Here is a 57,671-nt window from a genome sequence, read left to right as displayed (position 1 = left end):
GTTGAATTGTTTTTTAGTAGTCATGTGACACACACCAATTTCTTATTGATTGAATTCAATCTTAATGTCTGCTTTCTAGAAACGGTGTAACATTATTTTGTTTTTATTGTTGCGAAATAGATTGGAGACCGAGAACTGGTGACTAGGAAAGAGATTTTGGCTATCAAATGCTTTTTTGAATTTTGAATTCCTGATCAGTTCTAGGTACAAATCACCATAAAATAATTAGCGCAGTAATTAAAAATTTTGAGGAATAGTTCATGGCTGTTTTAAGTGAAAATTTAAAAGGGCAAGTAGCAGTTGTTACGGGGGCTTCAAGAGGAATTGGCCGAGCGATCGCACTAGAATTAGCCACCTATGGAGCAACTGTAATAGTTAACTATGCTAGTTCTAGTGATGCTGCCGACAAAGTAGTATCAGAAATTACAGGTGCTGGAGGTGAAGCGATCGCGCTGCAAGCTGATGTTTCCCAAGCTGATCAGGTAGATGCCCTCATCAATGCTGTCATGGACAAGTTTAAGCGCATTGATATCTTAGTCAATAATGCTGGAATTACCCGCGATACCCTACTTTTGCGGATGAAGCCAGAAGATTGGCAAGCTGTAATTGACCTAAATTTGACTGGTGTATTTTTATGTACCCGTGCCGTTAGTAAAATCATGCTCAAGCAGCGTTCTGGGAGAATTATTAGTATTACCTCCGTGGCTGGACAAATGGGTAATCCAGGTCAGGCTAACTACAGTGCGGCTAAAGCAGGTGTGATTGGCTTTACTAAAACCGTTGCGAAAGAACTCTCTTCTCGTGGGATTACCGTTAACGCCGTTGCGCCCGGTTTCATTGCTACCGACATGACAAACGACCTCAAAGCCGATGAAATTCTTAAATACATCCCCCTAGGTCGCTACGGTCAACCAGAAGAAATTGCCGGGATGGTACGCTTCCTCGCATCTGATCCCGCAGCAGCTTACATTACAGGACAGGTGTTTAACGTTGACGGTGGGATGGTGATGGCTTAGAGAGGGTGAGTGAGTGGTGAGTGCTGTTAGCGGTAGCGGGGCGTTTAGCCCGTGCTGAGTGAGTATTGTTAGCGGGTCGTAAATTCTACCCAGTCCCCAGTCCCCAGCCCTTCAATGAGTGGATTTACAATGAGTGGATTTTAGATTATTCAATCCAAAATCCAAAATCTAAAATCTAAAATCTAAAATTCCCAGTCCCTAATCAACACTCTCAAGGCTGCTGGCGTAGCCTTTGCCAAACTGTAAAGCCGAGCAGGAGGATGATGCTGCTGCTAGTGGTCATCATTACAGCCAAGCTCATACCTTGGATTCTCATTGCTAGCAAGTTGCACAATAAAGTGATTAACCACAGAGTAAATGCAGCTCGACGTTGGGAGAATCCCCAAGCGAGTAAACGGTGATGTAGGTGGTCTTTACCGGGGGTACTGAGGGGATTTTTGCCTGCTAATAACCGGCGGATAAATACTTGCGTTGTATCTAGCACTGGCAACAACAAGAATAAAATTGAGGGGCCAAGGGCATATATGGTATTACGTTGTAGGTTACCTAAAATACTTGTTGCCGCCAACACATAACCAAAAAAGTATGCCCCAGCATCACCCATGATGATCCTTGAAGGATGGAAGTTATGGCGCAAAAATCCCAAAGCTGCACCACCCAAGGCTGCTAAGACTAAGGTAGCTGCTGCGCGGTTGGGAAACTGAGCAGAAACCCCTAGTAAACTCATGGCAGTAATAAAACTGATTCCTCCAGCCAAACCATCCATACCATCCATCAAGTTGACAGCGTTGGTAATACCGACAATCCACAGCACTGTCAACAACATTGAAAAAATGGAGTCAATTGGCGTACCTAGAGGAACATCAACGCTAATACCATTGGCAAAAAGTAATAATGCCGTGATAATTTGCGCCCACAAGCGCACAGAGGGGGGTAATCCGAACTGATCGTCAATAAAGCCGACCAAGACTAGAATTGAACCTCCCAGTAAAATAGTCAATACCTGAGCTAATACATTTTGCAGTTCAATGGGTCGTAAAAGGATAGCTAATACCAATGCGGCAATTACTCCCGCATAAATAGCTAAACCTCCTGCATTTGGCAATGGTTCTCGGTTGAGTCTTCGCGCATTTGGTTGGTCAGCCCAACCCACCCGCAAAGCAAATTTACGTACTGTGGGAATTAAACGCCAAGTTACCAACCAGGCCAATATAAACGTAAACACTACTGCCAACCAGCCGGTGCCGCTAGGGTTAGCAATGCCAATAGACCTAAGGGAGTTCTCGAAGTTCAGATTCATCTCCCGATTTAACCATCACTGCCAGTATCCTACATGAGCATCAAGTGTATATTAATCAATTTTTTTGATTTTCAGATGTGATCTCAGACGGTTGGGTACTTAGCACTCTGAACCAGTGAGTGCTAAATTGTCTAATGGAAACGCTAGAGAAAGGGAACATGGCAAAGATTATTTCGTTTAATGAAGATTCACGTCGGGCTTTGGAACGGGGTGTTAATGCCCTGGCCGATGCTGTAAAAATCACTTTGGGGCCAAAAGGTCGCAACGTGCTTTTAGAAAAAAAATTTGGTACACCCCAAATTGTTAATGATGGTATCACTGTTGCCAAGGAAATTGAGTTAGAAGATCCTTTAGAAAATACTGGAGCTAGGCTAATTCAAGAGGTAGCTTCTAAAACCAAGGATGTAGCTGGGGATGGGACAACCACTGCTACAGTTTTGGTGCAAGCCTTGATAAAGGAAGGTTTGAAGAATGTTGCAGCCGGTAGCAACCCGGTCAGCTTGAAGCGGGGTATCGACAAAACTACTGAAGCACTCGTAGCAGAAATTGCCAGAGTAGCCAAGCCAGTAGAAGGTAGTGCGATCGCTCAAGTGGCTACTGTCTCGTCTGGCAATGACGAAGAAGTCGGCAAAATGATCGCCGAAGCAATGGCAATAGTCACCAAAGACGGTGTAATCACTGTTGAAGAATCTAAATCTCTCACCACTGAACTAGAAGTAGTGGAAGGGATGCAGATTGATAGAGGTTACATTTCCCCCTACTTCGTCACCAATAACGAACGGATGATAGTAGAGTACGAAAATGTTCGTATTCTGATCACCGACAAGAAAATCAGCAGCATCCAAGAATTAGTCCCTGTGTTGGAAAAAGTTGCCCGCTTGGGTCAACCCTTGCTGATCATTGCTGAAGATATAGAGGGAGATGCTTTAGCAACTTTGGTAGTTAACAAAGCGCGGGGTGTATTGGCTGTAGCTGCAATTAAAGCACCTGGATTTGGTGAACGTCGCAAAGCCATGTTGCAAGACATTGCTATTCTCACTGATGGACAGATGATTTCTGAAGAAATCGGTCTCAACTTAGATACCGCTACTTTGGAAATGCTGGGAACTGCCCGCAAAATCACCATTGACAAAGAAAACACCACCATTGTTGCTGGTAGTTCTGCCAAGCCAGAAATACAAAAACGGATTACTCAAATTCGCAAGCAGTTAGAAGAAACTGATTCTGAATACGATCAAGAAAAACTCCAAGAACGCATCGCCAAGCTAGCTGGCGGCGTGGCAGTGATTAAAGTGGGTGCAGCTACGGAAACCGAACTCAGAGACCGCAAGCTGCGAATTGAGGACGCACTCAACGCTACAAAAGCGGCTGTAGAAGAAGGTATTGTTCCCGGCGGTGGTACAACCTTGATTCACTTATCTACAAAGGTTGACGAAATTAAGAACAGCCTTGTGGGAGAAGAAAAAATTGGGGCTGATATTATCAAACGCGCCTTAGAAGCACCCTTATGTCAAATTGCTGACAATGCTGGTGCAGAAGGTGCTGTAATCGTTTCTAAGGTCAGAGACAGCGCATTCAACATGGGTTACAACGCTGCAACTGGGGAATTTGAAGACTTAATTGCAGCTGGTATTATCGACCCTGCGAAAGTAGTACGTTCAGCTTTACAAAACGCCGCTTCTATTGCTGGGATGGTTTTAACCACCGAAGCAATCATTGCGGAAAAACCAGAGAAAAAAGCTGCTATGCCTCCTGATGCCGGCATGGGCGGCATGGGCGGCATGGGCGGCATGGGTGGCATGGGCGGTATGGGCGGCATGGGCGGCATGGGTATGTTCTAGGGAACAGGGAACAGGTGACAGGGTGTTTATTACTCTGTCACCTGTCACCTATAACCTGTCACCTGTCCCAAAACATTAGGGGCAACTTCCCCACGATCGCCTGCTGAAAGCAGATGAACCTAGGGAAGCTGCCCCTAAATTTTACTTAAACTTACTTTACAAAAGTTTACTTTTACCAACTCTCCAAAATTCAGCCGTTGTTAATTTTGAATTTTGAATTTTGAATTGGTTTTACTCAGCAGTTGCGAGTTCAGTGTTGCCGCGTGTGCGTCGGCGTGTCAAGGTGTTGAACAACATCACACCAATTGCTTTGATTAAGTTACCTTCTAATTCTTGGAACATCTTCATGTTCATACCAAAGGCGGCATTTGCTTCATTAACAATGCGATCAGCTACGCTGGGCGAAACGCCATCGCCTGCTGCATCATCAAGAGGTAGTTCATCCAAAGTTTGACGATATTTAGTTTTAAATGCCTTCTCGTCGCTAATATCTGCAAATTCATAGAAGGCTGTGCCTTGTCCATCACCAAGGTTCATTGCTGTGACAGCAATGTTCTTGAGAATTTGTCCCCCAGATAAGTCACCCAAGTAACGAGTATAAGAATGGGCAATTAATAATTCTGGTTCGGTGGCTGAGATTTCCCGAATACGTTTTACATAAGCTTCCCCGGCTGAAGATAACTGGATTTGTTCCCGCCAGTTAGCACCATAGTAATAACTCAAGTCTTCTTCTAACGTATGCTTACGGTTCAGTTGGGGAAAGTTAATTTTAGAAACAATTGGATGCTGGCTGTGCTTTTCCATCTCCTCTTCCATCGCCGAGTAGATGTAGTAAAAGTTAGCCACTAACTTCCGGTAAGAGCTTTTTTCTACCACTCCTTTTAAAAAGCATTTGACAAAACCCACATTTTCTGCCATTGTGTGGGCTTTTTTTGTACCAACACGCAGTTTGGTTGCTAAATTGCTGCTCATATTAAATTTCTCAACTTTAAAGGGTCAACTGCCGGAGTTGTGAATTACAAACGGCTAAAAAATGCCATTAAAAAGTTAGATTAAAACTATTTGATGAGAATTTATATTAAAATTTTTTAAGCAAGAAAATATTCTAGTGAGTAATGAGTGCTGTTAGCCTTCGTGGGGCATTGAGCAGCGCGCTGAGTAGTGAGTGGTGAGTTGAATTTTTTACTGGTTAGTTATTTCAGCAAGCTCTAGTTATTTTTCCAGTTTAAATTTATGAATAAGCAAGTTCATCTTAGAGACTAAAGTCCTTATGCCAAGAAAATAACTCAAAATCAAAAACCCAGGTGCATGAAGTCTGGGTTTTTAAAATTATATATTTTTTAAGTTTTAGCTGATATTAGACATCGCCGCAATAGTTTGTGCCAATCAATCGGTTATTTTTGTAGACTAAAACTTTGCCATAACCTTGATCTTGAACAGCAGCATAAAGAAAATTGGCATTTCTAAATCTGTAAACTACCTCTCCATTTTGATTACGTCTAACTGTTCCACCATTGAGTAAAAGATTAGGACGATTGAGGGTAGTAGGAATATTGTATGCTGCATAACGTAAACCGCCATTATTGAGGCGAGAAACTTCAACATATACATTTTTAGCACTACAGCTAAATACTCTTGTATTAGCTAGAGCAGAGCTAGGCATTCCCAGAATAGCAGTTAATATTGAAGCTGTTCCTGTAGCTGTAGCTAAGATAGCTGAAATAGCTTTTGCGTTCATATGAGTAATTCCTAAAAGCTTGTATGCTTTAGATACAAAATCAGGGTTTCACTTTTCGGATTATTAGAAAATAAAAACTAGAGCCATCTGATTTGATTCATAACCCTGCTTTATTTAAAAAAGTGGGTTTATTGACTTTCCCCAAATAATTGAGGATGGCTATTTAGTTTTTACGCGCTGTTCCGTAACTAAACTTAAGCTTACCCATTCGCCCTGATTGTTATAGCACCTAACCATGCGTTGGCGTAAATTGGCTTGAATTAACCAACCGACTTCTAAAATTAACCCTTGGCGTACCTGCATTTTGAGGGGAGAAGTTGCAGAAGCACCATTAGGTAATAGCAAAACTTGGATCTGTTTTTGTGGATTTTCGTCAAAGAGGATGATAGAACCCTTAATAGTGGCTGTAGAGGTAATTGTGGGATGCTCGCCAAAACTCAAACTCTGAATTAATCGCCCATTATCGTCAAGTTGTAGTTTGAGATTTGTCGAGACAGTCTTAAGGGGACTCCAATCAGGATATATTGTCGTAGCTTCACCTTGCCACTCTCCCAATAAGTCATCTATTTGTAAAGGTGGATTTTCTACTGGTTCACTACCAGCTAAATGTTCACGAATGAGAATTAGTCTATCTAGTTGACTATCTTTATCGAATAACTGAACTAGACGTAAGCGACGATTTTCATGGATTAATCCTAGTTCTGCACCAAACTCACCAAAGGGTGCAAGCTGAAGTGTACCTTGGGAAAATGCTCCATTAGGGAAAAATAGCGTACTTTGGGATAAAGAACTGTAGTCTAAAACTAAATCTGCTTGTCCTTGACGACGAACAACCTGATGAATAGTTTGGTTATTGTTGAGACCTTCTAAGGAAACTACACTTTTGATATCTTCTAAAAGTTCCCCTTGGGGTGATAAGCGAGTGAATGATCCTTGCCATTCACCGAGGTTTTTTAACAAATATTCCCATTGAGAATTCATATTTGGTGCTAAGTGCGATATTTTCTGGAAATTTCCAACACAACATAGTAGAGACGTAGCAATGCTACGTCTCTACTTTTTCGGCGATGTCTAATTATGCTTAATAACGAATCCGTGGATCAACATAAGCGTTGAGAATATCAATCAAAATGCTTGCACTCACGACGATCGCACCAAAAAATACTAGTACGCCCTGTACTGTGGGATAATCGCGATCGGAAATGGCTTGATATAGCCTATTTGCCAACCCCGGCCAAGAAAATGTCACCTCAGTTAAAATTGCTCCCCCCAGCAAGGAAGCAAAGGTTAAACCCAAAACAGTAATTACGGGAATCAGAGCATTTTTCAAAGCATGGGAGACTAAAATTTTGTTTTCAGAAATACCTCTAGCCCTAGCAGCTTCTACATAGTCAGCACGGAGAGTTTGTTTTAAGTTGACGCGGACAATTCTCTCAAAAATGCCACTCAGCAAAATTCCTAACGTGAGACTGGGAAGTGCTAAATGGTGTAAAGCCGCGAAAAATTGGCTAAAATTACCAGCTAGTAAGCTATCAATGGTATATAAACCAGTAATTGGCGATGGTGCTGGAAGATTGGGCGGAAAGCGGTTGGAATTGGGAAACCAGCCCAATTGCACTGAGAAAATCAACTGTAACAGCATACCTGCCCAAAACATAGGTAGGGCATAGGTGATAATCCCAAATAACCGCCCCCCAATATCAAAACCTGTTCCGGGACGAGACGCGGACAGTGTACCAACCAGGATACCCACAATCAGAGCCACCGTCATACTAGATATTGCTAACTCTACAGTTGCCGGAAAATGTTGTCCGATAATATTCCAAACCTGCTGTCCCCTGCTTGTCAAAGACGTGCCTAAATCAAACTGGAGCAAATGACCTAAGTAATTAAGATACTGTAGCCACAAAGGTAAATCTAAACCTAATTGTCTTCTTAATTCTTCTTTAGCAGCTTCCGGCGCACGTCCACCCAGAATCGCATCTGCTGGATCTCCTGGTGTAGCTCGTAGTAATAAAAATACGATGGTAATGATAGTTAATAGCTGCAATGGTGCTAAGAGCAACCGAGAAACAATGTAATATTGTAGAGCTTTTGATCGAGACATATTTATAAATTCAAAATTCAAAATGACGCTCTCTACGAGACGCTGCGCGAACGCAGACTCGCTAACGCTGTGCTAACAAAATTCAAAATTTAAGAAATCAATTTTAGAAAATAGGTAATTCATAATTACGAATTACGAATTACGAATTACGAATTACAAATTACCTAATAACTATTTCTTGATGGTTCTATAAATCAAATTCTGGGTAGGGTCAAGTTGGACATTACTTACACCTTTTTGAGCAAATACATAATCTTTGTTTTGCCATAAAGGAATGTAAGGCACATCATTAACTACTTGGTTTTGGATTTGGGCAAAAATTTTCTCCCGTGCTTCTGGATTTTGTTCTTTACGTTGCTCATCAATCAATTTATTCAGAGCTTCGCTATAGTAAAACGAACCCTGAGTTTGGCTACCACCATCTTCACAGCCTTTAGCCTCTGAACCTTTTTGACAGGCTAAAAATGGTTGTACATAGTTATCTGGATCTAGAAAGTCTGGATACCAATCTAGTAAAGCGGCGGGATATAAACCTTTAGAAATGTCTTTAAAAAAGGTTGCCCCTTCTACTGTGTTGACTTCTAGTTGTACTATGCCATCCATTTTGGTATCGGCTAGAGATTTTAGTGTTTGTGCAGCTAAACTCCGGGTTGGGGAACTAGAAGGATACCAAACTGGAATTTTGACAGGATTTTCTTTTGAATAACCAGCCGCAGTTAACAACTGTTTGGCTTTTTCAAAGTTACCATCGCCATATTTATCTTTAAACAATGGCTGAGAAACATTGAATGTAGTAGGAATCATACTGTAAAGCGGATCGGCTTGACTATATAAAACCCGTTCATTTAATAATGGACGGTCAATTATAGCAGCGATCGCCTGCCTAACTTCTGGTTTATCTAGTGGTTCTTGATTGCGATTCAACACCAGATAACTCACTACACTACCCTGAGCCGTAATCGCTTGCCAATCTCCTTTTTTAGCACCAGCCTCTAAGCTGCGAATTTGATCTGGTTGTAATGACAAGTAAGCTACATCTACAGCACCTGTACGGAAAGCATTAAACAAATTAACTGGACTGGTCTGGATTTGAACGTTAATCCCTTGGTTGGCTGGTTTTTCTCCCCAATACTTGTCAAATACATCAAGTCGCAGTGAATCTGTCCCATACTGGGCTATTTTATAAGGGCCAGTTCCAACAAAAATATCTGGTTTAAATTTCCCTGCACCAATTTCATAAGCACTTGGCGAAACAGCACATACCCCAGAAAATGCCAGCAGAGAAGGAAAGGCTGCAAAAGGCTTTTTTAGCTTCACTGTTAATTCATAGTCCCCTGTGGCGGTTACAGAGTCTACTGTATCTGCTAGTAAGAAAGAAGGTTTACCCTTATTTTCAATAAATCGCTTGATACTAAACTCCATCGCTTTGGCGTTAAAGGGTGTGCCATCGTGAAACACCACACCTTGGCGTAGAGGGATGGTATAGGTTAGACCATCTGGACTGACTGTTGGTAAACCTGTCGCCAGTTGCGGCTTAATTTCCGTACTCCCTGGTTCGTAAGTATAGAGGCGATCGCTCATATTAAATACTAAACCCAAGGATGCTAACTCATAGGCATCGGCTGGATCTAAGGTTCTTGGCTTGGATGTTGTACCTATAGTAATCCGACCATCCCCAGTTGTTGTATTGCCAACACTAGTAGACGTAGTGGTTGCCTGTTGTCGAGGTGTACAAGCGATCGCTAATAGTAAACATAAACAAAATAAAGATAGAAATTTTGTTACCCGTCCCCATCTTCGCCCTAATATTGAAAACTCAGTCATAGCATCTTTGATTTGTAAAATTAGCCAGTAATCATACTATATGTGTGGCAATAGTCACCAACTTTTTATCTGGAACAGCACAAGAATTAAAGTGCCGCTAAGTACCAGTTGTCTAATATAGCAATCCTAAACCATTCACGATAGCTGAGAAACGGGGGTTATGAATGAGGGCTGTTTTATCTGCGGTTAATTTTTTCTTCTTTTACCTCACGAATGCGTGAATCATTATACGTAAAAAAATTAAATATTAATTAAAATTGTCATTAATTCAGATTGAAAAGTTAATTAGGTTTGTTAAGGTGCTGTAGTAACTACAATAGCAAACATTTCTGCTTTACTATTGTAGTTATATTGATACAGCCATCACTGACAAATTTTTATCAAATCTACCCCAAGAATAAATCTGATAAATATCTCAAATTTTTCTTGTGCAATTCTTTTTATCAAGGGATAAATAATGATGGCTTGACCAGCAAATTTCATGTTTATACATCATCAAACAAGATGATTGGCAGTGGATAAACAGTAAATTATCAAGTCGAAATAGTGAGATTAAAATCGTGAAATATTTCTTTCTTTCTGAGGGATGGACTGTCGGCAGAGTTTGGGCATCTGATGGAATATGGCAAATAACAGCATGGCGAAGACCACCAGATATTCAACGATTGAATATTTGTTTGGTAGAAAATCACGAATTAATGTGGCTTCATCGCATTGAAGAGGTTGTTATAACCGTAGAAGTAAAGCCAAACGCATCGGAATTTGTTAGTCAAACTATCGGTCAAGTAGTGCTAAAGCGGTTAATGACGGCTGAACAAGTAATTGACCGCCTAGGTACTGCTGAAGCCAGGTGTCAATTGCAAAATATTCAGTCAGTAGTTTAGGTGAGGGATTAGGGAGACACCAGTCCCCAATCCCTAATCCCCAGTCCCCAGCTTTTCAATGAGTGGATTTGCAATGAGTGGATTTTAGATTATTAAATCCAAAATCCAAAATCTAAAATCTAAAATCTAAAATGCCTAGTCCCAATCCCCAAATGTAAATATTTGTAAATATCTGCCAGATATGTTTTAACGCTGATTCCTGGCAAGATGAATCTTGCAGACCAGACGAACGCATCTATTTACACGCTTGCAAACAGTTCCATCAATAGTTACACTTTTTAAAACATTCTCATTTTTACTTAGCGATCGCTACCCTGCGGAATAATTAATCCGAAGTGTGTCAGCGTTGCTAAAAAAGTCACTCTCTGGCTTAAAATGCTTGAGATATGGCAGTGTTCAAGCTCTGGCAATAAAAAAATTCAGAGAAGTCCGAGGTTAGGCTTCTAACCTTAGAACCTTAAGTAAGAAAATTGTTTTGTAAACACAACTCATCGAGGAGGAGCGTAGTCGATGGGACTACCCTGGTACCGAGTACATACAGTCGTTCTGAATGATCCAGGACGGCTAATTTCTGTACACTTGATGCACACAGCTTTGGTGGCAGGCTGGGCTGGTTCAATGGCATTGTATGAACTAGCTACTTATGACCCCAGCGATCCTGTTCTCAACCCGATGTGGCGGCAAGGGATGTTCGTGCTACCCTTCATGTCACGTCTAGGCGTTACCGAATCTTGGGGCGGTTGGAGTGTCACTGGTGCTTCAGCAGTTGACCCTGGTTTCTGGTCATTTGAAGGCGTTGCCGCAGCACATATTGTCCTTTCTGGTCTATTGTTCTTAGCTGCTGTATGGCACTGGGTTTTCTGGGATTTGGAGCTTTTCAGAGATCCCCGCACTGGAGAACCTGCCCTTGACTTGCCAAAAATGTTTGGCATTCACCTGTTCTTATCTGGTTTACTCTGTTTCGGTTTTGGTGCTTTCCACTTAACAGGTCTATTTGGGCCTGGTATGTGGATTTCTGATGCCTATGGGATCACTGGTAGCGTCCAGCCCGTAGCACCAGAATGGGGGCCAGCCGGGTTCAACCCCTTTAACCCCGGTGGTGTAGTGGCTCACCACATCGCAGCCGGCGTAGTTGGTATTATTGCTGGGTTATTCCACCTCACTGTTAGACCACCCGAAAGGCTCTACAAAGCCCTGCGGATGGGTAACATTGAAACCGTACTTTCCAGCAGTATCGCAGCAGTATTCTTCGCGGCTTTTGTCGTTGCTGGTACTATGTGGTACGGTAACGCCACTACCCCAATCGAACTATTTGGCCCAACCCGTTATCAATGGGATCAAGGTTACTTTCATGAAGAAATTGACCGTCGTGTACAAAGCAGTCTAGCTGAAGGTGCAAGCCTCTCAGAAGCTTGGTCACAAATCCCTGAGAAACTGGCTTTCTACGATTATGTAGGTAATAGCCCAGCTAAAGGTGGTCTATTCCGTACAGGGCCAATGGTGAAAGGTGATGGTATTGCCCAATCTTGGCAAGGTCACGCAGTATTCACAGATGCGGAAGGACGCGAATTAAATGTCCGTCGTCTGCCCAACTTCTTTGAAACCTTCCCTGTCATCTTGACCGATGCTGATGGTATTGTCCGCGCTGACATTCCATTCCGTCGGGCAGAATCTAAATATAGCTTTGAGCAAACAGGTGTAACTGTTAGCTTCTACGGTGGCGATCTCAATGGCAAAACCTTTACAGATCCAGCCGATGTGAAGAAATATGCTCGTAAGGCTCAAGGCGGCGAAATCTTTGAATTTGACCGCGAAACCTTAAACTCTGACGGTGTATTCCGTACATCTCCCAGAGGTTGGTTTACCTTTGGACACGCTGTATTTGCTTTGTTATTCTTCTTCGGTCATCTCTGGCATGGTTCTCGGACAATCTACCGAGACGTATTTGCTGGTGTAGAAGCGGATCTAGAAGAGCAAGTCGAATGGGGTCTATTCCAGAAAGTGGGTGACAAGTCAACCCGCCGTAAAGAAGCCCTCTAAATTCAGTGCTGAGTTATGAGTAATGAGTTCCGAGTTAAGTCTTGGACTCAGCACTCAGCACTCAAAACTCTAAATTCAGTGCTGAGTTATGAGTAACGAGTTCCGAGCGAAGTCTTGAACTCAGCACTCAACACTCAGCACTCAACACTTTAAGGAGCTTTTGACATGGAAAGCGTTGCGTACATTTTAATTTTGACCCTGGCAATTGGTGTTCTTTTCTTTGCGATCGCATTCCGCGAACCCCCCCGCATTGAGAAAAAAGAAGATAAGTAGGTAGTTAATACCAAATCTGTAAATTTATATAAAACTTTTATCCGTTGTTCCTGGTAGGAACAACGGATATTTTTTTGGTTTTACTTTTTGACCAATGTAGCGAAAAGATTAAAAAAGGTAGTATTGTTGTAAATGCAGGAAAAATTATCTAGTTAATACTGGATTATCAAGTATTTTAAATACGTAACTAAAGATTTTCCTGTAGCTAAAGGGGCATCACCCTTAAAAGCAAAAATTTGTTAATAAAAATTTCACAGGTAGATATGATATAATTTTCTATCTGGGAGTTGATATGTGTTAACACTAGCTTTTCTACGCTAGGATTGAAAGATATAGTTGTACATTGCCGTTAAGGCAGTTGCATGGATTATCGCTATTATGGCATAACCTTTTACGGAGACTAGAACCAGGAACAAATCAGCATGGTCAATCAGAACTTAACCGCTACAGAAATTGGATTTACTCACGAAGATTTTGCAGCCCTCCTTGATAAGTACGATTATCATTTTAGCCCCGGAGATGTCGTACCAGGTACAGTTTTTAGTATAGAACCGCGTGGCGCTCTGATTGACATTGGTGCTAAAACAGCAGCATATATACCTATACAAGAAATGTCTATAAACCGGGTCGATGCCCCGGAAGAAGTATTACAATCCAACGAAACCAGGGAATTTTTCATCCTCACCGATGAAAATGAAGATGGACAGCTAACTCTTTCCATCCGACGGATTGAATATATGCGTGCTTGGGAGCGTGTGAGACAGCTACAAGCAGAAGATGCTACTGTGCGTTCCGGCGTGTTTGCGACCAATCGTGGGGGAGCATTGGTGAGAATTGAGGGTTTACGTGGCTTTATCCCCGGATCTCACATCAGTACCCGCAAACCTAAAGAAGACTTGGTAGGCGAAGAACTACCATTAAAATTCCTCGAAGTAGACGAAGAACGTAACCGCCTAGTCCTATCTCATCGTCGGGCGTTAGTTGAACGGAAGATGAACCGCCTAGAAGTGGGCGAAGTAGTAATTGGTACAGTGCGTGGCATCAAGCCTTACGGTGCATTTATTGATATTGGCGGTGTCAGTGGTTTGTTGCACATCTCAGAAATTTCTCACGAGCATATTGATACACCCCACAGCGTATTCAATGTTAATGATGAAGTGAAAGTGATGATCATTGACTTGGATGCAGAACGAGGCAGAATATCTCTATCTACCAAACAGTTAGAACCAGAACCCGGTGACATGATTAAAAACCGTGATTTGGTTTATGACAAAGCAGAAGAAATGGCAGCTAAGTATAGAGAACAGATGCTTGCTAAACAACAAGGTATTGCTACACCAGCAGAAGTTGTAGAAAGTGCGGGTGAAATTGAGGAAGAAATTCCACCAGCAACAGAAGATGTAGCTGAAACTGAAGCAGTAGCTGAAACTGAAGCAGTAGCTGAAACTGAAGCAGTAGCTGAAACTGAAGCAGTAGCTGAAACTGAAGTAGTAACTGAAACCGAAGCAGTAGCTGAAACCGAAGCAGTAGCTGAAACCGAAGCAGTAGAAGAAATACCAGCCGCTATTGAAGAGTAATAAAATACTTTAATTAACAAAGATCATCGCATTTATGGAAGAGGGGAAATCCCTCTTTTTTTATTGATAGTTAAGTAGGGATGCAATACTACTTCTTTCAATATACAAGGTTGGGTTGAGATGTTAACTGTGTAGTAACAATTTTTGGGGTAGAGAAATATTTTGCTAACTATTCAATGTAAAAAAATCAAGTTTGACAATGTTCAAGCCATTCTTTTTGACAAAAATGGTACATTAGAAGACTCAGAAATCTATTTGCGATCGCTCGGACAAAAAGCAGCCCGGTTAATAGATGCTCAAATCCCTGGTATTGGCGAACCATTGTTAATGGCTTTTGGGATTAACAGCAATACCCTAGATCATGCTGGCTTAATCGCAGTAGCCAGTCGGCGAGAAACAGAAATCGCCGCCGCCGCCTATATCGCGGAAACTGGGAGAGGTTGGTTTGAATCTTTGCAAATAGCTCGTCAATCCTTAGATGAAGCGGAAAAATATGTTAATCAAACTCCTGCACCTATATTTCCAGGAACTCTAGAGGTTTTGCGCTCCCTCTCAACAACAGGAATCAAACTTGGTATCCTTTCCGCAGCCACAACAGCAGAAGTCAGAGACTTTGTAGCACGATATCAATTAAGTGATTATATCCAAGCACAAATAGGTGTAGATGATGGACTGAGTAAACCAGATCCAGCACTGTTTATACAAGCTTGCCAAGTGTTAGGAGTACAACCAGACAAGACATTAATGGTGGGTGACTCTGTTGGTGATATGCAAATGGCTCGTAATGCTAAAGCCGCAGGTTGTATTGGGATTACTTGGGTTGGTAAACCAGATAACGTTAAAGGTGCAGATGTGGTGATTAACAGACTTGATGAAATTCAAATTATCGAATAATTAACAACCATAATAGGAAGTAGGTATCTCGTGAATAGTGTCTGCTCATGGAGAAAATCTGATGCTACAAGTTAAACATCAATTTCAAAGTTTTGAAGAATACTTATCCTATGATGATGGTACAGATAAACTCTATGAGCTATTTAATGGCGAATTAATCGAAATGCCTCCAGAATCAGGAATTAACGTTCAGATTGCTACATTCCTATTAATTCAATTTGCCTCACTGTTAGGCTACAAAAGGGTACGGGGGCATGGCTTGGAATTGGAAGTCAGAGGCGAACCCAGAAACCGTTACCCTGACTTAACTATTATTCGAGAAGAACATATTCAGCAGTTAGCACAGCGTAATACCATTCGTCTGACGATGCTACCTCCTCTACTAGTAATAGAAGTAGTCAGTCCAGGGGAATTACAAAGACATAGAGATTTCATCGCCAAGCGGATGCAGTATCAAGATTGCGGTATTCCTGAATATTGGATTGTTGACCCAGAGGCGCAGACTGTTTTAGTTTTAGAATTAACTGGTAATACTTACACAGAGTTTGGTAACTTTTCTGGTGATGATTTAGTTGTCTCTCCTCAATTTAGTCAGCTAAATCTGCAAGTTTCCCAAATCTTTAATGCAGGGGAAAAATCTTAAATTTAAGAAACATATTAGTGTTTATGTGTCAAGTCGAAGATAATCAAATATCAAATTTTCTCCGTAGGCAAAAACTCATGCAAAACACAGAAACGACGTTACAACTTCGCCTCTGGACAGTGGAAGAATACCACCGGATGGCTGAGGCTGGGATTTTTGGTGTAGAGGAAAGAGTAGAACTTTTAGAAGGAAAGATTATTTGGATGATTGCTAAAGGAACAGCCCATCGGTCGGCAGTGGGAAGAACAGATAGATTGCTGCAAAATAGATTAAGTAACCTAGCTTTGATATGTGTTCAAGATCCTGTCAAGTTAAATGAACGATCTGAACCAGAACCAGATATTGCTGTTGTGAAAGTAGACCCACTGGACTACGCAGATCACCATCCTACACCTTCTGAAGTGTATCTAATTATTGAGGTAGCAGATAGCAGTCGCCAGCTAGATTGTGAAATTAAAGCCAAAGCTTACTCGCAAGCAGGCATTCAAGATTATTGGGTGTTAGATGTAGTTAGCCGTCAATTGTACGTTTTCCGCAAACCGAGTCCAGAGGGCTACCAAAGTAAATTAATTTTGGCAGAAGATGGGGCGATCGCACCCTTAAAATTTCCTGATGTAGAAATTCTGGTTTTAGAGATGTTACCACCAGTAATAGGGAATTAATAGCGATCGCCTGATCTCACACTAACAAAAAGGCGATCGCTTTTCTCAGCTTGGGTTACAAGAGGTTTGATACTGGAATATTAGGAGTTTCTATCAGCCTCTGTTGCTATTCCAAGGACCCCAAATTGCGAGGGTAATACCAGGACTTTGAACGTTGACAAACATCGTATTACCATCGGGAGAGAAGCAAGCTCCACAGAATTCGCTGCCATTTAAGGCATTACGTGCAAAATTATAGAGTCCACCTGTGGTATCTACACCTCTGAGATACTGATCACCACCACCGTCTTCGCAGAGGATAAGGTCGCCAAAAGGTGCTACACATATATTGTCAGGAGCATCCAGAACATCTCTAGATGGAGACTCTACAAACAGATCAATCATCTCAGTTCTAGGATTATAGCGCCAGACTTGACCACCACTGTTTGCACCACCGTTGGTACAACAGAAGTACAATTCACCGTTACCATACCAGATGCCTTCTCCACGAGAAAACTGAGCTGCACCCAAAGTAAAACCTTGTACTCGAACATTATCTGTAGCTGGATTAGGGTCAGGAATTTCTACCCACTCTACAGCAAATTTTTGTCCTATTGGGTAAAGTCCGCTATTTGCACCTCTATTATTAGTGATGCTTTGAGGTCTACCTTTGATGACTAGAGCTTCGAGCTTACCACCCTCTGCTAACTTGCCAGGTACGTTGGGAATAAAGCGGTAAAATAGGCTACTTCCACTATCTTCTGTTTGATAAACGATACCAGTTGCAGGGTCTACAGCTATAGCTTCATGATTAAACCGTCCCATAGCAATTAAGGGTACTGGGTCTACAGGACCAGTAGCACTGGCAGGAACCTCAAAGTTGTAACCGTGGAACTGTGTAGAGCCATCAGAGCTACCAGGTACGCTGACATTCTCTTCACAAGTAATCCATGAACCCCAAGGTGTTGGACCACCTGCACAGTTACGAATTGTTCCACCGAGAGTGGCGAACTGCTTGATTAACTGACGATTAGGACCCACAACTAAGTTGGTAGTACCACCTCTGCTGACAGGATCATAGCGGTTTGGCACTCTTACTTGTGTACCAGAAGTGTTGCTCAATTCGTGGTTACAAACCAATATTGTTGTATTTCTGGGTCCTGGGAAGGCTGCCATACCATCATGAGCGCCAGGTACTGGATTACCGTCAGCCATGAGATCGCCTGTACGAGATATAATGCGGTACTGAAATCCGGCTGGTAGCTCTAACAAGCCATTGGGGTCTGCTAAAAGTGGCCCATATCCTGTAGTTGTAGGTGTTGTTTGACCTAAAGCTGCTCTAGCAAGCAGACCTTCCAAGGGTGATATAGCTAGAGTTCCGGCAGCACTTGCACCAGCTAATGTAAAGAATTTGCGTCTTGATAAATTCATAAAGATATTTTTGGTTACATGAAAATGCCAGTTAAAAATTAATTGATGTTGGTTAAGATTAGGTAATGATTGATTTAATTAACGGGTTATAAGTAGAAAATTAGGCATTAAAAAAATATTGATCGTCTGAGCAAATTATGTGTTAATCATGAAACAAAAAATGGTTAAAAAGAGGTAAAGGAAAAATTAAATAACGATAAAATATTCTTTGAATTTATTAGGAACTTTTTGTGTTTTTTGGAAAAATTAAATATAAATAATGTGAGTAGATTGAATCTAATGGTAGAATTTCCGCAAAGGTGTTTTAGGGATTAAGTATTCCCAACAAGAACAATTGTTATCACATATTCCCAGGTAAAAAAGCATCTGGTTATTATGAGCAGAGTCTATTATTTATGGATTTTGCTAGGTTTCAAGTGTCTAGTTAGGTATATTAATCCGCTTTTTTCAGTTCACCTTTTGCAGAAATATCAGCGTTTTTTGTTAATTTTGACAAAAAAAGTTGGTAATTGAAACAACATCAGAATTTACTACTACTATCAAGAAAATGAAAAGCATTTGTAACCAAATCACAGCTAAAGTCGCAGTTGTTGCAGTCACCTCAATGGCTACTTTAATTAACGTTTCCAGTGCCAATGCAGCTACTTTTGAGATTGATTGGCAAGGAGATCAAGGTTATACAGCAACAGGAAATTTCAGCTATGACGATATTTTCGAGGGAACTATTGTCACTAGAGATCAACTGAGTAGATTTGCTATTTCCTTCTTCAACCCCGACGGAAATTTGTTGCAATCATTCAAGTACAGTTTTCCTAATCCTGCTGATACTACTTTCAATTTCAACTTTGATACAGTTACAAAAACTGTTCTGCAAACTGGCAATTATGACGCAGCTAACGGCTTTGATTTGGGAATTGACTTTAACACCGCAGTTGCAGGTTTAGATTTCTATACTTATCTCAATCCAGCCGAAGGACTACCGACAGCTAGGATTTTCTTGAAAGATGACCTATCCCCAGAAGTGTGCAGTACATTTCCTAACTGTAGATTGGATAATGGTGGTCAGTTGACAGCAACCTCAGTTCCTGAACCTGGTGCGATTTTAGGTTTGTTAGTAGTGGGTTCTTTGGGCGGATTCTTAAAGAAAAAAACAGCATCTAACTAGACAGTAAACTTGAAAAGTCGCAGCTAGTCTGATTAGAACTTTAATAAAGCCTGCTTTTGCAGGCTTTACGTATTTTGATGTTGTGGCTTTCGTTGGGGAAAAATTGACCTCTCTGTTCGCTCAATACTTTGTTTAAATTGCGGTACTGAGCAAGAAATAGATGAAAACGCATCCAAAAATATAGAAATGGTGAATCTACTCGGCGGTGTCGGTCTCCGTCCCGTCGAAGTAGCGAACCCGTTGGCGCAGCGTCCCGCAGGGAACGCAGAGAAGGGTGGGGATGGGGCATCACCACGACCTTAAACGGGCAGGGAGTGACTGTAAGACTATTTCGGTAGAGGGTTACTGTGAACTGTCAAGAATCACCGACATAGAATGTCGGTGAGTATGTCAACGATAATTAGTGAATTGCAAAGCTACAGGATAGTCTTCTTGCTTTAAGCGTTGCATGACGGCTTGCAAATCGTCTTTAGCTTTGGCAGAAACTCGCACAGCATCACCTTGAATTGACGCTTGGACTTTTTTGAATTCGTCACGAATCAATTTGGATATTTGCTTGGCAATATCCTGGTTGATGCCTTTTCTGAGGGTGATTTCTTGACGGACGCGATTACCACTTGCGGAGTCTACTTTGCCAAAATCAAAGATTTTTTGGGAAAGATTTCGCTTGGCAGCCTTTTCACGCAAAATATTGTGAACAGAATCTAGGGTAAACTCGCTATCTGTGCCGATAGTAATTTTTTCTTCACCCAACTCAACAGTAGTTTGGGTATCCTTGAGGTCATAACGACTTTTGAGGTCTCGGATGACTTGATCAACAGCATTCACCAATTCTTGCCGATCAAATTCACTCACAATGTCAAAGGAATAAGTAGAAGCCATAAGAAATGTTGGACTTGAAATGTTGGATTTTGGACTAGGGAAAATGGGGAGCAGAGGAAGCAGAGGAGACAAGAAATAATTGTTTGACTTTTGACTTTTTCTGCCCAATCCCCCAATTAACCCTTAGCTTGCATGATACTCAGAACAATAAGAGTAGCGCAGCTAAGAGAGCCAATGCCAAACATGAGCGATCGCAATAGCGGTATATTCAATATATAAAATATCGAGAATAGCAGACGAGCCACAACAAAGGCGATCGCAGCCCATGCTGCTATAGAAGAATTCACACCAGTTACATAAGCCATTAGTGCCGCCGCAACAAACACCATGAACGTTTCAAATGAGTTCTGGTGCGCCCAAGTAGCTCTTTGTGCATAGGCTGGCAATTTATCAAACATAGCGCGAGGGGCAGAACGATCATACCCAACGCGCATACGGGCATACCCTACAACTAAAAATGGCAGGTAAATTAACACCGCAGCTGCGGCGATCGCATACAAAAAAATAATCATCTGTCTCTACTCCATAGTCATTAGTCTATAGTTCATAGTCAGTTATGGGTTCGACTGTGGACTGTTGACTGCTGACTAATCAAAGTAGAAAAGTGTCACCACCTTTCTTTGTTCTTCAGCATCTCCACAAGTTTGTAGCAGAGTGCGACTGTCATGAAATGCAAAGCAGATCAGCTGCTGACAACGGGAGACAATCTCTTTGTTACAGATGTAACTAGCTTCAGCCAGAGACAAGTTATCATTACTAGGATTTTCTACTAAGTGCATAACCTGCTCTAGTTGCTGGCGAGATTCATGGGGCTGGCGTTCTAAGCTTTGAGGCAAAATTACCGTCAGCAAGTTCGGATCAGCCCGCATTGCTCCCTTAATAGCAGCTGAATTTGTACCCGTAGCACCGGATGTGAGGACTCGATTGCCTGATAAAACTAAGGCATAAGTCATCATTTCAATCAGATTTTGATGCGTAATTGGCACATGACGCGACCCCAACAAGGCGATTCGTTTAGAACCTGTTTGCTGGATTGTCGCCAGTTCTTGCGCCAACGTATCGAGGTTAATAAGGTCTGTTGATTGGCTCAAAGACGGAGGTAATCAGATTAAACAACCCCGTTATTCTACCAAACAGCGTGTAAGTCCGAAGCGAACTTGAGTTACATACTACTAAGTTTTCTTAATTTATCTAGCAATTAGGGGGTGGGGAGTGGAGACAAGGGGGACACGGGGGACAAAGAACTAATACCCACTCAGCACCTGGCTCAACGCCGTGCTACTGCTAACACAATTCAGCACTCAGCACTCCCCACTCAGCACTCCCCACTCAGCACTCAGCACTCACTACTCAGCACTCAAATCAGACTGTTGCAGGCGTTAAACCTAACTTAGATAACAGACGATTAATGTCAAAATGCTCAGACATCAATTGGCGGATGCAGTGAACCTTAATTGGTTCGTGAACGCGGACTTGACCGAAAGTGCGGTCAACAATTTCTACAGTGGTGAGGGTATCTAAGTCAACTGACAAAATCGGTATTTCTAACTCTTCAGCACGACTGAGAATAAACTGCGGTGGTGGTAGCTGTCCGGTGAGGATGAGACATTGGGTAGAAGTTTCCAACGCGGCTTGTTGAATTTCTACGCGATCGCCTCCTGTCACTACTGCCATATTCCGCCGCTTGCGGAAATATTTGACAGCCGCATTCACGTTCATTGCACCAATCGCGAGACTTTCCACCATTAAATCTAAGCGATCGCTGCGACAGAGAACTTCGGCGTTGAGCTGTTTGACTAATTCACCTACGCTCACACTGCGGAGTAAATCGTTTTTGGGTAGCATCGCCATCACAGGAATGCCCTGCTGTTCTAAAAATGGGCGCATCACATGATTGACTGTCTCTAGCTGCGCTGGTGGAATGTCGTTGATGACAACTCCGATCAAGCGATCGCCTACACGCTGCTTGGCAGATAATATCGACTCTATAGAAAGTAGTGAGTTGTAGCGAGTTACTAGCATGACACTAGCATTTAACACCTCAGCCACCTGTAGCAAAGATAAATCAAACAGACAGCCTTCCGCCAAATCACCGGGGCCTTCAAGCAGCACTAAATCCCCTCTAGGAATTTGTAAATACTGCTCTACCAAAGACTGACGATAATCGGTTGTGTCTTCACCATTTAAGCGTCTTTGCACACTGGCTTCATTCAAAGCCAGCATTGTCGGCACAATGCGGTTTGCCGATAGGTTGAGACTAAGAGTAATAAACTGGACATCTTCGTCAACTACAGTGGCATCAGAGGTACTCAAACAATTGCCTAGGGGCTTACCATAAGCAATATCCAATCCTTTTTGCTGTAACTGATGAGACAAACCCAGGACTGTTGCCGACTTACCACTGTAAGTTTCGGTTGAGCCAATCAGCAAATATTTAGCAGATTTTGGCACACATGCACTCCTAATTTCAAAAGGAAGTAAAACCCAGCCAGGTGTTTATTAATTTTAATTGGTTCTGGCGGAATCATCTTAGCGATCGCAAAATATAATTTTCCTAAAAATTCCTTCTGCAAGTTAATTTTCTTGCTTTTATAGTTATATATTCTTACTACTAGGCTAGTATATTTTTATTATTTATTAAGATGTAATTTTAAATTAACGCTGAATTAGATAGTCTGAATTTACTCCATTTTAACTAACAAAAACAAGGTTGTCAGGATATTTTAATTATAACTTACCCTGACAACCCTCAAGCTTTAATCGACTAAATTATTCATCAACACGTAGTAGTTTACGGTAGAAAGATTGTGAGAAATCAGTTACTTTATAGCGTTTATAGTTTTCCATAAGTTCAATTAAAAAACTAATAAATTCAAAACTAGCCATCATTATTTCATAACTGAACTCAGCATTGCCATCAAATTGCATTCGGCAACGGGTTAAATCAGAAGGTAGGGTCGCCACATTCCAAGAGGCGACAAAGGGAACATTTTCACCAGCTTCTATTTTACGATGTCCTTCTAAATTGCCTTTTTGATATAGACCGATAGCGTAGGGTAAGAAATTACGCTTCGCTGTACCTTGAACATAAGGTAAATAAACGTTTGCTTGTTGGGCATTAACAGGCTGGAGTTGCTCAATAGACATTGTTGAATCTTCCTCAACATTAGTTGACAACTAGTACCGCAAGGCGGAATTCAAAATTCAAAATTTGTCTGGGAAAGTTGGGCGTGACGGAAACTGACACCGCCTACTTTCCGCAAAGTTCAAAATGAATACAGCGTAAGTGTTTTGTTGATTTTGAATAGTTGGTTTCTCTTACAAAGTTTGGCGGGACGGAAACCGACACCGCCACGCCACTTGCTACAACCGGGTGAACCCCGGCAACGCAGTGGCTAAACTTTGCGCTATTTACGCCAAGCTGTACTAGGAATATAGTTGGTTCTCAATGCAGTATTCCCAAAAAACTTGTGTTGTACACAGTTAGTTTTTGAGTGCTGTTAGCGGTAATAGGGCGTTGAGTCGCGTGCTGAGTCATTGCCAGAGGTAGGGGGAAGGCGGCGGGACTTCTCCCCTGCTCCCCTGCTTCTTAGCTCAAGCTATCTTCCCTACTTCTTGATCCTTGAAACTACTGTAGTGCTGAGAAAATAATAGTGGACACAAAAGTTACTGCTAAGAAATATTAAAATGTCAGTTACAATAAGGCTGCATTAGCTTTTAGGGAAGCTGGGCGCAATAATACTGCAAATTGCTGCCGTCAGGGAGTAAATGCGTTTATTGCAATTTCTGCCAACAATAAGCTGCTGCTACTTTGCTCTGACTTACCCCTAGTCAAAGTTCCGATTGCGGAACAAGTCTATTGTGTTTTGAGTTATTAGTATTATTTTATACTTTTCTCTCTATGTAATGGCTAGAAATAGACAAAGTTTGCTTAGACAGTTTAGCGTTACCTGATTCCCAGCTTCTTTTCAGGTGTAGACAAATACTGGTTTTTGAATCAAGTAACTTATGCCAGCGAATTCCTGGCCCGATAACGATTCCTACAAAGAACTTGATCCACTCAACTCCCTGTTGTCTGACCTATCAGAAACGGAGGAGTCAGTGGTAGAAACGCGGGATTTGTCTTTACCATCCCGGTTTCAAGGGCGTAGAGGTAAAGCAGCTCTAGTTTTAACCATAGTCTGGAGCAGTACGATCGCCTTACATTTAGCTTCCTGGGGTTCTATCTTTGTCTTAGGGTTGACTACCATTGTTGGTATTCATGCTTTGGTCATAGTGTTTGCCAAACCCCGCCGTTACCAAAAAGAAATACAGGGTGAATTACCCTTCATTTCTATATTGGTAGCTGCGAAAAATGAGGAGGCTGTAATTGGTAAATTAGTCAAAAATCTTTGTAATCTGGAATACCCCAACGGGCAATACGAAGTTTGGATAATTGACGATCACAGCACCGATAAAACACCCCATGTGTTAGCGGAATTAGCCGAGGAGTACAATAACCTAAAAATACTCAGGCGTTCTGCCCAAGCAGTTGGCGGTAAATCGGGGGCTTTAAATCAAGTTTTGCCCTTGACAAAAGGCGAACTTATTGCTGTTTTTGATGCAGATGCTGAAGTTGCATCAGATTTATTAATTCAAGTAGTACCTTTGTTCCAACGCGAAAAGGTGGGGGCGGTGCAAGTGCGAAAAGCCATAGCCAACGCCAAAGAAAATTTTTGGACGAAGGGACAAATGGCAGAAATGGCTCTAGATACCTGGTTTCAGCAGCAGCGTGCCGTCGGTGGAATTGGTGAACTGCGAGGTAATGGGCAATTCGTGCGTCGTGCAGCCTTAGAAAGTTTTGGCGGGTGGAATGAAGAAACCATCACCGATGACTTGGATATGACTTTGCGCCTGCATTTAGATAGCTGGGATATTGAGTGTGTATTCTACCCAGCCGTGCAGGAAGAAGGCGTGACAAATGCGATCGCACTTTGGCATCAGCGCAACCGTTGGGCAGAGGGCGGCTATCAGCGTTTTTTAGATTATTGGGATTTAATCCTCAAAAATCGCATGGGTACACGCAAAACATGGGATTTACTCATGTTCATGTTCACCATGTATATCTTGCCAACGGCAGCCATCCCTGATTTATTCATGTCAGTTGCTCGTCATCGCCTACCAATTTTAGGCCCAGTTACTGGCTTGTCGGTCACAATGTCAGTTGTAGGTATGTATGCTGGCTTGAAGCGGATACGCCAAGAGCAAAAATTCACCGTTTACACACCTTTTGTATTGCTACTCCAAACAGTGCGCGGCACTTTATATATGTTGCACTGGCTAGTAGTAATTAGCAGTACCACAGCGCGGATGTCGGTTAGACCAAAGCGTTTGAAATGGGTGAAAACGGTGCATACGGGTAGTAGCCATTAATTCTGTATCAAGAGTGCTGAGTCCTCAGCACTCTGTACGGCCTACTCTAATAGCACTCAGTTTTGGGATTTAATAGCACTCAGTTTTGGGATTTCGCCTCCAAATTTTCCAAACGGCTTTTTAATTCTTGGTTTTGTTGTTTGAGTTGGTCGAATTCCTCACGCAATTTCCGCAACGCTGTTTCTGTGCCAATATTTTTCTGCACTTTGGTCATTTCTTCCTCAGCATAGCGACGTACACGGCCATCTGGTGTTTGTTCAGCAAGCGATCGCAAAACTCCTATGGCTTTGGGTGTTTCCATTTGTCCCAAGGAGGCTACGACTGCCATTTGGGTTAAAAAGAAGGTTTCTTTGGCAAGTTCAGCTAATTTCCCGATCAGTCGTTCTAAATTGACTGGACTTTGACCAACAGAAATTTTACCTAAAGCACGAATTGCTGCTAACCGCAAGGGTTGTGCTACACCAATTTTGGTATAATCTAGCAGCAAATCTAGGGCGGCTTCGGAAGTTTTGAGTTCAGCTAAACCACCAACTGCGCCACTGCGGACAACTTCATTCCAACCGGCTCTTTCTTCTAGAACAGATTGCAATAGCTTAATTACCTTTTCTTCTTTGGGTTTGTCTTCTAAATTGACGGCTGCTATAGATCCCAAAGTTCGGCAAGCGGTGGCTTCTACGTAGTAGCTCTTGTCGCCATTTTTCACGACTTCTTTAACAACTTTGTAACTAGCACGGGTTTTAATCTGCGCTAAAGCTTCTAACACAGCTCGGCGCACGTAAGAACTTTTGTCTTCTAAACCCGTAACTAAATAATCAAAGGCTTGGTCTAATTTAATTTCTGCTAACTGTTTGGCGACTTCCACCCGCACACCCCAAAACGGTTCATCTTTCAAGGCTGCACCGAGGGCTTTAGTCGCTTCTAATCCACCTTTTTTCGCTAAAGCTGTCGCCGCATGAATCCGTGAAATTGGGTCAGGGTCAGATGTTAACTGGGCTTTTAACTCTGGTATAGGATATTCCAAAGACACAGTTTTAAGGAAATGATTCCCCACATCAAAGCTGATAAAATCTGGTTTGGCTGCCAGTGGGAAGTAAAAACTTTGCTCCCGTTGATTGACTCGCACCGTCACAGTTTGGACTTGTGTAGATTCCTCTTGGGTATAGCCAAAACCAACAGGGATTTTCAGGTCAAATAATTCTTTACTATTGTTTTTATCTGCTGGTACTTGGGTTTGAGTCACAGTCAATTTGGCTAACTTAGCTTCTCCATCCCAAGCGTAAGCGACTTTAAAATCAGGATGACCGCCACGATAAACATATTGATCAAAGAGAAAAGCTAGATTGCGTCCCGTGGCTTTTTCAATCGCTCGCAGCAAGTCTACAGTTTCAACAGTTTGGTGGGCATGATCCTGGACAAAGGTTTGTATTGCCTGCCAAAATAATTCGTCGCCTAACTCAGCGCGGATCATGTGATAAACACAAGACCCCTTTTCGTAGGTGTGGCGATCGTAAAGTTCGATCGCTTCCCGGTAAACGTGAGTTACTATCGGCCTCCGGTAGCGACCGCTATCTTCACTCAAATAACTACGCGCTTCTGATAAGCGATAGTATGCTGCTTCTTCTTGGCTGTATTCGTGTTCTGTCCACATGACCTCCGAATAGCAAGCCATTCCTTCCTTAATCCAAGCATGAGACCAATGTTTAATAACCAGTAAATCCCCAAACCATTGGTGTGCTAGTTCGTGAACTACCAGACTTTCGGTGTTGCGATTATCTAAAGCAGCTCGTTCATCCAGTAGACAACGGTCTGTTAACAGGGTAGTAGAAGTATTTTCCATCCCCCCAAAGATAAAGTCACTCACACAAACTTGGGCATATTTCGGGAAAGCGTAGGCATAACCATACTTTTGGCTCAAAAATTCGATCATCCGGGGAGTTTTGCCCATGCTGCGGTGAGCATCTTCCTTGCGTCCCTTTTCTACGTAGTAGGTGACTGGTTTACCTTGCCATTCATCTTGAATTTCAGCAAAGTCACCCACGGCTAAAGTCATCAAGTAAGTGGGATGAACTTGTCGCTGTAACCAATGGTAAGTTTTATCTTCACCATCTTCTGTGGTGTTAATTAATTCCCCGTTAGAAATTGCCACTAATGATTTAGGTACACGGACACGAATTTCCGAGGTGGACAGTTGTCCGGGGTAGTCGAAACAGGGAAACCAAAAGCGGGAGTCTTCATCTTCTCCCTGCGTCCAGACTTGTAGGGGCTTTTTGGGGTAGTGGGTGTCTGGGTGGATAAAGTAGATACCGCGTTGGGGCTTTTCTACAGAATAGGCGATCGCAATTAATAATTTTTTGCCAACTTGGGTTGGTTCTGACAACTCAATAGTTAGCTGTTCGCCGTCATAGTCAAACGTTTGCTCTCCCTCATCCACTTTGACAGATTGGATTTGCAAGTTCACCGCATCCAAAGTCAAACGCTCTATACCATTACGGATGGGTAATAAACGAATGCTACAACTACCTTGGTAACTTTGGTTAGGTATATCCAAATTCAAATCGAGAAAAATATGTTCTACCTGTCCAGGGCGGTCTGGGTTATAGTGTGGTCTAGCTCCTGGCAATTCAAAAGATTTGTATCCATTATTTTCGGTATCAAAAGAATAAGAGTGTGGCATATATGTAAATCACCTTAGTTAAATTTTCTTCCCTGTCCCCTGTCACCTGTCACCTATCACCTAATCCCAGTACAAATACTCTCAAGTATTCATATAGATTAGGATAGCTCGTCATTTTTCACCAAGCTATTTTTTGTGATTTACAATAGGCTATTTGCGGATTCACACTTTCTGCATTTGAAGTATTTTTTGAGGGATTACCTACTGATCGTGCGTAAATTGCCTATTTTTACTAGCACACACCGCAAAATCACTAACATATATAGAATAATTCCGAAAACTCTCTAATGACGTTTTTACTAGCCTCAGTAACAATTTGAGGAAAAGAGGACAACAACAATGCCTGAAACTAAATCAAGATTTTTAATTCCTGTGGTGGGTGCAGCCGTTGTAGTGGTTGGTAGCGTCGCCGCCTTTATGTATTTGCGGGGGCCGGGTGGGGATAGTACAGGGGCTTTAAGCAGTGCTAAACTCGTGCCTTCATCGGCATTAATGGCTACCTATATTACTACAGACCCCCAAGCTTGGGCGAAGTTGCAGCAATTCGGCACTCCCGAAGCTCAAAAGTTAGTCACCAAGGGTTTAGAAGACTTTAACAAAGATGTATTGAGTGACAATAGTATTTCTTATGAAAAAGATATTCAGCCTTGGGTGGGTGGGTTAATGGTGGCTGTATTACCGCCAAATGCTCCTAAATCGAACCAATCAAATCAACCCCCAGCCACTCAGTTACGGCAAGAACCGCAAATGTTAATGGTCGTGGGTATCAAGGATAAACTTGGGGCTTTAAATTTTGCCAACAAATTAAAAGGACAAAAGGGAGTCAAAAGTACAGAATCAGACTATAAAGGTGAAAAAATTACACAAACTACTAGTGAAGGCAATAGCAACGCAACATATAGTGCTGTTTTAAATAATAGCTATCTGGTATTTTCTCCAGAAAAACCAGTGGTGGAAAAAGCCATTGACACCTTTAAAGGTCAACCTTCCTTTGCGACTAAAGACGGTGCAAGTGCTGTTCTAGCCAAAGGTGTAGATGTAAAAAATTCTTTGGCGCAAATTTATATTCCAGATTATGCGGGCATGATTCAACAAATTGTGGCTGCTAATCCCCAAACTACGACATTAACCCCGCAAACATTAAAACAGTTGCAACAAGTTAAATCAATGGTGGCTGCCGTTGGTGTGGATGATGCGGGGGTAAGATTAAAAGCGATCGCTAATTTAGATCCACAACTTAACAAGTTTCAATATCAAAATTCCCCCGCCAAGATAGTAGGGCAATTCCCCAGTGATACCTTTGCTTTGGTTAGCGGACAAGGTATTAGTCAGAGTTGGAAAACCATCGTCGAACAATCTAACGAGTACCCAGAATTTAAGCAAGCCTTAGAACAAGCACGCTCACAGCTAAAAACAGCCAATTTCGACCTAGATAAGGACATTTTTGGCTGGATGGATGGAGAATTTGCCTTTGGTACGATTCCATCCAACCAAGGTATATTAGCAAGAGTAGGTTTTGGTGGTGCGATGGTATTTAATACAAGCGATCGCCAAACTGCACAAGCCACTCTCACGAAACTGGATAACCTCGCCAAAACTCAAACTATTAATGTCGCCACTAGAAACGTTGGCGGTAAAGACATTACAGAATGGCAAGTCCCCCAACAAGGTGCTTTATTTGCCCACGGTTGGTTAGATCAAAACACGGTATTTTTAGCTGTGGGTGGCCCTGTTGCGGAAGCACTGACAAATAACAAAAATCAAACTCTGGACAACAGCGAGAGTTTTAAAGCGATTACTAGTTCTTTACAAAAACCCAATGGCGGTTACTTCTATCTAGATATGGACAAAACCATGACCATAGTCAATCGTTTTGCTGCCCAATCTCAACAACCCATACCCCCAGAAGCTAATGCCATTCTGAGTTCTATTCGCGGCTTGGGTGTCACCGCCACTAGTCCCGATAAATCTACCAGTCAAGTAGAGATGTTGTTAGCTCTCAAACCTAGTACAGCCAAGTAAGTTATGTGTTAAATCTGAGGATTCCGAGATTCTAAAGTTTGGGTTAGTTTATCCAAAGCATCAGTCAGTTTTTCTTGGGCTACAAGTTGAGGATCTGGTAGTGGGGGTTCATTCTCCACTGCTTCTTGCCTTTTGAATCTCTGTAGAGATCGAATTGCTAAAAATAAAATGAAAGCAATCACCAGAAAGTCAACAACAGAACCCAAGAACTGACCGATCTTAATTCCTGAACCAATGGTAATAGTTCTCCAATCTTTGCCACTCAAAGCAATCAAAGGGTTAATGAGTGGCATCACTAAATCTTCAACAAAGGAAGTGATAATTTTACCAAATGCACCACCAATAATTACAGCGATCGCTAAATCAATAACGTTGCCTTTGAGCGCAAATTCTTGAAAATCTTTGATAAAACCGCTTGTTTTTCTTCTAAATCTTGTCATCCCTAAAATCCCAAAAAAAAATAAATTATTTTTAATATTCTTTGATATTTTTGATCTGAATAAATATAAGTTTTGCTAAGTACGGAAATTTTAGCAGTTTGATACAGTCCTGACTACAAAACCTCAAAACTAACTTGACAAAGCACTAGACTGATATCCTGCCAGTATGTCATAAGTAAACAAGGCTGTTCAATGCAAACTTAATTTATGACTGCTGCTACAAACACTGCTCCTGGCATGGCTTCCCGCTTGGTGAATGGCATATTGGCAATTAAGCCTTTAGCTAGCCTAGCCAAACACCAAGCTCGTCAAATGATGATTAAACGGGCTGAAAAAATGGGTGTACCTTGGACAAGTGAAGTCAAAACCCTCCAGGGGCGTGATTGGACACAAGATTTAGCCCAAGCCCAAAATCCTCAAATCACTTACCCAGATTATTATCTGACTTCTTTCCACGGCTATGATGAGGGAGACCTTTGTTGGTTAGCAGCATTTGAATTGGAAGTGGCGGCGCGTGCTGTCCATGCTAAGATTTGGCCGGAAGCTGAAGCGCAAGGTGATGCAAAACTGCGCCAAAGTTACCACGATATTGTCAAAGCTCAAATTCCTCATACACCACAAACTATCCTTGACTTGGGATGTAGTGTGGGGTTAAGTACGTTTACGCTGCAAGCACTTTATCCCCAAGCCCAAGTCACAGGCTTAGATTTGTCTCCCTATTTCTTAGCAGTTGCCAACTATCGCGCTCAACAGCGTCAAGCTAATATTAATTGGGTTCACACCACAGCCGAATCTACTGGTTTACCAGATGCTAGCTTTGATTTAGTCTCGATTTTCCTGATGTGTCATGAACTACCCCAGTCAGCAACCCGCAAGATTTTTGCTGAGGTGCGGCGTGTATTGCGTCCGGGTGGTCACATTGCGATTATGGATATGAATCCTCAATCGGCAGCTTACAAGAAAATGCCGCCCTACATTTTGACGTTGCTCAAAAGTACAGAACCATATTTGGATCAATATTTTGCTTTGGATATTGAGCAAGCTTTAGTAGAGGCTGGTTTTCAAACACCAAGCATCACCCAAAATAGCCCTCGTCATCGTACTGTCATTGCTCAGGTGAGTGGTTGATTTTACTTTGCTGCTGTGGGCAGTTATACCACCACTGCTATTTTTGGGATATTACTATTATCGTGTCACCGTTGCCCCACCTTTTCAACTGTTATTGTGGTTATTTTTGGTGGGGGCAATATCGGGTTTTGTTGCTCTCGGTTTACAATTAGTTTTTGAAACTATAGCTAATGGGGTTTTCAACTGGCAGCAAATCCAGCGTGGGATTTTTGGTGCTACTCTGAGACAACTTGTAGCGATCGCACCGATTGAAGAAGGTTGCAAGTTGATTGCAGTTATTATCCCCATTTCCTATTTACAGCGTCGGTATCAATTACGCTCTACCAGTATTTTCTTGTTTACTATCGCGGTTGCTTTAGGATTCACCGCCGAAGAAAATTGGATTTATTTATATCACGGCACAGCTAGCATTTTCGATCGCGTTATTGGTACACCAGTCCATGCGATGTTCTCTGCGCCTTGGGGATATGCCCTAGGAAGGTATTTATCTGCTACTTGTCAAGTAAATCGCTACAAAAATTTATTTTTTCTAGCATGGATTAATTCTCTAATCTTTCATGCTTTAGTTAATATTTGTTCTATTGCTTGGCGTTATTCTCCACCCTTACAGTTACTTGCTTATTGTTTATTTCCTTTGCTGCTGTGGATGTTTTGGCGCATGGAACAGCTATTACGCAGAGTCCAAAATCAACAACCAATTATTTTAATATCTGGTCGTACACCCCAACATCGTTACTGGCAAAGAGGTTTATTATTATTTGCTATTATGCTGGGTGGTAATGCAATTTTTGGGGTATTTCTGTTAGTAAGAATTCTCAGCCCTTTACGTCCAGCCAAGCTTTTTTATCCTGATATTTTGTGGTTTGCAGTCAGTAGATTTTTACTGAATTTGGTTTTTGGCATTTTGGCGGTGTTAATTTATTGGTATTTAAGATATTCAGCAAGACATTAGACTGCTTAAAATCAACAAGTATGTTCCTGCTACACGATACAAGCAATGTAGCAGGAGAAGAGCTAAAGCTTTTATGCTAAAGCTGCGGTGGGCTGTGGCCAACGTCCAACAGCTTTACCAATGACTGTTAATTCTTGCATGAGATGGTCAAAAGCTTCTGGTGTTAAGGATTGTGGCCCATCAGATAAAGCTTTTTTGGGGTTGGGGTGAACCTCAATCATGAGAGAATCACAACCAGCTGCGATCGCAGCCATCGCCATAGATGGGACAAACTCAGCCCAACCTGTACCATGACTGGGGTCAATCATAATGGGCAGGTGAGTTAATTTCCGCAATACCGGCACTACAGATATATCTAAGGTGTTGCGAGTATATTGGCGATCGAAGGTACGAATACCCCGCTCACATAAAATTACATTGGGGTTGCCAGATGCTAGCACATACTCAGCTGCCATTAACCAATCTTCAATGGTAGCTGCCATTCCCCGTTTTAACAGCACTGGTTTGGGTTGCGCTCCTACTTTTTTGAGCAGGGAAAAGTTCTGCATATTCCTTGCGCCTACCTGAATTACATCAGCAACTTCAGCGATGATATCTAGTTCTGCCGCATCCATGACTTCTGTAATAATCCCCAGTCCACTAACTTCCCGCGCTTTGGCTAATAATTCTAAAGCACTCTCGCCATGTCCTTGGAAGGCGTAAGGTGAAGTCCGGGGTTTGTATGCACCACCACGTAAAAACTTCGCGCCGGCTGCCTTGACGCGTTGTGCTGTTTCGATAATCATGTCCTCATTTTCGACTGAGCAGGGGCCAGCAACCACGACTAGGGGTTGGTGTTCACCAAACACAACTGCGCCATCGGGGATATCAACTACAACGTCTGATGCTTCACCGTGTCGGTATTGGCGGCTAGCTCTTTTATACGGCAGTTCTACCCGTAATACTTGCTCAATCCAAGGGCTGACTTCTTGAATTTGTAGTGGATCTAAGTCGGCAGTCTCACCTACTAAACCAATTACTACCTTGTGTTTACCAATAATTTTTTCTGGTATCAAACCCCAATTACTTAGTTCTTCATTAATGCGGTTAATCTCCACTTCTGGAGAACCAACTTTCATGACTACAATCATAATAAATTCCCTGTTTAATTACGTTAAAGCTCAAGCAAGTAGGTGCTTCATCTTGGTTTATATGTATTTAGTGTAGTATTGACCGAAAAAAAGAAGGATACAAGCCCCTAAATTTATTTATAGGGACTTTAATTTTTAATTCCCCCACAGGGGGTTGACCTAGCCTCAACAATGTGATGTAAATCTTAATTGAACAACAGCAGCAAGCGCGGTAGGTTAAATATTCATCAAGCATAAAATTTTGTCCATGCGTCTGACCTCACTTGATGTTTTTCGTGGCATTACCATTGCAGGGATGATTCTCGTGAATATGGCGGGAGTTGCAGATAATATTTATCCTCCCTTAACCCATGCTGATTGGCATGGTTGCACACCGACTGATTTAGTTTTTCCATTCTTTCTGTTCATTGTTGGTGTGGCAATGACTTTTTCTTTATCCAAATACACCCAAGATAACAAACCCACCTCGGCGGTTTACTGGCGGATATTTCGCCGTGCAGCGATGCTGTTTATTTTGGGTTTGGTACTCAATGGCTTTTGGAATCAAGGCATTTGGACTTTTGACTTCAGCAGCATTCGCATGATGGGAGTATTGCAGCGTATTAGCCTGACTTATTTGTTGGCTTCCTTGGTAGTCCTCAAATTACCACGCCCAGGACAATGGATACTAGCTGGTGTATTACTTCTGGGCTACTGGCTAGCGATGATGTACATTCCCGTACCTGATTATGGTGCTGGTGTGCTGACACGAGAAGGCAACTTTGGTGCTTATATTGACCGCTTGATTATCCCCAAAGCTCATCTGTATAAGGGCGATGGCTTCAACTTCATGGGCGATCCTGAAGGACTTTTTAGTACAATTCCGGCTATTGTGAGTGTTTTGGCTGGTTATTTCACTGGTGATTGGATACGCAAACAACCAGTACAAACACGCACGAGTGTAGGATTAGCTTTATTTGGTATTGGTTGCTTAATCATTGGTTGGGCATGGGGTTGGGTCTTCCCCATCAATAAAAAACTGTGGACAAGTTCCTATGTTGTGTTTACTAGCGGTTGGGCGTTATTGTTACTGGCTGGTTGTTATGAACTAATTGAAGTGAGGTTAATTCGACGCTGGAGTAAACCTTGGGAAATAATGGGCTTAAATGCGATCGCGCTTTTCGTCGCATCAGTTTTGCTAATTAAAATCTTAGTCAGAACCAAAATAGGCACAGGCGAAACCGCTATCAGCACCTATAACTGGATCTATCAAAACCTCTTTGCATCTTGGGCAGGCAATTTTAATGGTTCACTATTATTCGCCCTAGTCACCGTTCTTTTATGGTGGGCTGTCGCTGTGATAATGTATCGCCAAAACTGGTTTATCAAAGTTTGATGCTATTAATTCACCACATTTTTAATTGTAGATATGAGCGACTTAAAAACCCCAATTGACCAACCAGGGCTAATTCTCACCCCAGGATCGGCAGGCTGGTGGGATTCCGAAAGAGTTTCTTCACCCCAGGTCTTGTACTGCCCCGATGGAACTTGGAGGATGTGGTATTACGGTAGGGATGCCTCCTTTGATCGACAAATTAATTTACCCACTGGTCGCTGTGGTTTAGCGATGTCTGCTGATGGAATTAATTGGCAACGCGTCCCAGGATCATTAACAATGGGGGCTGTCTTTGAACCTCACCCAGATCCTAGCCGCTTTGACTCAGCCCATGTGGGTGTGAGCAATGTATATTTCCATGATGGTCTTTATTGGATGTGGTATTTTGGTGGCGATCGCACAGTTGTTGAAATGGGAGAGTTTAAAGCTAAAGGGTTAAATATGCGCCCTGGCTGCGCTATCTCCCGTGATGGCATAAAATGGGTACGCTTGGAAAGCACTTATCGAGGGGCTTTTCTCGATTTAGGCAAGGTAGGAGAGTTTGATGCCCTGTTTTGCGCCTGGCCTCAAGTCTTACCTGATGATGATGGAATGTGGAAAATGTACTATCACACCTTAAACCCAAAAAGAGGATTCTTAGTTGGTTTAGCCATATCTACAGATGGTTTCCATTGGGAAAAAGTCGGTGAGATTTTAGCCGCAGGTGAACCTGGAAGTTTTGATGAGAGAGGTATTGGCACTCGCCATGTCTTAAAAATAAATGGACAATACGTAATGTTCTATGAAGGTGTTAACAACAGTGGTTATCATTCTATTGGTCTAGCTATCTCTGACGATGGGATTCATTGGCAAAAGGAGAAAGGGGAGCAAGCGGGAGGTTCTATTTTTTCACCTGCTCAAAAGGGTTCTGGTCGTTGGGATGCGCGGGCAGTAGGCACTCCTTGTGTAGTAGCATTGGATGATGGTAGTTTCCGTCTATACTATATTGGTGCAAACGAAGGTGGACACGATGAACTGTCTTCACAGCACCAAATTGGTTTAGCTGTGAGTGCTGGAACTAACTTTCGTCAGTGGCAACGCTGGGGTGAAATTTAAAGACTTGAGCTTTGTTAATATTAAGACTATGTGAAGCGTTAAATAAGATACTTGCCATTTCCCCAAACAAGTGATACATTCTAGTTGTGTGTGAGGAGCAAGTTGAAATTAAAAAACGCTTGGGGTGGAAACACGGTAACACTCCCAGGCGTTTTTTATTGGAATCTAAAAATGGTATTATTTGTGTGCAACTTAAAAAAGTGTCACACAATAGATTTACTTAATTACAAGTAGACAGTATGCTCTAGTTGTGTGTGAGGAGCAAGTTGAAACTAAAAAGCGTCTGGGGTGGAAACACGGTAACACTCCCGGACGCTTTTTGATTTCTGCAATTAATTTGAGTTTTAAGTTTTAACAAAAGTCCACTCTAAAACTTTGATTGGAGCTGTTTGCAGGGATTGAGTTAGTTGAGCATTACTCTCAAACTTTACTTGATGCAGATCGCACGCTTCGACATTCACTGTAAACTTTTCATCCTCAAAAGGCCAAGGTTGGACAGTAAGCGAATTATCACTACGTTGCATAATGTCATAGCGTTGACCATCAGGACCCAGACTAATTTCTAAAAATCTTTCATCAGCTGGTAATTCCTGCTGACATAGAATAAGAGATAGGCGATCGCACCACTGCATAAAAGCATAAGCCGCATTTACTTCCTCTTCCTGCAAGCCTAATTCCTCACGCCAACGCTGTTGATTGTGGTATTGCTCATCTAGAAATTGATCTAGTTCAGAAGACCGACCTCGTTTTGCTTCATTTAAACGGCTGATGTGTTTGGAAGTTAATAGAGTTACCCATCGTCCTCGGTAACGGGCATTATTGACCAAATCAACTATTTTCTCAACAGAGGCTTCTTGGCTCATGGTAAAGTCCATTGGCGCACCCCCTGGAGTCAGATTATCTTCTTGCCATTCTTTTTCTAAATCATCATGATGAGAAATGGCAGCAAGGGTTTCATATATCCGTGCTGGGAAATTTTTGCGCCGCCATTGTCCTGCTAGTTGCGCTGCTAATAAAGCATGAGCGCGGTGATAAATAATTTCCCATCCATTTGGCGTTGCATTAACAATCACGAATTAATCTCCTCAATTAAAAGGAAATTATGGGAATGGGGAATTGGGTATTAGCTTTTCTCCTCTGCTTCCCTGCTTCCCAACTTTTAATTAAGAGTGTCTTTCCAATGGGTTAGCAACATATTGGAATGTTGGTTCTGAATTCCAAGGGCCACGTTCATCATGTCCATTACCATTGGTAGACAGATTGTAATAGAGAGCTACAGTTTCATCAGGTTGAATATTACCAAATAGTGGATCTGTCAACTTACCAAGTGAATCTAGAGCCTTCATGAACATCTGGGTATGAGAAATTTCTCTTGTGAGTAGATGTACTAAAGTTTCTTTTGTGCCTTGATCAGGACATAGCTTAATTAACTCTTCGTAAGTTTGACGTGCGCCAGCTTCAGCTGCGACGTTAGCTCTCAAATCTCTTACTACGTCTCCACCTTCATTAAGGTAACTTGCAGTCCAAGCATTACCTTGACTATCTAAAAAGTGAGGCCCCATTCCCCTGACAGCAAAAAGAGTGCTTTTATAAGCCTCTGTTTGATCTACATTTTTGGTATGAGCTTCGATGAGTTTACCAACCATCTCTAAATGCCCAAATTCCTCAATGGCAATGTCTTGCAGCATATCGCGAATTCCAGCATTCTCAACGTGAAATGATTGCACCCAGTATTGCAAAGCTGCTGATAATTCTCCAGTTGCTCCTCCAAATTGCTCTAGAAGTAACTGAGCAAAACGAGGATTAGCATCATGGATTTTTACTGCATGAATAGGCTCTTTTTTGTGGAAAAACATGAACTGCCTCTGCAATTATTTTTATCTTAGATAAGACCCATCAAGCATTGTGATATTGAATGCTTGATTTGCTAAAATATTGGTTTGGAATTTTACCCCGATACTTATTTAAGCACTACGACTTCTGCTAAGTAGTCCCCATATGTAGATAGCAATCATTGCACCGAGAATGGCTATTAAAAGACCAGGAATACTTAAACCAGTAGCCGTAAGTTGTAAAGTTCCCGTGGCAAATAGACTATACAAACTACCACCAATGAAAGCACCTATAATCCCTAAAATCATTGTGGAAAGGATTCCACCACCTTGAGATCCAGGATAAATTGCTTTAGCGATCGCACCAGCTAATAGTCCTAATATTACCCAAGCAAGAATATTCATATTAATGTCCTCAAAAATCTCATCTGTATTCAGATTAGCAAACTGAATTAGTGAGCGTTTCCACCAGATGAAGTAACTTTTGAAGTCAAAAGATAGATATAACAGAAGTCATAATTCAAAATTAAAGCCAATTTGATATTTATACCAACTTAGAAAATTTCTGCTTTTTTTCGTGGCAACTGATGAATCTCTATTAAGGAAATGAATTATGAATTATCTTAATTACTACCAGTAGACTATAGTCGGTAATTGGTCAGAGGTAATTAAGTGAAGGTAATTACCAGCTACCAATTACCAATATTTTCCATGAACGCTTCCAATTGAGCAAGCTGATAGTTGCAGATTTGGTGTTAAATGGCACGCGAAAAGTGTTTTTCTGGCGTTTGATTATGAATATCAAAAATTACAGCAATATTCCTCACTAATAGCCTACCAATATCCGTAATTTGGATGTGGTCAGTTGATAAATTTACCAGTCCATCAGCTGCTAATGGCTCTAATAACTCTAGTTCATGGGCAAAATACTGATCAAAATTGATCTCATGTTTCTCTGCGATTTCTTGCTTATACAGTTGGAAGTTTGACATGATGCACATAATCACATTGCGTCTCAAGATATCATCTTCAGTGAGTTTAATTCCTTTACTGATTGGTAAACTATCGCTAGCAACTGCTTGATAATATTTTTTCAATTGCTTATGATTCTGCACATAAGCATCATGCAACATACTGATAGATGTCGCACCAAAGCCAAACAGTTCTGCCTCGGAGTGGGTGGTGTAGCCTTGAAAGTTGCGCTGGAGGGTGCGGTTACGTTGTGCTGTTGCTAGTTCATCGTTAGGTTTGGCAAAATGATCCATCCCAATAAATAGATATTGGCTTTTTGTCAATTCCTCAATGGTCATTTGCAGAATTTCTAACTTTTCTTGGGGTTGTGGTAATGCTTCCACAGGAATATTCTTTTGTGCTGGCTTCAACCACGGTACATAAGCAAAGTTAAACACAACAATGCGATCGGGGTCTAATGCAACTGTCTTCTGCACCGTTTCTCGAAAGGTTTGTAAAGTTTGATAAGGTAAACCATAAATCAGGTCTACATTCACACTTTCAAATTTAGCCGCTTTAATCCAACTCATGACATCAAATAACAACTCTTCAGGTTGGACACGGTTGACAGCTACCTGTACTTGGCTATTAAAATCTTGGATACCAAAACTAATGCGATTAAACCCAATTTTTCTAAGAAAGAAAATGTATTCTTTGTCAACATAACGGGGGTTAATCTCAATAGAGACTTCTGCTTGTGGATCAAGGTTGAAGTTGCGAGTAATATTTTTCCACAAGAATTCTACTTGATCGCAATCTAAGTAATTGGGTGTACCACCACCCCAATGAACTTGTAGCACTTTTCTATCTTGATCAATCAAAGATGCTGTATGCTTGATTTCTCGTGCTAAATTTTCTAGGTATGGTTTAGCAATATTCGTGTTATTAGAAATTACCGTATTACAGCCACAAAAGTAACAAGCACTCTGACAAAAAGGAATATGGAAATACAAAGATAGAGGTGATTTTCTTTGATTTGAGGCAGCGATCGCAGAGTGAAAGTCTTTCTGTGTAAATCCTTCAGTTAACTGTGTAGCGGGTGGGTAACTGGTATATCTAGGTGCAGGAGTGTCATACTTTTGAATCAAGGCTAAATCAAATTTGACTTCAGATGAAAGAAAAACCATCAAATCCTCCAAGGTAATGCGACCATCCAAAAAGTCAAAAGGTAAAAGTCAAAAAGCAAAAGATAGCAAAACTAAATTTTATGATTTTTACCAAATTTAAATGTTGATTTTGCTACAATTATCTGTAATATTAAGATGCTGTAGCAATCAAGCATCTGAAATGAGTAAAAATCTTACTACGTGAATGTTTTACTTTTTACTTTTGCCTTTTTGTACGGTTGGTCTTATGGGTATATAGCTCGGCAATTTGTTTTTTGATGTGCTACAAATCGCCAATACAAGGTCTATGCTCTAGCTGCTTTCTAGTTTAAATATTTATGGCTAGAGCATGATGTGTTGATTAAAGCAAATGTAGAAATTGGGCATTGGGAATCGGGCATTATATTTGTCTCCCTCTACCTCCCCTGCTTCCCCTGTTCCCAGTCCCTTTCCTTCCCTTACATTGCTGGTGCTTCGGTACTACCGGGGTTATTGGTGTGAGTCAAGCTATTAAATACTACTTGACCAATAGCTTTAATTAAGCTTCCCTCTAAATCTTTAGCCATTTGCATATTGAATTGGAAAGCACTATTTGCTTCTAAAACAATGCGATCAGCTACGCTGGGCGAAACGCCATCGCCTGTGGCATCATCAATGGATAATGAATCCAATGCCTGACGATACGTGTTTTTAAATGCTTGCTTGTCGGGAATTTGCTCAAAATTATAGAACGATGTGCCTTCGTAGCCAGACAGTTTGAGCGTTGACTGAGCAATTTTTTGCAGCATCTGACCCCCGGAAAGGTCGCCCATGTAGCGGGTATAGGTATGACCAATCAATAACACAGGGTCACGAGCAGAAAGTTCTCGGATGTGGTTAATATATGCCTGGGTGCTGCTTGAAGGTGTAATTAGACTTCGCCACTCACTACCATAGTAAAACACCATGTCTTTTTCTAAGGAGTCTCGGCGATTCAGTTCGGGGAAGTAAATCGCCGCAATTACGGGATTGTTGACATTGCTTGTAATTGCAGCTTCTAGTTCACTGTAGACAAAATATAAGTTACTTAAAAATTTAGCGAAACTCTGTCTATCTACAACCCCCTTCAAAAAACATTTCATGAAACCCACATTTTCTGCTGAGGTGTGAGCTTTTTGAGTCCCGGAACGCAGTTTGACGGCTAAATTGCTACTCATGATTGCTTCCTTTATACTTACGTTTTCAGACAAATTGAGTGATGAGTGATGAGTGATGAGTGATGAGTGATGAGTTTTGAGTTTTGAGTTTTGAGTTTTGAGTTTTGAGTTTTGAGTTTTGAGTTTTGAGTTTTGAGTTTTGAGTTTTGAGTTTTGAGTTTTGAGTGCTGAGTTTTGAGTGAAGAATAACAGTCCAGTCTTGGGAGTTTCCCAGTGGAAAAATATCTCGTCACGCAATTGGCATGATTGTCTTTCAACTCAGCACTCTTCAGAGACTCAATATGGCTGCCAATTCACAGTCAATACTGGAGCGAGGACTGTTATTCTGGGTTTAGAGAGGATCTGCATCGCTCTATCTAGCAAGTACCACTGCTGATGTAAATCCAGGCTATTTTCATATCTCCCAAAATCATTTAACTATTAATAGCTGTATAACTATACAAGCATTAATATTTTTTTATATTTGTCTTAAGTTCGCTATATTACTTGCTGAGTAAAAAATGGTTTATGGTCTAAGGAATGCCACGGGAACAAGTAAAAAGTTAGATATTTTCTCTTGACTTTTTTATGCCAAATTCCCAGTCTCTAGTTCAATAATTTAACTGATGTATATAAATACCATTTTATGATTATATAACTATAAAACCATTAATATATAAAGGAGTCTCATGGTTAATACCCTTACAACCCCAGAGTCTCAAACGCTAAAGCCTGGAGTGAAAGCACCTGTTCAAGAAACTTTATTAACACCCCGGTTTTACACCACCGACTTTGATGCGGTGGCAAATATAGATATTTCCGCCCATGAGGCTGAGATTCGGGCAATTGTCGATGAACTGCGTGCTGACTACAATCGTCATCACTTTGTCCGTGATGAAGAGTTTAAGCAAAACTGGGATCATATTACTGGGGAAAAACGCCGCGCCTTTATTGACTTTTTGGAACGTTCTTGTACTTCTGAGTTTTCTGGGTTTTTATTGTTTAAAGAGTTATCACGCCGCATTAAAGACCGGAATCCCCTGTTGGCAGAGGCCTTTAATTATATGGCACGGGATGAGGCACGGCACGCGGGATTTTTGAATAAGTCGATGGCAGATTTGAATCTATCGTTAGACTTAAACTATTTAACCAAGAATCGCACATATACCTTTTTCCCGGCGGAGTGGGTGATTTACACAGTCTACCTATCGGAAAAAGTTGGTTACTGGCGTTATATCTTGGTGCATCAGCATATGCAGGAGCATCCAGAGTACCAGTTTTATCCACTATTCCGTAAGTTTGAGAGTTGGTGTCAAGACGAGAATCGTCACGGGGATTTCTTTAAAGCGGTGTTGAGATGTCTGGAGACAAGCCGCTCCGCGTCTACCCAGCCCAAATTATGGAAAAATTGGAAAGCAAAGTTATGGGTGCGTTTCTTCTTATTAACTGTATTTGCTACCCACACGATGACAGTATTTGAACGGGCTACCTTTTATGAGTCTATTGGTATTCATCCCCGCAAATACAACAACCGAGTGATTCAAGAAACTAATAATACCTCTGCGCGGGCATTTCCTATTATTTTGAATACTAATCACCCGGAATTTTTCTGGCGGTTAGAACAGTGTTCGGAAAATAATTTGAAACTGTCGGCAATTAATAGCAGTGAATGGCCTAACTTTGTAAAATTCTTCCAAAGAATTCCCCCCGCTATTGCTATCTTTTGGAATATGTTGAAGTTGTACTTAATTAAGCCAATTGATACTGAAGCTACACGCGGTACAGTTCTGTAATTAATTTGAGATTTTGCTCATTAATTTTCGTTACAAAATACATTTGCAAATCTCTGCGTAAATTGCAAATTTTGATTTTGAGTAAGGGTTTTACTGAAAATTCATAGCTAAATCAGATTGCTAAGTTGAGTGGTCATTTCCAGAATAAATCCACATAGGTTCGGTTTTACCTGCACGCTGAAAACCTACTTTTTTGTAGAAATTAATGGCTTGGTTTTCCGCCAATAAAATATGCTGATGAAACCCATCATAGCGAGATATCAGCATCTTAATAATCTGACTGCCGATACCTTGATTTTGGTAATCTGGCAAGACCAATAAATGAGGATAATACACTACTAAAAAGCCATCTGAAATAGCATTACCCAAAGCTACTAACTTGTCTCCATACCATGCAGAAATGAGCGAATGGGAATTCATCAAAGCTTGGTAAAGTAAATCTGGTTTTTCTGCTGATGACCATTGATTAGCTTTATACAGGGTAAGAATACTATTTTGGGTAATATCGTATGTATCTTTGTATTGGATGAATTCTGGTAATTTATTCATCATTTTCTAGAGTGAATTTCTTTTCCATTTGCAGAAATTGGGGAACACCGACGAGTTCTTGAAAATCTTTAAAGTTAACTAAGTCAGTAAAATTGGCTGTAGTTCCCTGTTGTTTTAAATGAGTTAAACAATTGGTGAGAGTTTGGGTAACTGCTAATAAGCCAGTTAATGGGAAAAAGACGATTTTAAAGCCTAAATTTTGTAAATCATCTGCCGAAAGAGATGGAGTTTTACCACCTTCCACAATATTAGCTACTAATGGAATATCAGGAAAAGCAGATGCGATCGCTTTTAACTCTTCTACAGATTGCGGTGCTTCTACAAAGAGTATATCTGCTCCGGCGGCAATATAGGCGCGACCACGAGCGATCGCTTCTTCTAAACCCAACGGCGCACGGGCATCGGTACGGGCGATAATTACTAAACCACTATCACCCCGCGCCTCGACTGCGGCTTTAATTTTTCCCGTGTGTTCTTCTGTGGGGATGACTCGTTTTCCTTCAAAGTGACCGCACTTTTTCGGCCATTCTTGGTCTTCTAGTAAGACACCTGCCACACCCAACTGTACAGCATCCTTGATAGTCCGCATGACGTTGAGAACATTACCATAGCCAGTATCTAAATCTGCAATCAGAGGCACACTCAGCGACTGAGCAATTTTGCCTACACTGTAGAGCATTTCTGTAGCGGTGAGAAAACCGTAGTCCGGTAAACCCAGGGTAGAAGCTGCTATACCAAAGCCACTGGTAGCAACTACATCAAAACCTATCTTTTCCGCCAGTTTGGCACTGAGACAGTCATAAACACCGGGAATCACAATAATTTCAGGCTTTGCAAGCAACTGCCGCAGTTTTTGGCTAGAAGAGATCATAAATAATTTGTAATGGGCTGCGCCCCGCTCCGCTAATGTAATTCGTAATTTGTGCTAGTTGTTACTATACAAGCATTGAAGCTGACATAGGTATAGGGGCAGAGGAGAAAAGCTAATGACTATCTATGTATCTAAATTCCAACCTAGTGCTGTAGCTACCTGACCGGCTAATTCTAAGGGATTGAAAGGTTTAGCGATCGCTGTTATCATTCCCAATTGAGAGTAGCGGCGACGGTCAGAAGCTTGGATTTTGGCGGTTAATAAAATTACGGGGATTGCCTTGGTGGCTGGATTAGCTTGCAATTTCTCAAAGGTAGCGATTCCATCCATATCAGGCATCATCACATCTAAAAGAATAGCATCTGGCTGGTAAGTCTCAGCTTGATTGATACCTTCTTGACCAGAACTAGCTGTCACCACCTCCCAGCCTGCTACTGTTTCTAAGCAGACTTTGGCGACTTCTTGAATATACTGCTCGTTATCAACCACTAAAATTCGCTTGGTTTTCACGATGGCTTGTCCTCTTTTTGGTTGTGAGTAATTCGTTGCAGTAGTTCTATAACTCGTTGTTCAAATTTTTGGGTGTGGTGACACGTCCTTTAGTTAAAAACTCTGTATCTCCTAGCTTAAGTCTTTATATAATAAAAAGCCGTCCTATAAGGACGGGGCTTTAGACCCATCTTTTCGGTAAAATTGGCAAGGTAAAGTAAAAACTGCTACCTTCACCTACAACACTTTCTACCCAAATCCGTCCTCCATGCTGTTGGACGATACTCTGGGAAATAGCCAAGCCTAAACCTGTACCGTCATGGTTGCGTGAATCTGAAGAATCGACTTGTTGAAACCTCTCAAAGATACTATGGATTTTGTCAGCCGGAATACCGCGTCCGTTGTCTTTGACTGTCACCAAGACTTCATCACCGTACTGTTGAGCTACTAGCCAGACTGTTTTTTCCGGTGGCGAGAATTTAATGGCATTACTCAGCAGATTAGTTATCGTTTGCACAACCCGATCGGTATCTACCCATAATTCTACTGATGGGCTATCAATTGATAGTTTAACTCCGGCTTTATTCGCCAAGGGCTGCATAATACTGACAGATGACTCAATCAAGTCTGTCAGGTTGCAGGTTTCGCGTTCCATCTTCACACTACCTGACTCAATTCTTTCAATGTCGAGGATGTCATTAATCAGGCGGACTAGGCGTTCTGTGCTGTCGGTAGCAATTTGTAGCAAGCGTTTACCTTGTTCTGAGTCTGCTAGTAACAATCCACTGGTGAGCATTCCTAATGAGCCGTGAATTGAGGTCAGGGGTGTACGCAGTTCATGGCTGACTACAGAAACAAACTCATCTTTCATGCGCTCGATTTGTTTGCGTTCTGTAACATCACGTAATATTACTGTATAAAATACTTCGCTATTCATGTATAGCTTCGATATAGAAGCCTCTGCCGGAAATTCCGTCCCATCCTTGCGACAACCATATATTTCCCGCCGCTCTCCCATGCGTCGTGCCAAGCTGGGAGATTGTCCAAAGCCAGAAACGTGCTGACGGTGTGCCTCAGCAAAACGCTGGGGTAAGAGAACATTCAGGTGCTGTCCGATAATTTCTTCGGCAGAGTAGCCAAAAATTTTCTCTGCACCCTGGTTAAAGATGGTGATTTTTTGGCTAGCGTCAATGGAAATAATGGCATCGTCAGCAATGTCTAAAATGCGTGCCAATCTGATTTGGGAAATCCGCAGTGCTTCTTGTATCTGTTGGCGTTCATCAAGTTGTGATTGTAGCTGGCGATTGACATTAACTAGCTCAACAGTACGTTCTGCTACTCTTAATTCTAGTTCGTTATTAGCGGCTTTTAGGTCAGCGTCGATTTGCTTACGATTACTGATATCTCTGACTGTACCCAGCATTCGTACAGCTTTGCCTGCTTCATTGTAGTACAGTTTACCTGTTCCCTCAATCCAGTGGATGCTACCATCTGACCAGACTACGCGGAATTCATGATTATAATCGGTTTTTTGGTGCTGGGCATCCTGAAATGCTTGCTCTAAAGCAGGCCAATCCTCTGGAAAAACACAGTTTTTAAAGGTTTCATAAGAGCCATTGAAGGTACTAGGTTTCATCCCAAATAATCGGGCATGACCATCAGACCAAGTAATTTGGTTGGTGGTGAGATTCCAGTCCCAAATCCCTAAGTTAACTGCTTCTATGGCGAGGGCTAGACTTTCTTCACTGTCTTTGAGGGCTGCTTCGGCTCGTTGGCGATCGCGCTGATTGCGTAATGCTAAAATTCCATAAGCTAAATCTGCTGTCAGTTCTTGTAACAGTTTCACCTCATTCACATTGAAAGCATCCGCTTCAGCCGCATAAATATTTAATGCGCCAAAGGCTTGACCATTAGCTATTAAAGGCAAAGCAATTGAAGAAGCATAACCCTGATTCATCGCTTGACAACGCCAGATTTCGTACTGGGAATCAGCCAAAATATTTTGAATAATTGTAGTTTTGCCTGTACGGATAGCTGTACCAGTTGGCCCTTGACCCCGAATTGTATCTGCCCAAGTCAAATGGAGAGATTGCAGATATCCATCTTCGTAGCCGGCTTGGGCGGCTGGTTTAATATCTTGTTGAGGATTATTCTCGGCGTAGGCTACCCAGGCGAGGCGATAACCACCAACTTTGATGATAATTTCGCATACTTGATGGAGTAAGTCATCTTCATTTTTGGCACGAATCAATGCTTGATTGCAACCACTCAAGGTTTGCAATGTGCGATTGACGCGCTGAACTTCTGCTTGGACTTGTTTGTAATTGGTAATATCCCGTGTAATTGCCAACTGTACCCAGCTACCATCTGCGGCGTTACGTAAAGGGACAGAGTGAGTTTCCATCCAGCGACGATGACCCCGACAAGTGATTATCTCAAATTCCAGACTCTCTTTTTGGCCTTGACAAACACTCTCATTGAGGTGACGAAATGCCTGTTTGTATTCGGGGACAATCAGATCATACACAGATTTACCCACCACGGCGGTGGCGTTATCTGTCTCTAATGCTGCCAAACACGCTGGGTTAATTTCTAATAAAGTGCCATCAGCCGCCACAATTTTGACGCACTCTGGTTCAGCATCAAAGATGGCGCGTCCGTCGGTGAAGAAGGGACTGGGAGTAGGGGGCAGGGGTAGAAATTCTACCTTATCTACCTTGTCTCCTACTTCCTTCTGACTTACCCGCCTTAACAGTTTCACCCGTTCCAGGCGGTTAATAATGCGCGTTACTAATTCTGGCCCAACGATGGGTTTGCTGACAAAATCGTCAGCACCTACGCTATAGACTTGATTGACGATTTCAGCATCACTGTGGACTGTGAGAAATAGTATTGGTAACTCACTCCACTGGGCATCGTTACGAACTACTTGACAGAGTTCTATGCCGTTGGTGTAGGGCATTTCCACATCTAGAATTAACAAGTCTGGAGTTTCGGCTTTTAATGTTTCCCAAAAACGCCGGGGATCATCTAGGGTAATAACTTTTAGCCCCCAAGGATGGAGGAGAGTTTGCAATAAGGCGAGAATTTTGGGGTCATCGTCTACAGCTAATACCTTGGCTGCGCCATTGGGAACTTGTTGTATGATTTTAGCGATCGCTTCTAAAACTTCGCCTGTAGGTTGGGGTTTTTGTAAAAAGGTATGTTCACCTTGACGCGCTAGTTGCAAGCGGTGCTGAAAATCTGTCTGTTTTGTAAAAACTACCACTGGTACAGGTGGTTTGCGTTGGGCAAGTTCAGCTAAAAAATGTAAGCTATCTTCTTGATGGATAGTAACGTTAGGGTCTAGCAGAACTATACTAGGATGTTCTTGGTACAGTACATTTCTGGCTTGCTCTAGATTAGTGGTAGTAGTTAATTGGAATTCTCTACCAACCGATGCTTGTGTTAACTGTTCAACTAAAACAACATCACTATCAACTACCAACACTAAGGGAAGTGAATTAGTTGTAGATTTTGAAGAATCTCCGGCTGGTTTTTGCGATGCGACTTCTTGGCGCAATAACTTCACCCACTTTTGTAATTTGCTAATTTCTGTTGGTGTCGAAGTTGTATCTAATTTCAACACCTGCTCAACTTTGCGTGCTAACTTTGAGCCTTCCGGTAAACCAAACGTACCGAGAGAACCTGCTAATGTATGAGCTTCTTGTCTTGCTTGTAACCGCAATTCTGAATTTAAAGCCTCTTGACTCAGTGCTGTTGCCGCTTGCTCTAGGACTCTAACTTGTTCATCCACTCGGCCATAAAATTTCTGCCAAATTCCCGCTATTCCTGTCAGCGTTGAATCTGACTGAGACTTCCCAACAGATGCAGATTTTCCTTTCTCCCCTGCGCCCCTGCGCCCCTGCGCCCCTGTTCCCCTCTTCCCCTCTTCCTGTGATTTGAGTCGATAACCAATTCCGTAAACTGTTTCAATTAAATCCCCTGATGCTCCCGCATTTCTCAGCTTCATTCGCAATCCTTTCATATGGGTGCGGACTGCTTCTTCGCTAGGAGTATCTTCATAAGACCAGAGATGCTCTAGAATCATGCTACAGCTAAACACCCGGCGACGGTTTCGCAAAAATAATTCCAATAGAGCATGTTCTTTGGGCGTTAGTGATAGCAAACTTTGTCCATAGGTAACTTCGCAACTGCTAGGATCGAGCCGCAAATTACCACATTCTAGTATTGGTTGTGATATTGTCCCACTGCGTCTTAATAGCGCACGTATCCGGGCTACTAATTCTTCTGCTTCAAATGGTTTGACTACATAATCATCAGCACCCGCATCTAAACCAATAGCTTTTTCATGACTGCTATCGCAACCTGTCAACAACAGAATTGGCATTTGTCTGCCACTAGAGCGAATTTGCCGACAAAGACTTATCCCATCTAGCTTGGGTAGCATCACATCTAAAAGAATTAAATCATAGTCATACGTTTCTATTAAATCCCAACCAGCATTACCATCACCAGCAACTTCCACCACATAGTTTTGATTTGTGAGGACGGTACTCAGTGCATAGGCATTTAATTCGTCATCCTCTACAATTAAAATTTTCATATTAAATCTTAATTTAATAAATAATAAAACTGAAATATTTTTCTATCTTTGTGTGAGAAATTAAAGTATTAATATTGGCGAGTTAAAAATATTTTAAATTATCTATCTCCTGACAATTAATATTATTTCATAAATATCAACATTTATCAATCTTTAGAAATAGATGAAATGAGTCTTGAAATATAGCATTGGACAGATGTTGTTATCAAAAAATAGCACTTAGATTATATTGCTTTACAAGAATATTATGCCATTATGCGATCGCTACATAGCAGTCCTATTTAATTTGTGAGCATCGAGAGCCAAAAAACTGGGGTTCTTGGCTCTCACTAATGATGATTAAAAGCCACAGAAATCAGACCGATAAAAGAACCAAGGGATATTGTTCCCCACAAAACTCCGATAAGAGTTACGGCTTTCTTCACAAGTTCCTCAACTTGTTGTCATATAAACAATAATGAGAGGCAAAGAAGTGAGTGCTGAGTAGGTATTAGTTACTTTCTTCCTTACCACCTGTTACCCATCACCTGTCACCTCTCCCTTCTCCCTTCTCCCCTCTCACTAAAACTAACTACTAGAAGAACTTCCTTTTAAAACCAAAAACCTCACAAATAAATACTTACAGAGGTCTATATGCTGAAAAACATTTTAGTCGCATTGGATCGCTCAGAAATGGGACAACAGGTTTTTGAGCAAGCATTAGCTTTAGCAAAAGCCACCCAAGGTAACTTGCTGTTAGTACACATCTTGTCACCAGAAGAATATGGCAGTCCTAACATCCCGATGGTGTCTAGTTATGACTATTATCCAGGACTAAGCGGTCAAAGCTTTGAGGTATATCAAAAAGAATGGGATCGCTTTAAAGATGAAGGTGTGAGAATATTGCAATCCTACAGTGCTAAAGCGAACACCGCAGGAGTCCCCACACAATTTCAACAAATCTTGGGTAGTCCTGGACGCACAATTTGTAAATTAGCGGCTACCTGGAATGCTGATTTAATCGTTATGGGACACAGGGGTCTAGGCGGGTTGAAAGAATTTTTTTTGGGTAGTGTAAGTAACTATGTCCTGCACCATGCTCCTTGTTCAGTTCACATAGTGCATTTTCCAGTGAAGGAACAAGCAAACTCTCAAGACGACTTGCAAAAACCCCAAGAGGTATCAGTGTAGAGGGTATAGGGGAGAATGAAAACTACATCACCACCACATCAGACTCATCCTAGTGGAGATAAAAGATTGAAGATGCTAGACGCAACTCTCAAGCGTCATCAGTATCAACAAGATGCACTGATTGAAATTCTCCATAAGGCTCAAGAACTCTTTGGCTACTTAGAAAATGATTTATTGCTGTATATTGCCCATAGCCTGAAACTACCGCCTAGTCGAGTTTATGGGGTAGCAACCTTCTATCATTTGTTTACCTTAGCACCACAAGGCACTCATAGCTGTGTGGTGTGTACAGGTACGGCTTGTTATGTCAAAGGCTCTCAAGCAATTTTGGCAAATCTAGAACAATTAACTCACATCCACACGGGAGAAACTACTGCTGATGGTCAATTATCGCTACTCACAGCACGCTGTTTGGGTGCTTGTGGTATTGCGCCGGCGGTGGTGTTTGATGGGACAGTTTTAGGCAATCAAACTCCGGAATCAGTGGCTGAACGTGTACAAGGGTGGCTGAAAATAGGTGACAGGTGACAGGTGACAGGGGACAGGGAATAGAGGGGATTGTTAACTTTGAATTTTGAATTGGTAGAGAGGCGAGGTGTCCTCTTTTGGAGAGTTGTTAGAAAAAATGGAACTGACTGAATTATTAGGAATCTCTCGACAAGAACGTTCTCAAGCCAAACCAGTACAAATCCGTTGCTGTACGGCGGCTGGTTGTCTGTCGGCTAACTCCCAAACGGTTAAACAACAACTAGAAGCAGCTGTGAAAGCAGAAGGTTTAGAGACAGAAGTACAAGTCTCTGGCGTGGGTTGTATGCGCTTGTGTTGTCAGGGGCCTTTGGTGGAAGTTGAGAGAGTAGGAACTGGGAACGACGAGTCCAAATTCTTAACAGATACCCTTTATGAAAAAGTTACTCCAGAAGATGCGCCGGCGATTATTGAGACGCTGAAAGGAAAAGAGTCAAAGCTGTCGGTAGTGAATTTAGACCAGCCTTTTTTTACACACCAGATGCCGATTGTTTTAGAGAATAGTGGCAAAATTGACCCAGAACGGATTCAATCTTACATTGCTACTGGCGGTTATCAGGCTCTCTATCATGTGCTGCGGGATATGACCTCAATTGAGGTTGTGGATACTATTAGCCGCAGTGGTTTGCGGGGAAGGGGTGGTGCAGGTTATCCCACAGGTTTGAAATGGGCGACGGTGGCTAAGGCGAAAGGAGAGCGCAAATTTGTGATCTGTAACGCCGATGAGGGAGATCCAGGTGCATTTATGGATCGGAGTGTGCTAGAGAGTGATCCTCATCGAGTATTAGAGGGAATGGCGATCGCAGGTTATGCTGTCGGTGCAAGTCAAGGTTATATATATGTAAGGGCAGAATATCCCACCGCGATCAAACGTCTGCAAACTGCCATTAATCAAGCTCAACGCCTCGGTATTTTAGGTAGTAAAATCTTCGAGTCGCCCTTTGATTTTAAAATTGATATCCGCATCGGTGCTGGGGCTTATGTTTGCGGTGAAGAAACTGCTCTCATGGCTTCTATCGAAGGTAAACGCGGTCTTCCTAGCCCACGTCCCCCCTATCCGGCTGAATCTGGTTTATGGGGACATCCTACTTTAATTAATAACGTCGAAACCTTTGCGAATATTGCACCCATTATCCGTAAAGGTGCTGATTGGTTTGCTAGTATCGGTACTGCTAAAAGCAAAGGTACAAAGGTGTTTGCACTCGCTGGCAAAATTAAAAACACAGGTTTAATAGAAGTGCCAATGGGTACTTCCCTACGGGAGATAGTTGAACAAATGGGAGGTGGTATTCCTGATGGTGGTATAGCGAAAGCAGTACAAACAGGTGGCCCTTCTGGGGGATGTATTCCCGCCTCCGCTTTTGATACTCCTGTAGACTATGAATCCTTAACTAGTCTGGGTTCAATGATGGGTTCTGGTGGGATGATCGTCATGGATCAAACTACGAACATGGTAGATGTCGCCCGTTTCTTCATGGAATTTTGCATGGATGAATCCTGTGGTAAGTGCATTCCTTGCCATAGGCTATTTTGAATTTTGACTTGTTTCTGCCCCATCCTAATTACGAATTAGTATTATGTCTGTAAAAACCCTAACTATAGATGGACAATTAGTCAGCGCACGAGAGGAAGAAACAGTATTAGAGGCGGCGCAAGAAGCGGGTGTTCATATTCCCACACTGTGTCATTTAGAGGGTGTGGGAGATGTGGGTGCTTGTCGGTTGTGTTTGGTCGAAATTGCTGGGATGAATAAGTTGCTTCCTGCTTGCGTGACAAAAGTTACCGAGGGTATGGAAGTAGTAACTAATAGCGATCGCCTGCAAAGTTACCGCCGCACAATTATCGAAATGCTATTTGCCGAAGGTAATCACATCTGCTCGGTGTGTGTAGCTAACGGTAACTGTGAATTACAAGACCTAGCCATTGAGATGGGTATGGATCATGTGCGTTTAGCCTACCATTTTCCCGATCGCAAAGTTGATGTTTCTCATGATCGCTTTGGTCTTGACAATAACCGTTGTGTTCTTTGTACGCGCTGCATCCGTGTATGTGATGAAATCGAAGGCGCACATACCTGGGATATGGCAGGAAGGGGGACAAACTCCCACGTTATTACCGACTTGAGCCAACCTTGGGGAACTTCCCAAACTTGCACCTCCTGCGGTAAATGCGTCAATGCTTGTCCCACAGGCGCACTATTTTACCAAGGTTCTAGCGTCGGCGAAATGAAACGAGATCGCGCCAAACTCGATTTTTTAGTTACCGCACGAGAAAAACAGGAATGGAATTTTTAGGGAGCAGGAGATTGTACCTCAATGCTCTATCCTCACCCACACTAGGAGGTGAATCTGATGTCAACAATCAGCCGAAAACCAAACAAGCGCAACCGCAACAGGAGTATTCCCTCTTTTTCATCTATGTGTCTGTCACCGACTTATTTCAAAAGTCTTGTGTGGTGGCTGCTACTGTTGGGGATACTGACGATTTTTATGTTCCTGGGTTTAGGAAGCTTCTATACCGAAACAGTAATTGCGGCTGTCGAGCAACAAAAAACAGCAACAGCAGAAATTCTCTATCGCTCACAAACAAAATTAGCTGATGAGTCAGGAAAAGTTTGGCAAGTTGTGCTGTTTAAACAAGTTTATCCCGGTCAAGCACAAACTTTAAATCTTCGCCTAGTAGGGTTTCCTGGTTCTGCCGAACTAATTCATCCCCAACCCTTAAAAATCTCCACAGCTACAGGTAAAGTCTTGAGTGCTGCCGATGTTTTCTTAGATGAAGCACCAGCCCCAACCATTGGCCAGTATGACTTTCAGGATATCTTGCCCCAACTACCACAAGAACCCCTAACCTTGAGCATACCTTTACCCGGCGATGGTCTCCGACCGACCGTAGGTCATCGCTCCATCAACATCAACGTCCCTGAGCGCGTCGTCCAAGAATGGCACAGAGTTATGAGTGCTGAGTGAATTACGAATTACGAGTTACGAATTACGAGTTACGAATTATTATGTCTCGCTTGAAATTAGCAACAGTATGGTTAGGTGGCTGCTCTGGCTGTCATATGTCATTTTTGGATTTAGACGAATGGCTGATTGATTTAGCCGCCCAGGCAGATGTAGTTTTTAGTCCCTTTGCAGATATTAAAGAATATCCAGAGGGTGTAGACGTGGTATTGGTAGAAGGTGCGATCGCTAATGAAGAACACTTGGAAACTATCCAGATTGTTAGGGAACGTTCTCAAATATTAATTTCCTTTGGTGACTGTGCTGTAACTGCTAATGTCACCGGTTTACGTAATCCTTTGGGTAGTGCTGAACCTGTTCTGGAACGTTCTTATATCCAAACAGCTGATCTTTATCCTCAAATTCCCCACGAACCAGGCATTGTACCGCCGTTACTAGATCAGGTGACACCCGTACATACAATAGTACCCGTTGACATTTATTTACCCGGTTGTCCACCCTCAACCACACGTATTCGCGCCGCCCTAGAACCGCTATTGCATGGAGAAATACCCCATCTAGCTGGACGAGAGTTTATTAAGTTTGGGTAATGGGCATATCAATTAAAAATTCAAAATAGCCTACGGCAAGGCTTGCGCCTACAAAATTCAAAATTGTTCGCGTTAGCGTCACGCAGTGAATAACTTCTACCTACTTACTCCTCTATTGCCTCATTTCACCTGTCACCTATCACCCGTCACCCGTCACCTGTCACCTATCACCTATCACCTATCCAACCCAGAGTAATTATGTTAAAAGCAGCCGATGTAATGACAAAAGATGTGGCAAGTATTCGCAGTTCTGCCACTGTAGCCGAAGCCGTAAAATTAATGCGTGCTAGAGACTGGCGAGCCTTAATTGTAGATCGTCGCCATGAACAAGATGCTTACGGCATCATTAGCGAGAGCGATATTGTCTATAAGGTCATTGCTTATGGTAAAGACCCTGGTAAAGTCAGAGTTTACGAGGTGATGACCAAGCCTTGCATCGCCATCAATCCAGACCTTGGTTTAGAGTATGTAGCTCGATTATTCGCTGATTATCATCTGCACAGAGCGCCCGTTATCCAAGGGGATTTATTAGGAATAATTTCTTTGACTGACATCCTAGCTCACAGTAACTTTCTAGAACTACCGCGAACAATTGTTCTAGAGCAACAGTTACAAGAAGAAATTCAAAAAGCCCGCGTCATTTGCGATCAAAAAGGTATCCGTTCCGAAGAATGCGCCGCCGCTTGGGATGTTGTCGAGGAACTGCAATCAGAAATCGCCCACCAAAGAGCAGAAAAGATTCACAAAACAGCCTTTGAAGATTACAGCGACGAATACCCAGAAGCACTAGAAGCCCGACTTTATGACCTTTAGGAGTGCTGAGTGCTGAGTGCTGTTAGCGGTAGCGGGGCGTTTAGCCCGTGCTGAGTGACGAGTGCTGAGTCCTGAGAAAATTCTCCCCTGTCCCCTACTCCCCCTGCTCCCCCTGCTTTCTTTTCCCCTGTCACCGGTCCCCTCCCTGTCCCTTATGTCTAAACGAATTGTCATCGACCCCGTTACCCGGATTGAAGGACACGCGAAAATTAGTTAGTATCTACCTGGATGATACCGGACAAGTCAGCGATGCGCGGTTTCATGTTACTGAATTTCGAGGCTTTGAAAAGTTTTGTGAGGGTCGTCCCCTGTGGGAAATGCCTGGAATTACGGCGCGTGTCTGTGAGCCAAGAATCCCCGTCAATTTATCGCGGGGAGTGTCAAAATAGAAGAGTCTCATAGTCAGGACTGTTGCACCATGTATCAAACTGACCCGCCACTTTCCCCGAAAGAAGTATTACCGACGATGTATGATCTCAAGAGCGAAGATCCAGAGGAACCTGGTTTGCCAGATCAGTTTCATTTGTTGCAACCCCGTCTATTAGACGAAACCTTTCGTCCGCCAAATTACCCCAGCGACGAGCTATTTACCGCCAGCGATTTAAATCTTTACTATGACCCACGCCATCCACTGTGGTATAAGCGACCAGATTGGTTTGCTGTTTTGGGTGTTTCCCGACTGTATGAACAACGAGATTTACGTTTAAGTTATGTAGTTTGGCAAGAAGGGGTTAATCCTTTTATTGTGGTGGAGTTGTTATCTCCTGGTACTGAAAAAGAAGACTTAGGGCAAACATTGCGGGATGTTGAGCAACCCCCAAGGAAATGGGAAGTGTATGAACAGAGTTTGCGTATTCCCTATTACGCTATTTTTGACCGCTACAAATATGAATTTAGGATGTTTAAATTAGATGGTGGTAGTTACTCTGAGATAGAACTAACTGAATCACGCTTTTGGATACCAGAAGTTCAGTTAGGTTTGGGTGTTTGGCAGGGCATTTATCAAGATGTCGAACAATCTTGGTTACGCTGGTATGATGAAACGGGGAACTGGGTGTTAACTCCTGTAGAACAAGAAAGACAGCGTGCTGAACAAGAAAGACAACGTGCTGAAAGATTAATAGCACAATTGCGATCGCTTGGTGTTGAACCTGTGGATCAATAAGTTTTGACTATTCTTTCCGATAATATAGATATATTCGCTGCGGGCTACCCACTGGTGAACAGCCATGTCAAAAACAACCTTAATTGAACTTCCACCTTCCGAAACAGAACTTCCCTATGATGATGGTGTCCCAATGGAAAGCGCAAGGCACAAAGCCCAGATGGACTTACTCATAGATGCCTTAATTCCTTGGTTGTCACACCGCGAAGATGGGTTTGTCGGGGGAAATATGTTTGTCTACTACAGTCTGGCGCAAGTGCGAAATAAAGACTTTAAAGGCCCAGACTTTTTTATAGTGTTAGGTGTCCCCAAAGGTGAACGCAAAAGTTGGGTTGTTTGGGAAGAAGGAAAAGCACCTGATGTAGTGATTGAGTTGCTTTCAGACAGCACCGCCGCCACAGATAAAAACGAGAAAAAGCTGATTTATCAAAATCAAATGCGCGTACCGGAATATTTCTGGTATGACCCCTTTAACCCAGATGATTGGGCTGGTTTTTCTATTCAACAGAGAGTTTACCAACCCTTA

The 57,671-nt window shown here is 42.1% G+C and carries 51 protein-coding genes and 1 pseudogene (1 of these 52 running past the window's edge); 27 read left to right on the top strand and 25 right to left on the bottom strand.

What is annotated here, in order from left to right; genetic code table 11:
- On the bottom strand, positions 1-24 hold the 5' end (the start) of the coding sequence (gene trxA, locus VB693_RS04085) for a thioredoxin (protein ID WP_190701189.1). It extends 294 nt beyond the left edge of the window; only the first 24 of its 318 coding nucleotides appear in the window; the start codon lies at positions 22-24; its stop codon lies beyond the left edge, outside the window.
- Between the two features lie 236 nt (positions 25-260).
- Here trxA and fabG point away from each other — a divergent pair, with 236 nt between their 5' ends.
- A complete protein-coding gene (gene fabG / locus VB693_RS04080; RefSeq protein WP_323265161.1) occupies positions 261-1,016 on the top strand; it encodes a 3-oxoacyl-[acyl-carrier-protein] reductase in 756 nt (251 codons plus the stop codon).
- A gap of 211 nt (positions 1,017-1,227) precedes the next feature.
- On the opposite strand, the gene VB693_RS04075 is transcribed toward fabG, so the two are convergent.
- Complete coding sequence (locus VB693_RS04075) at positions 1,228-2,310, bottom strand: MraY family glycosyltransferase (RefSeq protein WP_190701287.1); 1,083 nt, start codon at positions 2,308-2,310, stop codon at positions 1,228-1,230.
- Between the two features lie 164 nt (positions 2,311-2,474).
- Between VB693_RS04075 and groL the strand changes: the two genes are divergently transcribed.
- On the top strand, positions 2,475-4,157 hold the full coding sequence (groL, locus tag VB693_RS04070; protein ID WP_190701183.1) for a chaperonin GroEL: 1,683 nt from the start codon (positions 2,475-2,477) through the stop codon (positions 4,155-4,157).
- A 231-nt stretch (positions 4,158-4,388) separates the two neighbouring features.
- Here groL and VB693_RS04065 read toward each other — a convergent pair whose 3' ends face one another.
- From VB693_RS04065 to VB693_RS04045, 5 genes are all read right to left on the bottom strand, one after another.
- Entirely contained in the window at positions 4,389-5,129 is a 741-nt protein-coding gene (locus tag VB693_RS04065; protein ID WP_323265160.1) for a heme oxygenase (biliverdin-producing), read from the bottom strand.
- 385 nt (positions 5,130-5,514) lie between these two features.
- Positions 5,515-5,895, bottom strand: coding sequence for a hypothetical protein (locus VB693_RS04060; RefSeq protein ID WP_323265159.1), 381 nt, complete (start codon positions 5,893-5,895; stop codon positions 5,515-5,517).
- A gap of 159 nt (positions 5,896-6,054) precedes the next feature.
- Positions 6,055-6,876 (bottom strand): DUF3598 family protein, encoded by an 822-nt coding sequence (locus tag VB693_RS04055; protein ID WP_323265158.1) that lies wholly within the window; start codon positions 6,874-6,876, stop codon positions 6,055-6,057.
- 100 nt (positions 6,877-6,976) lie between these two features.
- Positions 6,977-8,002: an ABC transporter permease gene (locus tag VB693_RS04050; RefSeq protein WP_190701171.1), complete on the bottom strand. Its 1,026-nt coding sequence runs from the start codon at positions 8,000-8,002 to the stop codon at positions 6,977-6,979.
- A 171-nt stretch (positions 8,003-8,173) separates the two neighbouring features.
- Positions 8,174-9,826: an ABC transporter substrate-binding protein gene (locus VB693_RS04045; protein ID WP_323265157.1), complete on the bottom strand. Its 1,653-nt coding sequence runs from the start codon at positions 9,824-9,826 to the stop codon at positions 8,174-8,176.
- 560 nt (positions 9,827-10,386) lie between these two features.
- Here VB693_RS04045 and VB693_RS04040 point away from each other — a divergent pair.
- The 7 genes from VB693_RS04040 (at position 10,387) to VB693_RS04010 (ending at position 16,799) form a co-directional block, all read left to right on the top strand.
- Positions 10,387-10,710: a hypothetical protein gene (locus VB693_RS04040; protein ID WP_323265156.1), complete on the top strand. Its 324-nt coding sequence runs from the start codon at positions 10,387-10,389 to the stop codon at positions 10,708-10,710.
- Between the two features lie 510 nt (positions 10,711-11,220).
- A complete protein-coding gene (gene psbB / locus VB693_RS04035; protein WP_190701162.1) occupies positions 11,221-12,750 on the top strand; it encodes a photosystem II chlorophyll-binding protein CP47 in 1,530 nt (509 codons plus the stop codon).
- A gap of 165 nt (positions 12,751-12,915) precedes the next feature.
- A complete protein-coding gene (locus VB693_RS04030; protein WP_066380730.1) occupies positions 12,916-13,023 on the top strand; it encodes a photosystem II reaction center protein T in 108 nt (35 codons plus the stop codon).
- Between the two features lie 422 nt (positions 13,024-13,445).
- Positions 13,446-14,600, top strand: coding sequence for a 30S ribosomal protein S1 (locus VB693_RS04025; RefSeq protein WP_323265155.1), 1,155 nt, complete (start codon positions 13,446-13,448; stop codon positions 14,598-14,600).
- 162 nt (positions 14,601-14,762) lie between these two features.
- On the top strand, positions 14,763-15,494 hold the full coding sequence (locus tag VB693_RS04020) for an HAD family hydrolase (protein ID WP_323265154.1): 732 nt from the start codon (positions 14,763-14,765) through the stop codon (positions 15,492-15,494).
- A 61-nt stretch (positions 15,495-15,555) separates the two neighbouring features.
- Entirely contained in the window at positions 15,556-16,137 is a 582-nt protein-coding gene (locus tag VB693_RS04015; protein WP_323265153.1) for a Uma2 family endonuclease, read from the top strand.
- A 77-nt stretch (positions 16,138-16,214) separates the two neighbouring features.
- On the top strand, positions 16,215-16,799 hold the full coding sequence (locus VB693_RS04010) for a Uma2 family endonuclease (RefSeq protein WP_323265152.1): 585 nt from the start codon (positions 16,215-16,217) through the stop codon (positions 16,797-16,799).
- Between the two features lie 93 nt (positions 16,800-16,892).
- Here the strand turns inward: VB693_RS04010 and VB693_RS04005 are convergent, their stop codons facing one another.
- Positions 16,893-18,209, bottom strand: a complete 1,317-nt coding sequence (locus VB693_RS04005; RefSeq protein WP_323265151.1) for an alkaline phosphatase PhoX — start codon at positions 18,207-18,209, stop codon at positions 16,893-16,895.
- A 547-nt stretch (positions 18,210-18,756) separates the two neighbouring features.
- On the opposite strand from VB693_RS04005, the gene VB693_RS04000 reads away from it, so the two are divergent.
- Entirely contained in the window at positions 18,757-19,374 is a 618-nt protein-coding gene (locus VB693_RS04000; RefSeq protein ID WP_323265150.1) for a PEP-CTERM sorting domain-containing protein, read from the top strand.
- A gap of 390 nt (positions 19,375-19,764) precedes the next feature.
- Here the strand turns inward: VB693_RS04000 and VB693_RS03995 are convergent, their stop codons facing one another.
- From VB693_RS03995 to ebsA, 5 genes are all read right to left on the bottom strand, one after another.
- Positions 19,765-20,256, bottom strand: a complete 492-nt coding sequence (locus VB693_RS03995) for a YajQ family cyclic di-GMP-binding protein (RefSeq protein ID WP_190701145.1) — start codon at positions 20,254-20,256, stop codon at positions 19,765-19,767.
- A gap of 116 nt (positions 20,257-20,372) precedes the next feature.
- Entirely contained in the window at positions 20,373-20,768 is a 396-nt protein-coding gene (locus VB693_RS03990) for an MAPEG family protein (protein WP_190701143.1), read from the bottom strand.
- 75 nt (positions 20,769-20,843) lie between these two features.
- Positions 20,844-21,347: a DNA recombination-mediator protein A gene (locus tag VB693_RS03985; protein WP_323265149.1), complete on the bottom strand. Its 504-nt coding sequence runs from the start codon at positions 21,345-21,347 to the stop codon at positions 20,844-20,846.
- A gap of 271 nt (positions 21,348-21,618) precedes the next feature.
- Positions 21,619-22,707, bottom strand: a complete 1,089-nt coding sequence (locus VB693_RS03980) for a phosphotransacetylase family protein (protein ID WP_323265148.1) — start codon at positions 22,705-22,707, stop codon at positions 21,619-21,621.
- 318 nt (positions 22,708-23,025) lie between these two features.
- Positions 23,026-23,403, bottom strand: a complete 378-nt coding sequence (ebsA, locus tag VB693_RS03975) for a type IV pilus biogenesis protein EbsA (protein WP_190701136.1) — start codon at positions 23,401-23,403, stop codon at positions 23,026-23,028.
- 861 nt (positions 23,404-24,264) lie between these two features.
- Here ebsA and VB693_RS03970 point away from each other — a divergent pair.
- Positions 24,265-25,668 carry a glycosyltransferase family 2 protein gene (locus VB693_RS03970; protein ID WP_323265147.1) on the top strand — a complete coding sequence of 468 codons (1,404 nt, stop codon included), beginning with the start codon at positions 24,265-24,267 and terminating at the stop codon, positions 25,666-25,668.
- A gap of 79 nt (positions 25,669-25,747) precedes the next feature.
- Here VB693_RS03970 and VB693_RS03965 read toward each other — a convergent pair whose 3' ends face one another.
- Positions 25,748-28,342 (bottom strand): M1 family metallopeptidase, encoded by a 2,595-nt coding sequence (locus tag VB693_RS03965; protein ID WP_323265146.1) that lies wholly within the window; start codon positions 28,340-28,342, stop codon positions 25,748-25,750.
- 339 nt (positions 28,343-28,681) lie between these two features.
- Between VB693_RS03965 and VB693_RS03960 the strand changes: the two genes are divergently transcribed.
- On the top strand, positions 28,682-30,364 hold the full coding sequence (locus VB693_RS03960; RefSeq protein ID WP_323265145.1) for a DUF3352 domain-containing protein: 1,683 nt from the start codon (positions 28,682-28,684) through the stop codon (positions 30,362-30,364).
- Positions 30,365-30,372: 8 nt separating this feature from the next.
- Here VB693_RS03960 and mscL read toward each other — a convergent pair whose 3' ends face one another.
- Positions 30,373-30,804 carry a large conductance mechanosensitive channel protein MscL gene (gene mscL, locus VB693_RS03955; protein ID WP_323265144.1) on the bottom strand — a complete coding sequence of 144 codons (432 nt, stop codon included), beginning with the start codon at positions 30,802-30,804 and terminating at the stop codon, positions 30,373-30,375.
- A 207-nt stretch (positions 30,805-31,011) separates the two neighbouring features.
- Between mscL and VB693_RS03950 the strand changes: the two genes are divergently transcribed.
- Positions 31,012-31,932 (top strand): class I SAM-dependent methyltransferase, encoded by a 921-nt coding sequence (locus VB693_RS03950; protein ID WP_323265143.1) that lies wholly within the window; start codon positions 31,012-31,014, stop codon positions 31,930-31,932.
- A complete protein-coding gene (locus VB693_RS03945) occupies positions 31,925-32,884 on the top strand; it encodes a PrsW family intramembrane metalloprotease (RefSeq protein ID WP_323265142.1) in 960 nt (319 codons plus the stop codon). The genes VB693_RS03950 and VB693_RS03945 overlap by 8 nt, the downstream gene beginning before the upstream one ends.
- 71 nt (positions 32,885-32,955) lie before the next feature.
- Here the strand turns inward: VB693_RS03945 and aroF are convergent, their stop codons facing one another.
- Positions 32,956-34,014, bottom strand: coding sequence for a 3-deoxy-7-phosphoheptulonate synthase (gene aroF, locus VB693_RS03940; protein ID WP_323265141.1), 1,059 nt, complete (start codon positions 34,012-34,014; stop codon positions 32,956-32,958).
- A gap of 247 nt (positions 34,015-34,261) precedes the next feature.
- Here aroF and VB693_RS03935 point away from each other — a divergent pair, with 247 nt between their 5' ends.
- Together VB693_RS03935 and VB693_RS03930 are read left to right on the top strand one after the other, a co-directional pair.
- Positions 34,262-35,389, top strand: a complete 1,128-nt coding sequence (locus tag VB693_RS03935; protein ID WP_323265140.1) for an acyltransferase family protein — start codon at positions 34,262-34,264, stop codon at positions 35,387-35,389.
- Between the two features lie 33 nt (positions 35,390-35,422).
- Positions 35,423-36,484: a glycosyl hydrolase gene (locus tag VB693_RS03930; protein WP_323265139.1), complete on the top strand. Its 1,062-nt coding sequence runs from the start codon at positions 35,423-35,425 to the stop codon at positions 36,482-36,484.
- Positions 36,485-36,828: 344 nt separating this feature from the next.
- Here the strand turns inward: VB693_RS03930 and VB693_RS03925 are convergent, their stop codons facing one another.
- From VB693_RS03925 to VB693_RS03905, 5 genes are all read right to left on the bottom strand, one after another.
- Positions 36,829-37,557 (bottom strand): DUF3891 family protein, encoded by a 729-nt coding sequence (locus VB693_RS03925; protein WP_323265138.1) that lies wholly within the window; start codon positions 37,555-37,557, stop codon positions 36,829-36,831.
- Between the two features lie 90 nt (positions 37,558-37,647).
- Positions 37,648-38,340 carry a manganese catalase family protein gene (locus VB693_RS03920; RefSeq protein ID WP_323265137.1) on the bottom strand — a complete coding sequence of 231 codons (693 nt, stop codon included), beginning with the start codon at positions 38,338-38,340 and terminating at the stop codon, positions 37,648-37,650.
- Positions 38,341-38,448: 108 nt separating this feature from the next.
- Positions 38,449-38,721 carry a GlsB/YeaQ/YmgE family stress response membrane protein gene (locus VB693_RS03915; protein WP_323265136.1) on the bottom strand — a complete coding sequence of 91 codons (273 nt, stop codon included), beginning with the start codon at positions 38,719-38,721 and terminating at the stop codon, positions 38,449-38,451.
- A gap of 350 nt (positions 38,722-39,071) precedes the next feature.
- On the bottom strand, positions 39,072-40,454 hold the full coding sequence (hemN, locus tag VB693_RS03910; RefSeq protein ID WP_323265135.1) for an oxygen-independent coproporphyrinogen III oxidase: 1,383 nt from the start codon (positions 40,452-40,454) through the stop codon (positions 39,072-39,074).
- 437 nt (positions 40,455-40,891) lie between these two features.
- Entirely contained in the window at positions 40,892-41,629 is a 738-nt protein-coding gene (locus VB693_RS03905) for a heme oxygenase (biliverdin-producing) (RefSeq protein WP_323265134.1), read from the bottom strand.
- Between the two features lie 668 nt (positions 41,630-42,297).
- Here VB693_RS03905 and acsF point away from each other — a divergent pair.
- Positions 42,298-43,401 carry a magnesium-protoporphyrin IX monomethyl ester (oxidative) cyclase gene (acsF, locus tag VB693_RS03900; protein WP_323265133.1) on the top strand — a complete coding sequence of 368 codons (1,104 nt, stop codon included), beginning with the start codon at positions 42,298-42,300 and terminating at the stop codon, positions 43,399-43,401.
- A 120-nt stretch (positions 43,402-43,521) separates the two neighbouring features.
- Here acsF and VB693_RS03895 read toward each other — a convergent pair whose 3' ends face one another.
- The 4 genes from VB693_RS03895 to VB693_RS03880 form a co-directional block, all read right to left on the bottom strand.
- Entirely contained in the window at positions 43,522-43,953 is a 432-nt protein-coding gene (locus VB693_RS03895; protein WP_242039340.1) for a GNAT family N-acetyltransferase, read from the bottom strand.
- Positions 43,943-44,818, bottom strand: a complete 876-nt coding sequence (locus VB693_RS03890; RefSeq protein WP_323265254.1) for an oxaloacetate decarboxylase — start codon at positions 44,816-44,818, stop codon at positions 43,943-43,945. The genes VB693_RS03895 and VB693_RS03890 overlap by 11 nt, the downstream gene beginning before the upstream one ends.
- Positions 44,819-44,944: 126 nt before the next feature.
- Positions 44,945-45,331 carry a response regulator gene (locus VB693_RS03885; RefSeq protein ID WP_323265132.1) on the bottom strand — a complete coding sequence of 129 codons (387 nt, stop codon included), beginning with the start codon at positions 45,329-45,331 and terminating at the stop codon, positions 44,945-44,947.
- 160 nt (positions 45,332-45,491) lie between these two features.
- Positions 45,492-49,916 carry a response regulator gene (locus tag VB693_RS03880; protein WP_323265131.1) on the bottom strand — a complete coding sequence of 1,475 codons (4,425 nt, stop codon included), beginning with the start codon at positions 49,914-49,916 and terminating at the stop codon, positions 45,492-45,494.
- Between the two features lie 633 nt (positions 49,917-50,549).
- On the opposite strand from VB693_RS03880, the gene VB693_RS03875 reads away from it, so the two are divergent.
- The 10 genes and pseudogenes from VB693_RS03875 to VB693_RS03830 all read left to right on the top strand — a co-directional run.
- A complete protein-coding gene (locus VB693_RS03875; RefSeq protein WP_323265130.1) occupies positions 50,550-51,086 on the top strand; it encodes a universal stress protein in 537 nt (178 codons plus the stop codon).
- Positions 51,087-51,101: 15 nt separating this feature from the next.
- Positions 51,102-51,614: a bidirectional hydrogenase complex protein HoxE gene (hoxE, locus tag VB693_RS03870; protein ID WP_323265129.1), complete on the top strand. Its 513-nt coding sequence runs from the start codon at positions 51,102-51,104 to the stop codon at positions 51,612-51,614.
- 97 nt (positions 51,615-51,711) lie between these two features.
- Positions 51,712-53,145, top strand: coding sequence for a NuoF family protein (locus tag VB693_RS03865; protein ID WP_323265253.1), 1,434 nt, complete (start codon positions 51,712-51,714; stop codon positions 53,143-53,145).
- Positions 53,146-53,188: 43 nt separating this feature from the next.
- Entirely contained in the window at positions 53,189-53,905 is a 717-nt protein-coding gene (hoxU, locus tag VB693_RS03860) for a bidirectional hydrogenase complex protein HoxU (RefSeq protein WP_323265128.1), read from the top strand.
- Positions 53,906-53,962: 57 nt separating this feature from the next.
- Positions 53,963-54,580, top strand: a complete 618-nt coding sequence (locus VB693_RS03855; RefSeq protein ID WP_323265127.1) for a DUF3122 domain-containing protein — start codon at positions 53,963-53,965, stop codon at positions 54,578-54,580.
- Between the two features lie 41 nt (positions 54,581-54,621).
- Positions 54,622-55,167 carry an oxidoreductase gene (locus VB693_RS03850; protein WP_323265252.1) on the top strand — a complete coding sequence of 182 codons (546 nt, stop codon included), beginning with the start codon at positions 54,622-54,624 and terminating at the stop codon, positions 55,165-55,167.
- 198 nt (positions 55,168-55,365) lie between these two features.
- Positions 55,366-55,980: a CP12 domain-containing protein gene (locus VB693_RS03845; RefSeq protein ID WP_323265126.1), complete on the top strand. Its 615-nt coding sequence runs from the start codon at positions 55,366-55,368 to the stop codon at positions 55,978-55,980.
- Positions 55,981-56,134: 154 nt separating this feature from the next.
- Positions 56,135-56,324 (top strand): annotated as a pseudogene (locus VB693_RS03840) (Ni/Fe hydrogenase subunit alpha); the annotation flags it as partial.
- Positions 56,325-56,398: 74 nt separating this feature from the next.
- A complete protein-coding gene (locus tag VB693_RS03835) occupies positions 56,399-57,145 on the top strand; it encodes a Uma2 family endonuclease (protein WP_323265125.1) in 747 nt (248 codons plus the stop codon).
- A gap of 64 nt (positions 57,146-57,209) precedes the next feature.
- On the top strand, positions 57,210-57,671 hold a 462-nt coding region (locus VB693_RS03830), incomplete at its 3' end, for a Uma2 family endonuclease (protein WP_323265124.1).

Origin of the sequence: Anabaena sp. UHCC 0399, assembly GCF_034931465.1 — a bacterium.
GTDB classification, from domain to species: domain Bacteria; phylum Cyanobacteriota; class Cyanobacteriia; order Cyanobacteriales; family Nostocaceae; genus Trichormus; species Trichormus minutissimus.
Note: the sequence above shows the minus strand (reverse complement) of the source record. Positions and strands in the feature narration are given on the sequence as shown.

Excerpts from the sequence above, each read along its gene's own strand:
- fabG (WP_323265161.1), top strand. The coding sequence starts at position 261 with ATGGCTGTTTTAAGTGAAAATTTAAAAGGGCAAGTAGCAGTTGTTACG.
- groL (WP_190701183.1), top strand. The coding sequence starts at position 2,475 with ATGGCAAAGATTATTTCGTTTAATGAAGATTCACGTCGGGCTTTGGAA.
- VB693_RS04065 (WP_323265160.1), bottom strand. The coding sequence starts at position 5,129 with ATGAGCAGCAATTTAGCAACCAAACTGCGTGTTGGTACAAAAAAAGCC.
- VB693_RS04060 (WP_323265159.1), bottom strand. The coding sequence starts at position 5,895 with ATGAACGCAAAAGCTATTTCAGCTATCTTAGCTACAGCTACAGGAACA.
- VB693_RS04055 (WP_323265158.1), bottom strand. The coding sequence starts at position 6,876 with ATGAATTCTCAATGGGAATATTTGTTAAAAAACCTCGGTGAATGGCAA.
- VB693_RS04050 (WP_190701171.1), bottom strand. The coding sequence starts at position 8,002 with ATGTCTCGATCAAAAGCTCTACAATATTACATTGTTTCTCGGTTGCTC.
- VB693_RS04045 (WP_323265157.1), bottom strand. The coding sequence starts at position 9,826 with ATGACTGAGTTTTCAATATTAGGGCGAAGATGGGGACGGGTAACAAAA.
- psbB (WP_190701162.1), top strand. The coding sequence starts at position 11,221 with ATGGGACTACCCTGGTACCGAGTACATACAGTCGTTCTGAATGATCCA.
- VB693_RS04030 (WP_066380730.1), top strand. The coding sequence starts at position 12,916 with ATGGAAAGCGTTGCGTACATTTTAATTTTGACCCTGGCAATTGGTGTT.
- VB693_RS04025 (WP_323265155.1), top strand. The coding sequence starts at position 13,446 with ATGGTCAATCAGAACTTAACCGCTACAGAAATTGGATTTACTCACGAA.
- VB693_RS04015 (WP_323265153.1), top strand. The coding sequence starts at position 15,556 with ATGCTACAAGTTAAACATCAATTTCAAAGTTTTGAAGAATACTTATCC.
- VB693_RS04010 (WP_323265152.1), top strand. The coding sequence starts at position 16,215 with ATGCAAAACACAGAAACGACGTTACAACTTCGCCTCTGGACAGTGGAA.
- VB693_RS04005 (WP_323265151.1), bottom strand. The coding sequence starts at position 18,209 with ATGAATTTATCAAGACGCAAATTCTTTACATTAGCTGGTGCAAGTGCT.
- VB693_RS04000 (WP_323265150.1), top strand. The coding sequence starts at position 18,757 with ATGAAAAGCATTTGTAACCAAATCACAGCTAAAGTCGCAGTTGTTGCA.
- VB693_RS03995 (WP_190701145.1), bottom strand. The coding sequence starts at position 20,256 with ATGGCTTCTACTTATTCCTTTGACATTGTGAGTGAATTTGATCGGCAA.
- VB693_RS03990 (WP_190701143.1), bottom strand. The coding sequence starts at position 20,768 with ATGATTATTTTTTTGTATGCGATCGCCGCAGCTGCGGTGTTAATTTAC.
- ebsA (WP_190701136.1), bottom strand. The coding sequence starts at position 23,403 with ATGTCTATTGAGCAACTCCAGCCTGTTAATGCCCAACAAGCAAACGTT.
- VB693_RS03970 (WP_323265147.1), top strand. The coding sequence starts at position 24,265 with ATGCCAGCGAATTCCTGGCCCGATAACGATTCCTACAAAGAACTTGAT.
- VB693_RS03965 (WP_323265146.1), bottom strand. The coding sequence starts at position 28,342 with ATGCCACACTCTTATTCTTTTGATACCGAAAATAATGGATACAAATCT.
- VB693_RS03960 (WP_323265145.1), top strand. The coding sequence starts at position 28,682 with ATGCCTGAAACTAAATCAAGATTTTTAATTCCTGTGGTGGGTGCAGCC.
- mscL (WP_323265144.1), bottom strand. The coding sequence starts at position 30,804 with ATGACAAGATTTAGAAGAAAAACAAGCGGTTTTATCAAAGATTTTCAA.
- VB693_RS03950 (WP_323265143.1), top strand. The coding sequence starts at position 31,012 with ATGACTGCTGCTACAAACACTGCTCCTGGCATGGCTTCCCGCTTGGTG.
- aroF (WP_323265141.1), bottom strand. The coding sequence starts at position 34,014 with ATGATTGTAGTCATGAAAGTTGGTTCTCCAGAAGTGGAGATTAACCGC.
- VB693_RS03935 (WP_323265140.1), top strand. The coding sequence starts at position 34,262 with ATGCGTCTGACCTCACTTGATGTTTTTCGTGGCATTACCATTGCAGGG.
- VB693_RS03930 (WP_323265139.1), top strand. The coding sequence starts at position 35,423 with ATGAGCGACTTAAAAACCCCAATTGACCAACCAGGGCTAATTCTCACC.
- VB693_RS03920 (WP_323265137.1), bottom strand. The coding sequence starts at position 38,340 with ATGTTTTTCCACAAAAAAGAGCCTATTCATGCAGTAAAAATCCATGAT.
- VB693_RS03915 (WP_323265136.1), bottom strand. The coding sequence starts at position 38,721 with ATGAATATTCTTGCTTGGGTAATATTAGGACTATTAGCTGGTGCGATC.
- hemN (WP_323265135.1), bottom strand. The coding sequence starts at position 40,454 with ATGGTTTTTCTTTCATCTGAAGTCAAATTTGATTTAGCCTTGATTCAA.
- VB693_RS03905 (WP_323265134.1), bottom strand. The coding sequence starts at position 41,629 with ATGAGTAGCAATTTAGCCGTCAAACTGCGTTCCGGGACTCAAAAAGCT.
- acsF (WP_323265133.1), top strand. The coding sequence starts at position 42,298 with ATGGTTAATACCCTTACAACCCCAGAGTCTCAAACGCTAAAGCCTGGA.
- VB693_RS03895 (WP_242039340.1), bottom strand. The coding sequence starts at position 43,953 with ATGATGAATAAATTACCAGAATTCATCCAATACAAAGATACATACGAT.
- VB693_RS03880 (WP_323265131.1), bottom strand. The coding sequence starts at position 49,916 with ATGAAAATTTTAATTGTAGAGGATGACGAATTAAATGCCTATGCACTG.
- VB693_RS03875 (WP_323265130.1), top strand. The coding sequence starts at position 50,550 with ATGCTGAAAAACATTTTAGTCGCATTGGATCGCTCAGAAATGGGACAA.
- hoxE (WP_323265129.1), top strand. The coding sequence starts at position 51,102 with ATGAAAACTACATCACCACCACATCAGACTCATCCTAGTGGAGATAAA.
- VB693_RS03865 (WP_323265253.1), top strand. The coding sequence starts at position 51,712 with ATGGAACTGACTGAATTATTAGGAATCTCTCGACAAGAACGTTCTCAA.
- hoxU (WP_323265128.1), top strand. The coding sequence starts at position 53,189 with ATGTCTGTAAAAACCCTAACTATAGATGGACAATTAGTCAGCGCACGA.
- VB693_RS03855 (WP_323265127.1), top strand. The coding sequence starts at position 53,963 with ATGTCAACAATCAGCCGAAAACCAAACAAGCGCAACCGCAACAGGAGT.
- VB693_RS03850 (WP_323265252.1), top strand. The coding sequence starts at position 54,622 with ATGTCTCGCTTGAAATTAGCAACAGTATGGTTAGGTGGCTGCTCTGGC.
- VB693_RS03845 (WP_323265126.1), top strand. The coding sequence starts at position 55,366 with ATGTTAAAAGCAGCCGATGTAATGACAAAAGATGTGGCAAGTATTCGC.
- VB693_RS03835 (WP_323265125.1), top strand. The coding sequence starts at position 56,399 with ATGTATCAAACTGACCCGCCACTTTCCCCGAAAGAAGTATTACCGACG.